The sequence below is a fragment of the Brevibacterium sp. 239c genome, assembly GCF_900169365.1.
GTDB lineage: Bacteria > Actinomycetota > Actinomycetes > Actinomycetales > Brevibacteriaceae > Brevibacterium.
On sequence record NZ_FXZH01000027.1, the window covers coordinates 1 to 50,406 of the forward strand.

Annotated in this window: 44 protein-coding genes and 1 other RNA gene; 24 read left to right on the forward strand and 21 right to left on the reverse strand. The window is 59.9% G+C overall.

The annotated features are described in order from the left end of the window. Positions 1-435 precede the first annotated feature (435 nt). The 5 genes from BSP239C_RS18365 (at position 436) to BSP239C_RS18395 (ending at position 7,358) form a co-directional block, all read left to right on the forward strand. Positions 436-1,029 (forward strand): CypD family RiPP peptide-cysteine decarboxylase, encoded by a 594-nt coding sequence (locus tag BSP239C_RS18365; RefSeq protein WP_101574797.1) that lies wholly within the window; start codon positions 436-438, stop codon positions 1,027-1,029. A gap of 120 nt (positions 1,030-1,149) precedes the next feature. Beyond that, positions 1,150-1,779, forward strand: a complete 630-nt coding sequence (locus BSP239C_RS18370) for an ABC transporter ATP-binding protein (RefSeq protein WP_101574798.1) — start codon at positions 1,150-1,152, stop codon at positions 1,777-1,779. A 362-nt stretch (positions 1,780-2,141) separates the two neighbouring features. Further along, complete coding sequence (locus BSP239C_RS18375) at positions 2,142-3,275, forward strand: hypothetical protein (RefSeq protein ID WP_145997496.1); 1,134 nt, start codon at positions 2,142-2,144, stop codon at positions 3,273-3,275. A 150-nt stretch (positions 3,276-3,425) separates the two neighbouring features. After that, positions 3,426-4,820 (forward strand): IS1380 family transposase, encoded by a 1,395-nt coding sequence (locus BSP239C_RS18380; protein WP_101574837.1) that lies wholly within the window; start codon positions 3,426-3,428, stop codon positions 4,818-4,820. Between the two features lie 2,352 nt (positions 4,821-7,172). Beyond that, positions 7,173-7,358 carry a helix-turn-helix domain-containing protein gene (locus BSP239C_RS18395; protein ID WP_257930282.1) on the forward strand — a complete coding sequence of 62 codons (186 nt, stop codon included), beginning with the start codon at positions 7,173-7,175 and terminating at the stop codon, positions 7,356-7,358. Between the two features lie 52 nt (positions 7,359-7,410). On the opposite strand, the gene BSP239C_RS18400 is transcribed toward BSP239C_RS18395, so the two are convergent. The 5 genes from BSP239C_RS18400 to BSP239C_RS18420 all read right to left on the reverse strand — a co-directional run bounded on the left by BSP239C_RS18400 (position 7,411) and on the right by BSP239C_RS18420 (position 11,756). Then, the gene (locus tag BSP239C_RS18400) at positions 7,411-8,412 is read right to left on the reverse strand and encodes a hypothetical protein (protein WP_101574802.1); all 1,002 of its coding nucleotides are present in this window, start codon (positions 8,410-8,412) and stop codon (positions 7,411-7,413) included. Beyond that, positions 8,409-9,122, reverse strand: coding sequence for an ABC transporter ATP-binding protein (locus BSP239C_RS18405; protein WP_257930283.1), 714 nt, complete (start codon positions 9,120-9,122; stop codon positions 8,409-8,411). Before BSP239C_RS18405 ends, BSP239C_RS18400 begins: the two co-directional genes overlap by 4 nt. Before the next feature lies 1 nt (position 9,123). Further along, complete coding sequence (locus tag BSP239C_RS18410) at positions 9,124-10,419, reverse strand: hypothetical protein (RefSeq protein WP_101574804.1); 1,296 nt, start codon at positions 10,417-10,419, stop codon at positions 9,124-9,126. Between the two features lie 94 nt (positions 10,420-10,513). Further along, positions 10,514-10,906 (reverse strand): lactococcin 972 family bacteriocin, encoded by a 393-nt coding sequence (locus BSP239C_RS18415; protein ID WP_145997497.1) that lies wholly within the window; start codon positions 10,904-10,906, stop codon positions 10,514-10,516. Positions 10,907-11,222: 316 nt separating this feature from the next. Continuing rightward, the gene (locus BSP239C_RS18420; protein ID WP_101574806.1) at positions 11,223-11,756 is read right to left on the reverse strand and encodes a hypothetical protein; all 534 of its coding nucleotides are present in this window, start codon (positions 11,754-11,756) and stop codon (positions 11,223-11,225) included. 389 nt (positions 11,757-12,145) lie between these two features. On the opposite strand from BSP239C_RS18420, the gene BSP239C_RS18425 reads away from it, so the two are divergent. Beyond that, the gene (locus BSP239C_RS18425) at positions 12,146-12,688 is read left to right on the forward strand and encodes a YceI family protein (protein ID WP_101574807.1); all 543 of its coding nucleotides are present in this window, start codon (positions 12,146-12,148) and stop codon (positions 12,686-12,688) included. 139 nt (positions 12,689-12,827) lie between these two features. Here BSP239C_RS18425 and BSP239C_RS18430 read toward each other — a convergent pair whose 3' ends face one another. Together BSP239C_RS18430 and BSP239C_RS18435 are read right to left on the reverse strand one after the other, a co-directional pair. After that, positions 12,828-13,589 (reverse strand): L,D-transpeptidase, encoded by a 762-nt coding sequence (locus BSP239C_RS18430; protein WP_145997498.1) that lies wholly within the window; start codon positions 13,587-13,589, stop codon positions 12,828-12,830. 69 nt (positions 13,590-13,658) lie between these two features. Continuing rightward, complete coding sequence (locus BSP239C_RS18435) at positions 13,659-15,035, reverse strand: uracil-xanthine permease family protein (protein WP_219618928.1); 1,377 nt, start codon at positions 15,033-15,035, stop codon at positions 13,659-13,661. Positions 15,036-15,280: 245 nt separating this feature from the next. Here BSP239C_RS18435 and BSP239C_RS21430 point away from each other — a divergent pair, with 245 nt between their 5' ends. Both BSP239C_RS21430 and BSP239C_RS21435 read left to right on the forward strand, forming a co-directional pair. Further along, on the forward strand, positions 15,281-15,514 hold the full coding sequence (locus tag BSP239C_RS21430) for a hypothetical protein (protein WP_374701050.1): 234 nt from the start codon (positions 15,281-15,283) through the stop codon (positions 15,512-15,514). A 36-nt stretch (positions 15,515-15,550) separates the two neighbouring features. Then, the gene (locus BSP239C_RS21435; RefSeq protein ID WP_374701051.1) at positions 15,551-15,928 is read left to right on the forward strand and encodes a hypothetical protein; all 378 of its coding nucleotides are present in this window, start codon (positions 15,551-15,553) and stop codon (positions 15,926-15,928) included. Between the two features lie 37 nt (positions 15,929-15,965). Here BSP239C_RS21435 and BSP239C_RS18445 read toward each other — a convergent pair whose 3' ends face one another. Continuing rightward, positions 15,966-17,507: a fatty acyl-CoA synthetase gene (locus BSP239C_RS18445; RefSeq protein ID WP_101574809.1), complete on the reverse strand. Its 1,542-nt coding sequence runs from the start codon at positions 17,505-17,507 to the stop codon at positions 15,966-15,968. Positions 17,508-17,689: 182 nt separating this feature from the next. Here BSP239C_RS18445 and BSP239C_RS18450 point away from each other — a divergent pair, with 182 nt between their 5' ends. Both BSP239C_RS18450 and BSP239C_RS18455 read left to right on the forward strand, forming a co-directional pair. Next, positions 17,690-18,523, forward strand: coding sequence for a Nif3-like dinuclear metal center hexameric protein (locus BSP239C_RS18450; RefSeq protein ID WP_101574810.1), 834 nt, complete (start codon positions 17,690-17,692; stop codon positions 18,521-18,523). 45 nt (positions 18,524-18,568) lie between these two features. After that, a complete protein-coding gene (locus tag BSP239C_RS18455; RefSeq protein ID WP_101574811.1) occupies positions 18,569-19,297 on the forward strand; it encodes a zinc ribbon domain-containing protein in 729 nt (242 codons plus the stop codon). A 31-nt stretch (positions 19,298-19,328) separates the two neighbouring features. Here the strand turns inward: BSP239C_RS18455 and BSP239C_RS18460 are convergent, their stop codons facing one another. After that, positions 19,329-20,162, reverse strand: coding sequence for a YaaA family protein (locus BSP239C_RS18460; protein ID WP_101574812.1), 834 nt, complete (start codon positions 20,160-20,162; stop codon positions 19,329-19,331). Between the two features lie 72 nt (positions 20,163-20,234). Here BSP239C_RS18460 and rnpB point away from each other — a divergent pair. After that, an RNA gene (gene rnpB / locus BSP239C_RS18465) (RNase P RNA component class A) lies at positions 20,235-20,602 on the forward strand. Between the two features lie 32 nt (positions 20,603-20,634). Here the strand turns inward: rnpB and ppgK are convergent. After that, complete coding sequence (gene ppgK, locus BSP239C_RS18470; RefSeq protein WP_101574813.1) at positions 20,635-21,468, reverse strand: polyphosphate--glucose phosphotransferase; 834 nt, start codon at positions 21,466-21,468, stop codon at positions 20,635-20,637. A gap of 1 nt (position 21,469) precedes the next feature. Beyond that, positions 21,470-22,378 carry a type I methionyl aminopeptidase gene (map, locus tag BSP239C_RS18475; protein WP_101574814.1) on the reverse strand — a complete coding sequence of 303 codons (909 nt, stop codon included), beginning with the start codon at positions 22,376-22,378 and terminating at the stop codon, positions 21,470-21,472. A gap of 143 nt (positions 22,379-22,521) precedes the next feature. On the opposite strand from map, the gene BSP239C_RS18480 reads away from it, so the two are divergent. Then, positions 22,522-23,247 (forward strand): FadR/GntR family transcriptional regulator, encoded by a 726-nt coding sequence (locus BSP239C_RS18480; RefSeq protein ID WP_101574815.1) that lies wholly within the window; start codon positions 22,522-22,524, stop codon positions 23,245-23,247. Between the two features lie 118 nt (positions 23,248-23,365). Here BSP239C_RS18480 and ald read toward each other — a convergent pair whose 3' ends face one another. Continuing rightward, positions 23,366-24,484, reverse strand: coding sequence for an alanine dehydrogenase (ald, locus tag BSP239C_RS18485; RefSeq protein ID WP_101574816.1), 1,119 nt, complete (start codon positions 24,482-24,484; stop codon positions 23,366-23,368). A 431-nt stretch (positions 24,485-24,915) separates the two neighbouring features. Between ald and BSP239C_RS18490 the strand changes: the two genes are divergently transcribed. Genes BSP239C_RS18490 through BSP239C_RS18500 form a run of 3 tightly spaced genes read left to right on the forward strand, consistent with a single transcriptional unit; the run spans position 24,916 to position 29,527 of the window. Further along, on the forward strand, positions 24,916-25,119 hold the full coding sequence (locus tag BSP239C_RS18490) for a hypothetical protein (protein ID WP_096160701.1): 204 nt from the start codon (positions 24,916-24,918) through the stop codon (positions 25,117-25,119). Between the two features lie 3 nt (positions 25,120-25,122). Further along, entirely contained in the window at positions 25,123-26,481 is a 1,359-nt protein-coding gene (gene glnA, locus BSP239C_RS18495) for a type I glutamate--ammonia ligase (RefSeq protein WP_101574817.1), read from the forward strand. A gap of 4 nt (positions 26,482-26,485) precedes the next feature. Beyond that, on the forward strand, positions 26,486-29,527 hold the full coding sequence (locus BSP239C_RS18500) for a bifunctional [glutamine synthetase] adenylyltransferase/[glutamine synthetase]-adenylyl-L-tyrosine phosphorylase (RefSeq protein ID WP_101574818.1): 3,042 nt from the start codon (positions 26,486-26,488) through the stop codon (positions 29,525-29,527). A 9-nt stretch (positions 29,528-29,536) separates the two neighbouring features. On the opposite strand, the gene BSP239C_RS18505 is transcribed toward BSP239C_RS18500, so the two are convergent. Next, positions 29,537-31,006 carry a mycothione reductase gene (locus BSP239C_RS18505; RefSeq protein ID WP_101574819.1) on the reverse strand — a complete coding sequence of 490 codons (1,470 nt, stop codon included), beginning with the start codon at positions 31,004-31,006 and terminating at the stop codon, positions 29,537-29,539. Between the two features lie 157 nt (positions 31,007-31,163). After that, positions 31,164-32,588 (reverse strand): type I glutamate--ammonia ligase, encoded by a 1,425-nt coding sequence (gene glnA, locus BSP239C_RS18510; RefSeq protein WP_101574820.1) that lies wholly within the window; start codon positions 32,586-32,588, stop codon positions 31,164-31,166. A gap of 143 nt (positions 32,589-32,731) precedes the next feature. Here glnA (BSP239C_RS18510) and BSP239C_RS18515 point away from each other — a divergent pair, with 143 nt between their 5' ends. Next, entirely contained in the window at positions 32,732-33,172 is a 441-nt protein-coding gene (locus BSP239C_RS18515) for an RDD family protein (protein WP_101574821.1), read from the forward strand. A gap of 117 nt (positions 33,173-33,289) precedes the next feature. Here BSP239C_RS18515 and BSP239C_RS18520 read toward each other — a convergent pair whose 3' ends face one another. The 3 genes from BSP239C_RS18520 to lipB are packed head-to-tail and all read right to left on the reverse strand — an operon-like array spanning position 33,290 to position 35,778. Continuing rightward, complete coding sequence (locus tag BSP239C_RS18520) at positions 33,290-34,021, reverse strand: DUF4191 domain-containing protein (protein WP_101574822.1); 732 nt, start codon at positions 34,019-34,021, stop codon at positions 33,290-33,292. 55 nt (positions 34,022-34,076) lie between these two features. Next, a complete protein-coding gene (gene lipA, locus BSP239C_RS18525) occupies positions 34,077-35,129 on the reverse strand; it encodes a lipoyl synthase (protein WP_101574823.1) in 1,053 nt (350 codons plus the stop codon). 10 nt (positions 35,130-35,139) lie between these two features. Further along, positions 35,140-35,778, reverse strand: a complete 639-nt coding sequence (gene lipB, locus BSP239C_RS18530) for a lipoyl(octanoyl) transferase LipB (protein WP_101574824.1) — start codon at positions 35,776-35,778, stop codon at positions 35,140-35,142. A gap of 178 nt (positions 35,779-35,956) precedes the next feature. Between lipB and BSP239C_RS18535 the strand changes: the two genes are divergently transcribed. Then, entirely contained in the window at positions 35,957-37,420 is a 1,464-nt protein-coding gene (locus BSP239C_RS18535) for a hypothetical protein (protein WP_101574825.1), read from the forward strand. A gap of 52 nt (positions 37,421-37,472) precedes the next feature. Here BSP239C_RS18535 and sucB read toward each other — a convergent pair whose 3' ends face one another. From sucB to BSP239C_RS18550, 3 genes are all read right to left on the reverse strand, one after another. Continuing rightward, positions 37,473-39,308 (reverse strand): 2-oxoglutarate dehydrogenase, E2 component, dihydrolipoamide succinyltransferase, encoded by a 1,836-nt coding sequence (sucB, locus tag BSP239C_RS18540; RefSeq protein ID WP_101574826.1) that lies wholly within the window; start codon positions 39,306-39,308, stop codon positions 37,473-37,475. 20 nt (positions 39,309-39,328) lie between these two features. After that, a complete protein-coding gene (gene lpdA, locus BSP239C_RS18545; RefSeq protein WP_101574827.1) occupies positions 39,329-40,717 on the reverse strand; it encodes a dihydrolipoyl dehydrogenase in 1,389 nt (462 codons plus the stop codon). Between the two features lie 152 nt (positions 40,718-40,869). Continuing rightward, the gene (locus tag BSP239C_RS18550; protein WP_101574828.1) at positions 40,870-42,360 is read right to left on the reverse strand and encodes a leucyl aminopeptidase; all 1,491 of its coding nucleotides are present in this window, start codon (positions 42,358-42,360) and stop codon (positions 40,870-40,872) included. A 162-nt stretch (positions 42,361-42,522) separates the two neighbouring features. Here BSP239C_RS18550 and BSP239C_RS18555 point away from each other — a divergent pair, with 162 nt between their 5' ends. Next, the gene (locus BSP239C_RS18555) at positions 42,523-43,629 is read left to right on the forward strand and encodes a quinone-dependent dihydroorotate dehydrogenase (RefSeq protein ID WP_101574829.1); all 1,107 of its coding nucleotides are present in this window, start codon (positions 42,523-42,525) and stop codon (positions 43,627-43,629) included. On the opposite strand, the gene BSP239C_RS18560 is transcribed toward BSP239C_RS18555, so the two are convergent. Continuing rightward, positions 43,604-44,164, reverse strand: coding sequence for a DUF3043 domain-containing protein (locus BSP239C_RS18560; protein WP_257930285.1), 561 nt, complete (start codon positions 44,162-44,164; stop codon positions 43,604-43,606). The genes BSP239C_RS18555 and BSP239C_RS18560 overlap by 26 nt on opposite strands. 77 nt (positions 44,165-44,241) lie before the next feature. On the opposite strand from BSP239C_RS18560, the gene BSP239C_RS18565 reads away from it, so the two are divergent. From BSP239C_RS18565 to BSP239C_RS18590, 6 genes are all read left to right on the forward strand, one after another. Next, a complete protein-coding gene (locus tag BSP239C_RS18565) occupies positions 44,242-45,615 on the forward strand; it encodes a dipeptidase (RefSeq protein WP_101574831.1) in 1,374 nt (457 codons plus the stop codon). An 84-nt stretch (positions 45,616-45,699) separates the two neighbouring features. Continuing rightward, positions 45,700-46,053: an iron-sulfur cluster assembly accessory protein gene (locus tag BSP239C_RS18570; RefSeq protein ID WP_101574832.1), complete on the forward strand. Its 354-nt coding sequence runs from the start codon at positions 45,700-45,702 to the stop codon at positions 46,051-46,053. Between the two features lie 36 nt (positions 46,054-46,089). Next, positions 46,090-46,758 (forward strand): leucyl/phenylalanyl-tRNA--protein transferase, encoded by a 669-nt coding sequence (gene aat / locus BSP239C_RS18575; RefSeq protein ID WP_101574833.1) that lies wholly within the window; start codon positions 46,090-46,092, stop codon positions 46,756-46,758. Positions 46,759-46,867: 109 nt separating this feature from the next. Further along, positions 46,868-47,740: a cytochrome c oxidase subunit II gene (gene coxB / locus BSP239C_RS18580; protein WP_101574834.1), complete on the forward strand. Its 873-nt coding sequence runs from the start codon at positions 46,868-46,870 to the stop codon at positions 47,738-47,740. Then, positions 47,737-49,434 (forward strand): cytochrome c oxidase subunit I, encoded by a 1,698-nt coding sequence (ctaD, locus tag BSP239C_RS18585; RefSeq protein ID WP_101574835.1) that lies wholly within the window; start codon positions 47,737-47,739, stop codon positions 49,432-49,434. The genes coxB and ctaD overlap by 4 nt, the downstream gene beginning before the upstream one ends. Then, the gene (locus BSP239C_RS18590) at positions 49,431-49,832 is read left to right on the forward strand and encodes a cytochrome c oxidase subunit 4 (protein WP_101574836.1); all 402 of its coding nucleotides are present in this window, start codon (positions 49,431-49,433) and stop codon (positions 49,830-49,832) included. The genes ctaD and BSP239C_RS18590 overlap by 4 nt, the downstream gene beginning before the upstream one ends. Positions 49,833-50,406 lie beyond the last annotated feature (574 nt).

Here is a 50,406-nt window from a genome sequence, read left to right on the forward strand (position 1 = left end):
GACGCACTTTCGCGATGACCTGATCCGGGGTATGTCTACGTGCCATGATCTGTGAATTTCCTCCTTGCATCCATTATCGGATGCGAAACTCACATAGTCACCGGACTCCTACTCGGGGACCCAACCAACCCCACCTGTCCATCACAGCGTTTTCAATGTCCTCATCAATCCACGAAGTCGCGGCCCGAAAGCCCTCTTCGATGCAATGCAACAATTGACTGTGATGCGAGACAATTACGCGGGACTCGACTGGATCTTCAAAAGTCTTCCCTACGAACTGGTCGCAGATACCTGCCGGGGCCTCATACAAGACGCTGTTGGGCCACAATTTCAATATCTACTGATGAATTATGTCCCATCGGCGCCGGAGGGCGAACGTATGCAGCCGATCCTCGTCTCGCAGTGGCTGGCCGTCAATACGGAAGGGGTTCGAGGATGACAACCGATGTCGGCGAATATGGCGTCTACCACGGCTCTGAGATGCATCTGCACATCACAGGATCGATCGGAGCCTCGCTCGTTCCCTGGTGGATTCACTGGTTCAGACATATCAACCAAGACGTCGTGGTCAACGCTTCAATCTCTCGAGGTGCTTCGCGTTTCGTGACGAAAGACGCGATTGCAGGTCTGTGCAACGGACACGTATGGGAAGACGAATGGGACGATGCCAAGAGTGAAGACTGGAGGCAAGGACGCACAGGAGACTCAGACTGCATCATTGTCTTCCCCGCGAGCCTAGACAGCGTAATGCGACTGGCACAGGGACGCAGCGACTCGCCAGCTTTAATGATGATGCAAGTCACCAATCTCCCAATCATCCTGTGCGAGGCTATACCCGTGATCAACTCCGTCATCGAGCATTGGCGAGATATTCTACTTGAGCGGCCAAACGTGACTACAGCTCCGCCTGTCGTTGGGATCAAGGCCACGGACCGGGACTCTCAAGAGACTGGATTCAACCTCCCGGGTGCCATCGCCATGGCAAACGAGCTCATTGATGCATCACGTGAAGGTGACGGCGTTGATTGAAGCCCACGTCCGACAACTCGCATCACTTCATAGTCACGGTTTGCTTCCGGACGTTGGTTCGTCCCCTGGGGTACACATATTGTCACAACGAAACATGCAGGACGGTGGAACAGTCGCTTTATGATCGAACTCAATAACGTCAGTGTCTTTGCGGGAGAGGTACCTCTGTTGAAACCCACTACGGTCTCACTCTCACAGGCAGAAGCTCTAGTGATCCGCGGTCACAATGGTTCTGGTAAATCGACGTTGCTTCGCGTACTCGCAGGAACCCTGCCTCCGACAAGTGGTGAGGTTCTCATCGACGGGAGCGCACCGAATACGAGAAGCCGAGCTTTTCGTCGCACAGTCGCTGTCATGATCGGCCTTCCGCCGATGGCCTCGGACCTCACTGTCCGTGACCATGTCGCGCTAGTGTCAAGCACGTGGTTCCCGCGATCTGTGGACGCTGAAGAAATGGCAACCAGCGTCCTCGACAAGCTAGAGCTATCACAACTAGCACTGCGTTTTCCTCATGAGCTTTCGTCCGGACAACTCCAATTGTTCGGATTGAGTCTTGTGCTTGCGCGACCGTTCGACGTTCTGATTGTCGATGAGCCGGAGCAACGACTTGATGATGAGCGCTTGGGTATTGTGTCGCAAATCCTTCAGTCATTGAGAAACGATGGCGTCACTGTCGTAGTGGCCACTCACAGCTCTCATCTGGCAGATGATCTTGGAAACCGTGTCCTCAGTCTGGATGTAACGACGTGAAATCGCAGTACGCCGCGGCGACGTCGATCTGGAGAAACAGGACGGTTGACAGCGAGCACCCTGAACCCCGACGCGACGTAGGGTTCATTATCTACGCTGTAATCCTGCTGTCTGTGATTTGTCTGGTACCCATAGTTCGTCTTCTGTTCCTCTCCCTGATTTCACCGACTGCCAGTGCAATTCTCGCTTCACCAGTTGCAGAACGATCGGCGTTCGCAGTCTCTGTGCTTGTTTGCGTCGCCGCCCTTTGGGGCGGCCGGTTTCAGGGCCCGGCGACATTGCCCCCATTTCTCACATATGCGCTAGCCGGTAGTCAGATTCCTCGAATCACAGCCTATCGTCGCCCGCTATCAATCGCGGCCATGTGGGTACTGGGGGCGTTGATAGCGGCCTCCATTCTGGTCGCAACCAGTATGTGGACGACCGACATCATCTCTGCCCTGGAAGCAACACTGGTCGTGGTGGCTTGCCTCTGCACTGGCATCATCGTCTTTTGTCTTTGGGTCACGAGCCAGACTTTTCCGCGAGCTTCTGGTGTGACCGCCTCTGTCATGTTGGCTGTGGCCGGTTGTGTGCTGTTCGTCCCTGGGACGTGGCAGGCATTGCCGGCAGAGATTCTGTCCAGCGGCTCTGGAACGGTCATCGCGTTGATAGCTTGGGCAGCGACTGCTGTGGTCGCAGTATGCTGCCTACCTCGCATGCTTGAGTCTCAACGATTTGATGATCTGCTCAAGCGCTCTGTTCGCTTGGCGCAGGCACAAGCGCAGTTCTTCATCATGGAGTTTGGCCAGGCATCCTCAATTTATCGCGAACCTCCACGGCTTCTGCGGACCATGAGAGCGGTGCGGCCGTCGCGACATGTCTGGATCACGATCGCCAGTAGTGATTTGTACGCGTCGATGAGAAGTCCGATCCGACTATTGACGAGCCTCGTTTGCGTCTTCGGCGCCGGGGTACTTGTGGGGTTGGGATCGTCACTAGGCCCCCTAGCTGCCCTTCTCGGGCTCGGTGCTGGAACGTTGAGCTATATGGGCGTAGGCCCACTTGCCGATGGACTTCGGCATGGTGCCGCTGAAGTCTCGGATCTGCCTCTGTACGGCATCAGTGATCGGTTTCTCATTAGTGTTCACGTGATCTTTCCGATCTTCGCCAGTGCTGTCGTCGCTACGATCGGTGGTCTGATCGGTGTGCAGATGACTAGCGGATCGATTCTTCAGGTAGTGGCCTCAACGGTTGGTTTGTCAGTCCTGACAGTTGCTTCCATTCTCATGAGCGCGTTGAAAGGTCCGATGCCGGTCCAATTCCTCACGTCGGTTCCTTCGCCAATGGGGGACCCGATGGTGCTGACGAGAGCGATGTGGGCCCTCGATGGTTTGCTGACAGCTATAGCAGCGGGGGCTGCCGTATCAGCGCTGACGAGTGCCCCTGTTTTGACGATTGTTGTCGCAGCCATTCCTTTGGTCCTTATTGTTCGCAGGTGGCGCTATCGCGGCTAAACCCTGATCCGCCGATGTATAAGCCGGTATTGATGACTGAATAAAGTGGAAGTGCCCCTTCTGACGTGGGAAAATAGTGATGTCTTAAGTCCTACAAACCCACAAGGAAGGAGCACCTCGCAGGTGCTATTCAATCACACTCCCACCGGCCTGTCCCACACCTTCGATGATGAACGCCTCATCGCCGACACCGGACTCATCCCGTTGGTGAAACTCGCCCAAGACACAGGCCTGCCAACAGCCGTGGCCGACCGCGTACATATCCCCACCGACAAGGGAGCCAACCCGGGCACGAAAGTCATGTCCCTTGTCGCCGGAATGCTCGCCGGGGCCGACAGCATCGACGATATGAACCGCAACCGCACCGGCGGCATGAAACACCTGGCCACCAGCGTCTACGCCCCATCGACGCTGGGCCAGTTCCTACGGAAGTTCACATTCGGCCACGTACGCGCCCTCCAGACCGCCTGCGACCAGGCCCTTCAGAACCTGGCCCGGCGCGTTGACTTCTTCCCCACCCGCACCAACACGGCCAATCCGGCTGACCAGATGGTATTCGTTGATATCGATGACACTGTCATCGCCGTCCATTCCGCCCGTAAGCAAGGATCCGGACATGGCTATACCGGTGTGCGCGGACTCAACGGTCTCCTCGCAGTTGCCTCCACGACGTCGGCACAGCCAGTCATCATCGGCAACCGGCTGCGCAAAGGAGCCGTGCACTCAGCCCGCGGCGCGAAGAAGTTCACCCAAGATGCACTCTCAGCGGTCGGCCGACTGCCCGGGGTAGCCGGCAAGCGTGTCGTGTTGGCTGCCGACTCAGCGTATTACAACTCCGACATCGCCAACGCCGCGATCACAGCCGGCGCGGATATCACGGTCACGGCCTGCATGAACCCCTCCATCACGAAAGCCATTACTGGCATTGACGAGTCCGCGTGGGCGGGCATCCAGTATCCGCAGGCGATCTGGGACGAGGACAATCAGGAATGGATCTCCGAAGCCGAAGTCGCCGAAACCGGGTATACCGCGTTCACGACCACGAACAGCCCAGTCACCGGTCGTCTCGTGATCCGTCGGATCCCGGAGAAGAACCAGAAGAAACTCGCCAAAGCCGGGCAAGAGGGTCTGTTCACCGTGTGGCGCTACCACGCCGTGTTCACAACAATTCCAGTCGATGTCCTGAACACAGTCCAAGCCGATAAAGCCCACCGACGCCATGCCGTGATCGAGCAAGTCAACGCCGAGTTGAAGGCAGGGCCCATCGCGCATATGCCCGCCGGAGCATTCAACGCCAACGGCGCCTGGCTTGCTCTGGCCTGCATGACACATAATCTCGCCCGAACCGGGGCGCTGCTGGCCGGCGGCAGGCTGTCGAAATCCCGAGCCCCAACGCTGCGGGCCAGGCAAATCAGCATCCCGGCTCGCATTGCCTGCCACGCCCGCAGGATCGTGTGTCACCTGCCGACTCATTGGCCACACGCTTACGAGTTCCACCGGCTCTGGAGCACTGTGTTCAGCCCACCAGCGCCCGCGATGACCTGACCATCCCGCCCAGGACTGGGTTCTGATGCCAGAAGAACACAACGGAGGCTTCTGGCAACACCAAACAGTGGACACACCGGATGCGACGCCGGCCCTTCATCATGCCCTCGGACGGGACCCGAGACTACATGCGTATCGTTTCTCAATCACGCTCCCACACCAGCATCGATCGGTGGATCAGGGTTTAGGCAGAGGCTCGTTACACCAAACTCCTGAATCGTCCTGGGAATAATGGGGACTGTGAAGCCACGGAAAGGACTTCTCTGTCATGCCGAATCAACGTAAGTGAGCTCTCGAGTTGCGCGAGCGAGCGACCCGTATGGTCCTCGACGCCCTCGAAGCCAATCACACCGTCAGACGCGGTCACTTGCGCCGGACTCTGGCCAAAGCAGTAATAGCGTCTGACGGATCGAAGGATCCCTCGAAGATCTTTGACAAGATAACGAGACAAATTCCGCCTAAGAAGTATGTCGAGGACCAAGTCGACGATGCCCTCTCCTGACAATTTGCCCGAGATCCTACACAGTGGGTCGATCTGCCCACAATTTGCCCACAATTCGTTCAGAACTACCCCGTTCCAGGAGTATCAATGTGATGACTGTGGCCCTAGAATTCAAGGGTCAACCGTCTCACCTGGACGCAGCAAGAATTCAAGTCCCTCTGGGCCCACAGTTTAACATTCGATAAGTTGCCTGGTCAGAGTCTTACTGAGTCAAAGTTTAACCGTTGAAATGGTCACTTGCCCACATTTCTTTCTGAACCGTTGTGATCTATGAACATCCAACGCGTCTGAAACTGGTCCAAATCGGGGCCGAATCGGTCGGGACTGATACAGGGTTTGGTGACATCTAAACTGGCTCGTTTGGATACAGCTCGGGAACGACAGACATCAAGCCACAACCTTATCCACAAGTTTGGCGATGCCGTCGTCCGCGGGGACTGGTGAGAGGGGCTGCGTGGTGCGAAGGAACCGTTCGATAGCCGCGGTTGATTCGTTCGCGACCCTGTGGCTTTGATGGACAGCTTTGTCGGCCTGGATCAATGCTGTGATTATTTGTAATTGAAGGTCCGCGATCGCGATGTCGTCGCGACTTATCCACTCGCCGAGGCGGAGTGCAGCGCGCACAATGTTATGCGACGTCGTAAGTGCGTACCCCTATTTGGAAAGCAAGTCGATGAGTTTTCTCAGCAGTGGGTTCAATGGGCCACCACCGCGGCGAGGACGTAACCGCAGCCTCGTCTACCAGTCGTCGGTGGGACCTGTGTCTGCTTGTCGGTTCATGGCTAGAGCCTTTCTCCTAAGATCGGGAAAAAGCATGTCAGTCTTTGGTTATGCCGACCTTTGAATTATCCGTGACGCTGTGACAGGAGACAGCGCCCGGGAGTTCGGCATAAGCCAACATCAGCATATGCTCTGAATTCGGTTTATAAGGCTCAGCTGATCTCTCGGAAGGGGTGGTCGGAGCTGATTGAAGTGATGACTGAGAACTCGAAGTGAGTGGCTTGGTACATCTAGGAACTGCTGGGTTCAGCTTTTAATTATCGTCGGTTGATAGAGGTTCGATCTGTATGGATCAGGCAGGGTGACACCGAGACAGTGGCCGCACAGAATACCAAAAACAGCCACTACGAAACCCGGATCTTGACACCAAGCGCGGAGGGAGCCATAGACCGGTCTTTTACTGAGGACTCCAGGTCCGGGTAATCGGAAGGCCTTACCAGCTCCTTCCAGTTCCCATTAGGTAACTGAGTATTTTGAGGTTTGAAGGCCACTCGATATTGCCTCAGGGGACCACCGGTATTGCCTTTGGAGGCCAGGAGTGGCGTCGGTGGGGGCCACCGGTGAGTAGTTGAAGCCGTGGGTGCCAGCCAATATTATGCTTGGGGCCGGCAACATTGGCCTTGGGGACCAACTATGGTGTCGGTCAGCGCCGCCGACTTCCATCGTTGCTGAAATACTCGAAGGTCGAGTGGTCACGCATCTGGCGGAGGCCTGCGCGAGGGCCCGGGCGGCGTCGTGCACCGTGGTGTGGCCAACCATGACCCCGGCGTACTCCACAGCGGCTGGGTATTTTGTAGCGAGCCTTCTCGGCGCAACCACTGCGAAACACTGTCGTTGCCGCTACAGGCGTTCCGGTCGTTACAGCGCAAAGCTTTGTTTGCCCTCGCCGGGCCGAGAAGTTTTCGATTGGGCATGGCCCCCAATGACGCCATGGGTGGTCCCCAAAAGAGCCAACGCTGATTTCGATCACTGGCGCCCAGAGGCACGACTGGTGGACCCCAGCGAAGCGAATATTCAGTAACGGGGCAGTCCAGTTCGAGCGCTGGCGGACCCTCGAACCCCAGCGCGAGGTGATCGAGCTGGCCAAAGCTCAAAGCGTCTATCAGCGGAAGCTCACTGACGAGGATGTGCAAGCCTGCAGGGCTATGGTCGACATGGGGATCTCGGTGGCCGAGGTTGCGCGACGTTGCGAGGTCTCTCGGCAGACTCTCTATAACGCGCTCAAAGGATCTGGGGCCTATTCTCCTGCTTCCTGAGGAGCTAAGCGTCTCAATTCTTTGACAGCAAACGAGGTGACGGCAGTCGATTTTATGCGAAGCGTTTTTTGACAAGATCGCTGACGCGGACCCGGTTGATGATCAGCACCCCGGACAGCGAAGCTGCTGCGGTGAGCACGGTTGTGCTGATAAATGGGACTGCAAGAACTCGCACCGCGATTGCGATATCCATTCCAGGTATCCATGGCAGCACTGCGATGCACAATAGTGCGGCCGCGCCAGTGCTGAGCACCCCTCTCAGCCCTAGCCGTGACCACCATGCTCGCATGAGGGAGTAGCCGTGCAATCGCTGCACCCCCAGCGCTGCAGCGTCGCGAGCTAGTGCACCGATCGTAGCCACAATGACTAGCGCGGCGAGGGTTCCAGAAAGCGCTAGAAGGGGCGTTGTCGACAACGGTTGGGCATCCACTGCATCGTCAGTGTCTTCAACGAACGTGGCAGGGGTGGTCAATGCTGCATCTGGATCTGTTTCGAGGATCTCTTCATTCACCTGCCTGCTGATCGATTCAAGGAAGCCCTCGAAATCTCTGTGACTATCGGTTTCGGCTTTGTAGACACCAATCGCTGGGAGGTTCGCGAACATGTCTTCTAACGGGCGGAATGTGAGGTCGTAGCTATTCGCGAGGCTCTGCGGAGTCTCCTTCGTAGCGCCGGGTTTCGTCGACAACACTGTCCCTGTCGCCTGCGTTTCGGAGTTGGTCAGCGTGTTTCCGCCTGTGAGGCGTGCGCGGTCAAAGATCTTCGTTGGGTGGTTGAGTCGAATGTAGTAGGTGAGGTCGAGGCCGTTTCCATCTGACTGGCGAACGGTTCTTCTTACGAGATTGACATTGTTCTCATCCGCCGCGGTAGTGAGAATTCGTTCTGCCGCCGAGGGATCCTGGATCCGTACTTCGGGGGGCCACATGAAGACCGTCATATCTTGAGTAAGACCCTCAGTGGCGGTTTCCTGCGCACGCTTGATTTCGGTGGTCAGTCCAAGAGCTGCTGTGATGATGAAGGTGAGGAAGAGGGTGATTGCGACGAAGTTTCTCACGAAGGTGCGTCCTCGTGGCCTGCGTCTTGGTTTGATGCTCGTTTGGGTTTACTCAGGGAGGCGACTTCTACGGTTCTAGTACAGACTTCAGCTACCCGAAGGTCATGCGTTGCGAGGAGGATGGTCCGTCCGTCGGCGCTCATTTCCCTCAGGAGTTTGACGATTTCATCGCGGTTGTTTTCATCGAGTGATCCGGTGGGTTCGTCGGCGAGGACGAGTTCGCATGGTTTCAGCCAAAGGCGCGCGATGGCCACTCTCTGCTGTTCTCCTCCAGAGAGAGAGTAGACGCGGCGATCTTCGTACCCAGGCAGACCCACGCGCTCGAGAATGCGGGCGATCTGCTTTGTGTGATCGCTGCGGTCGGAAGAGTAGGTCAAAGCGACTTTCAGGTTTTCGCGCACCGTCGCGGAGTCAATGAGAGCGAAGTTTTGGAACAGGTACCCGAGGCGATGGCGCAAGAACAGAGTGGCATCTCGCGAGCGGGGCCGTGGTGCTGTGGTGCCGAAAAGTCGAACTTCGCCCGCATCGGGAGAATCGAGGAGTCCGGCGAGATTGAGGATTGTCGACTTCCCAGACCCGCTGGGCCCAGTGAATGCGACCATATCCCCGGGGCTGACAGAAAAACTAGCGTGACTGAGTACAGTCCGCCCGGTGTAGGTTTTTTCGACGTTATCGAAAACGACAGGGTCTACTTCTTGACGGCTGGGCATATCAGATTTCCTTGAGGCGGAGAGCGGGATGGCGGCGATCGAAGACCATGACAACAGCGATGGCTATGACTGCTTCCACGAGCACAACGGAGCCAGTGACAGCAAGCAGAGTCGGCCATTCATCGAGAAGCACCAGAGGATGGAAATACTCTGGGATTACCACATGGCCTCCGAGAACATAGAAACTGGTGGCTGCCACCAGGGCGGCAGGGATGAGGAGCAACCAGGACATTGCTAGTCCTGCGAAGACCTCCCCGAAGCTTTTGAGCCTGGAGTAGCCGTGGAGCCTGCGGATAGCTGAGTGCACACGCCATCGTTCATAGGCGACTACAACAGCCACGATGCTTAAGACCACAGTGAGGACTCCCGCCACAACTGAGGCAGTGATCAACCAACGTGCATCCTCAGATGAGAGGGAGAACTGCTCGTTGATTGCATCGGCCGGGTAGACGAGAGCAGTGAAGTTGTCATCGAGCTTGTACTTCTCGAACAGGGGCAACAGCTCTTGGTAGACCTTCTCAGGGTCTCCATCGACTCTCACCTTCATTGGAGTGTCGATTTCACCGGTGATCGTGTTCTCCCAATCGCTGGCGATGGTGTTCGAACGTGTCATTACCGTGACGATGGGATCAGGCAACGTGTTGCCCTCCTCCGGTCGTATTTGGGTGTTAAACGTGAACAGATCCTGGCCGGTCTGCGTCCAGATGATGCGCACTTTCTGTTTGCGAACTGCATCACTGACTTCGTAGCCATTTGCTTCTGAGTATTCGACGTCGCTGTCGGATGGGCCATTGCGGGATTCCTGCACATAGTCCCGGATCAGATCCTCACGATCCTTGAGAGACTCCGGAACAGCGATCACCCAGTCAGTTTCTTCATTTGAAACCACGATGGGTTTTCCTGAGCTATCGAGAATCGGATACTTCTCAAGATAGTTGGTGTTCACGCTCATCTGAACATAGGGCAGCACAGGGTCGTCTCCGACAACATCCATGTCAGCTGCCTCGACGTAGATCCCTCCGCGATCGTCAAGCTCGGGGTAGATGCGTTCGGCTACGGTTTTGGAGATCCCGTCGGTGCCGTCCTTGATGGCTTGGAGGTCGTCGCCATTGCTTCGGGGGAAGTAGACGGCATAGTCTGTGCTTTCACTCCAGCCATTGAGTGCCGAAGCATCGTCTGACACGAGGGTGAATGCGCTGAAGAGGCCGACAGCCACGGCAATGAGCACCCCCGCGGCACACGATTTTATCCCGAATGCCACCAGAGTCTTGATGCCACCCTTGGAGGGTATCCGCATAGGTTTCCTATCGTTAGCAGAAGATCACCCGAGCTGGGGTGAGCCGAAGAGTCGGCCCACCCCAGCTCGGATGAGGATACTCGAATGGTCTTGATTACGCGTTCGCGCTCCACTTCGCCTTGCATTGCTTCGTGAACCCGCCGTAGGCGTTCGCGTTGGCCCATTTGCCCTTGCTGGCGGTCTTCGTTACATTGGCGGAGCCGATGATTGCGGTGCCAGAGTGGCGCTTTGTGCGGTGGAAGTAGTGCGAGTAGCACTTCTTCTTCTTCTTCACATAACTTTTACCGTAGTTCCATGTTCCACCGCCGACTTGCTTCGTCCCTTGGGTGGTGAGGCCGTCTTGCACAATGGCTTCACCTGAGGTCGCTTGTTCGCTTGAGGCGCTGACATTGCTGGAGGCGGTGTCACTCGCCATTGCTCCAGTCGCACCAGTTGCCGACAGAGCAAGCGCGAGAACAACCGTCGCTATCGTCTTTGAAGTCTTCACTCCACTCTCCTGTTTCTATCAATCATTCTTCAGCGAACGGTCAGGATTGACCAATTAGTCACGCTAACGAGAAGTTCCGCAAAGCACATCGCACGATAGTATGAAGTTTCGACCTTTTTCACTCAGCAACCAGAGCCGTGGGACTGATGCACGGATCGGTACTCGGCATGAGCCACGACGTCCACTTCAAGCTCGTACGCTCGAGGTGACCTGTCGTATCGATCCGACAGGTCACTTTGGCAAGTAGACGTGAAGTATTCGGCGAACATAGACACTTGAGGACTTGCTCTACCGCAGGATACCGGTCCTGTGGCTACTACACGGTCGGGAATCTACTATTTTTCTTGATCGACGCACGAACTAGCAACCCTATGGCCACTCCGACGGTGATGCCCACCCAGCCGATGATGACAGTTGATGAGTTGAACTGAGCTCTGCCCAAAGGCATCACCAGATACTGGATCATTTCAACCAGCAGCGACACAATGTAGGCGCTGAGAGTCAGAGAAATGATGTTCCTCCACTGTGTGAACACACCACTAGCAATCCCGATTGGAGTGAACAGAACGAGATTCATGGACTGCCAATTGATGGTGAGCAGCGCGCTAGGACTGGGGAGCGCCCACGTCCAGACTCGTGTAGTCAACAGGCCTTCTTCCATTTCCAGTGCGTGGCCTGTCGGAGTCAAGGTCGCAGACAGAATTAGCATCAAGCTAGCTAGCCACCAAAACACTATGATCGGCCGTTCCTTTAGCTTTGCTCCGAGACGTTTGGCAAAAAGAGCTGCGATCACTGCCCCTACAACGAAGGCTGGCAGTGCAAACGGTAGGGCGCTGAAGTATCTGGACATTTACAGACCCGTACAGAACGTCGTTCTTGTGTCATAGATCTTGCCCGAAATCGTGTCTTTCATTAGACCCCTAGCGCCAGGGCGCGTCTCGCAGAGACGCCCGCGTCCCGATTTTTGTTGTAGGCGACCTTGTTCTTGGAGACCTTACCTTCAATACAACTTGGGCATTGAGAGTTTCATTCAGATTATCCGACTGCTCATCCCAGTCAGTGGCGCTACCACCGATAGTTCTGCTCTCGTTCGCCCAAGGCCAATTGCCTCGACAACATGACAGTTCGGTCCCAGAACATATACGCTGAACTCATACGCACCTCAGTGCTCACACAGTACTGACTTGGGGTCTCGGCACTGGGATCCCATGATCTCAGCTCGGCCGAAGGAGCACGACTTTGCCATCAGACGAACAGCTGACCGGAACTTGGGTCATCGACCCCGCACATACCCGCCTCGGATTCTCCAGCCGTCACGCGATGGTCTCGCGCATCCGTGGTGCTTTCAACACCGTCGAGGGCAAAGTCGTCGTCGCTGAGGATCTGGCGAATACCGAAGTGACCATCACGATTGATGTTGACAGCGTTGACACACGCACCCCTGATCGCGATGCTCACCTGCGAAGCGCAGACTTCTTCGACGTCGAAAACTATCCGACGATCACATTCAAATCCACCGGCGTCGATGAGGTCGAAGAAGGAAGCTACATCGTCAACGGTGACCTGACGATCCGCGATACCACCCGGCCAGTCTCTGTCCCCCTCGAGCTGCTGGGAATCGACCGCGATCAGAACGGTGCATTGAGGGCAGGCTTCGAAGGCAAACGCCGCATCGATCGTAAGGACTGGGGTGTGACGTGGAATACGACCTTGGATTCTGGCGGTCTGCTCGTCAGTGACAAGATCACTCTCGAATTCGAGCTCTCCCTGATCAAGGAATAGTCGGGCGGACGGATCGTTTTAAGAGGCGGTCAGGGGGCGCTGAGAAGCGCCCCCTGACCGCCTCTTCGTTGTTTGCTACCGCTTCTTCGTCGCTACGCCGGCCTGAGTTGTTGATTGAGCTTTTGACCTAGTTGCTGACCTAGCGGTTGATCGCCATCTCAACCGCACTGTCATCTTCCCACTCGAAGATTCTCAGCAGGTCCGCCTCCGATACCGATACGCAGCCTGCAGTCTCCTGACTACCCGTGTTGACGTGGAGGAAGATCGCTGAACCCTTGCCTGGCGTGGCGGCGGTGTTGTAGTCAATGACCTGGCCGTAGTCGTACGCGGGGGTCTGGTGCATGGATTCCCCGGAGTATCCGTCGGACTTCTTCTGCATGGTGTTGTAGCCCTTCACCGCGTCTCCATCGACCCAGACATCGTCCTTGGTGGTCTTGACGTACTTGGAGCCGTGAAACTGCTTGGGCTCCGCCTTCATGCCGAACCCATAGCCCATGTTGTACACGCCGGACGGCGTCTTGCCGTCGCCCTCATGCTTCGCTCCGGCGTCGGCGATGCCGTTATAGCCGACGTATCCGTCGACACTCATCGCAGAATAGTAGTTGTCATCCCACTTCTCGCAAGCGTCGACCGTTGCGGTAGATCCGCCGGTGCCGGTGACGGCAATGACCTTCTTCGCGGTGGCGCCCGAAGCCACAGAGCATTTCTCGCCGAGGTGATCCGGCTTCTGCGAGGCATTGCCGTCGACGAGCCCAGCCCCGAGACCCATAGCGGCCTGAGCCGAGGTCCCAGTCAACAGAGCGCCCGCAGCCAACGCTGTGGCAAAGCCCGATGTCAGCCAGCGGCGTGTTCTGCGTGAGCGGAAATGGGCAGCTCGTGGGTGTGTATGTGCAGGTTTCATGACTGTCTCCTCATCATCGGATTCTTATCATTGGGGGAAGGGCCTACGTGATTGCTGGGACGGCTGCGTTCAGGGCGAGTAGGGCGGAGTTCGTTCTTCATTCTCAGCACCGGGTTCAGCTCCAATATCTGCCTCGGTGCCGGCGTCCTGATCTCCGTCCACGTCCTGGTCGGTGCCGCGCCATTTCGCGATGCCGCGCATGACTTGATAGATGATGATCGCCGAGGCTGAACCAAGTGCAATGCCTTCGAACTGAAGGTCACCGGGAGTCCAGGTGAAATTGGCGATCGCGACGATCAGCGCCACCGCGGCGGTGTTGAGGTTGATGGGGTTGGAGAAGTCGACCTTGTTCTCCACCCAGATGCGCACGCCCAGCATGCCGATCATCCCGTAGAGCACGGTCGCCGCCCCGCCCAGAACACCGGGTGGGATGGTTGCGATGATCTCTCCGAATTTGGGCAGCAGGCTCAAGATCAGCGCAATGACGCCGGCACATAGGTAGGCGGCCGTTGAGAAGATTCGTGTCGCGGCCATGACACCGATGTTCTCGGCATAGGTCGTCGTTCCCGAACCTCCGCCTGTGCCGGCGAGAATCGTGGAGAACCCATCGGCGAACAGCGTCCGGCCCGTGATCGAGTCGAGATCGCGTCCGGTCATCGCCGACACCGATTTCACATGTCCGATGTTCTCAGCGATGAGGACGAAGACGACGGGGAGAAAGAGCCCCAAGTAGCCCAGGTCGAATGCGGGGGCATGGAAGGCAGGCAGTCCCACCCAATCGGCCTGTCCGACAGTGGTGAAGTCGATCTGCCCCTGCATCCATGCTGCACCGTAGCCGACGAGGACGCCGACGAGGATGGACAGGCGGCCGAGCATTCCACGAAACAGCACACTGGTGACCAAGACGGTGGCAATCGTGATCACCGCGGTCAGGGGAGCTTCCTTCACCCAGTCCCAGGCAGCGGGCGCGAGGTTGAGCCCGATGAGAGCGACGATGGACCCGGTGACAACCGGAGGCATGGTGACTTCGATCCACCGCACTCCGGCGAAGTGGACGACGATGCCCACCAGAGCGAGAGTCACTCCGACAGAGATGATCCCGCCCTGCGCCAGGGCCATGGCGTGGGAGTCGAGGTCCTCGCCCGAGGTGGCTGCGAATCCGGTGACGGCACCGATGGGTGCCAGCAGGCCAAAGGATGAACCCAGATATGAGGGCATCATACCCTTGGTGATGAGCAGGAAGAGAAGCGTTCCGATAGCTGTGAAGAACAGCGTGGTCGAGGGAGGGAAGCCGGTCAACAGAGGCACGAGGAACGTCGCCCCGAACATGGCCACCACGTGTTGGGCGCCGATTCCCACGGTCCGCGGCCAACTCAGCCGCTCCTCGGGCAGAACGCTCTCTCCAGGACGGATCGTCTTGCCATCCCCGTGCCGCTTCCAGCCCATTCTTCCGTCGAAGGGACTGGACGCAGGTGTCGCCTCATTGGGGGATGTCACCACTCGTCTCCTTTTCCGCCCGCCCGGAGGTGGCGGTGTCTGTTCGTCATACGTTTGCTGCCGAGAGCAGTCTATTCGTTTTCACCCACCCTTCATGCGCCGGTTCGAGCCAGGACTGATACTTCATTGAACACTGTTCAAGAAAGACGGCTTGCAAGCTAAGCTCATTACGCGACTATAAGGAGAAACCACCGATGACCAGCTGGTTCGACACCCTTGCCGACTCCCTACTCGATGGTGCAGTGATCACCGCTGAACAGGCGACTGCTCCGCTGGCGACGCCCGACCGCGAACTCCTCGATCTCGTCGCCGCGGGATTCCGGCTCAGGCGCAGACAGTTCGGAATGAGCGTCAAACTCAACTACTCCGTCAACCTCAAATCGGGACTGTGTCCGGAGAGCTGCAGCTATTTCTCACAAGCCCTTTGATCCTCGGCGCCGTCGTGGCTGAAGACCGATGAAGCAGTGAAGCAGGCAGATCTCGGCATCCGCGGAGGAGTCTCACGGGTCTGCCTGGTCGCCAGCGGACGAGGCCCCGGAAATCGCGACGTCGACCTGCGCATCGTCATCACGGCGCGATTCGTCTGTCCAGACCGGGAGACCAGGCTGGCCGGCGGACGCGAGATCCATCTCCGGTCGTTGCAGGCACAGGCGCTGCACGTGGCGAACTCGATCTTCCTCGGCGACTACCTCACAGCAGAAGGGCAGGCCGCCGAAGAGGATATCGTCCTCATTCGCGACAACGGTTTCACCATCCTCGGTTCCGAGAACGGCGTCGAAGCTTCGCCCACTTCCACAATCAGTAACCTGGGAGCGGGCACAGTGCAGGGAGCCAACGCGTGAGCCCGACTCATAACCTGGCTGCAAGCAGGTGTGCGCTTCAGGGTTCGCGCAGCTGTCGCTTGAGGATCTTGCCGGCGGAGTTCTTCGGCAGTTCGGCCACGAAGTCGACGCGTTTGGGAACCTTGAAACCGGCCAGACGATCCTTGACATGGGTGAGCACTTGCGCCTCGGTGATCTTAGGCTGATCAGGCTTGATGACGACGAAAGCGGTGATCGCCTCGATCCACTTCTCATCGGCGACACCGACGACCGCCACCTCGGCGACCTGGGGGAGTTCGAAGATCGCGTCCTCAACCTGTCGACTGGCCACCAGCACGCCGCCTGTGTTGATGACGTCCTTGACTCGGTCGACGACCTCGATGAAACCGTTTTCGTCTACGGTGACGAGGTCTCCGGAATGGAACCAACCGTTGTCGAAGGCTTCGGCTGTGGCCTCGGGCCGATTCCAGTAGCCCTCACACAGCTGCGGTGATCGGTAGAGGATCTCACCCTGTTCGTCGACACCGACATCATTGCCGTCGCCGTTGACGACCCGGGTTTCGACGAAGAAGACGGGCCGACCGGCTGAGGCCGCGTGATCATCGTGTTCTTCGGGACGAAGCACAGCGCACAAGGGTCCCAGCTCGGATTGGCCGAAACAGTTATAGAAGCCTAATTTCGGCAGACGCTGTCGCAGTTTCTCAAGCACCGGCCCCGGCATGATCGAGGCACCGTAGTAGGCCTTGCGCAGGCTCTCCAGATTGCGGGTATCGAGGTCGGGGCTGTTCGCGAGTGCGACCCACACCGTGGGGGCGGCGAAGAAGGAGTTGATCTCGCGTTCCTCGAAGATTGCCAGCAGCTGCTCGGGGACGGGTGCGGGCACGACGATGTTGTGGGCCCCGATGGACAGCAGCGGAAGAAGGAAGACGTGCATCTGCGCCGAGTGATAGAGGGGGAGTGCATGGACTGCTCGGTCGGTGGGAGCGAAGTCGAGGCTCATCAGTGATGACATGTATTCGTGAACGAGTGCACGGTGGGTCATGATCGCACCCTTGGGCGCCGAGGTGGTCCCCGAGGTGTAGAGCAGCTGTGCGATGTCGGTGTCCGCGACGTCGAATTCCTCAGGAGCCGCCGGTGCGGTATCGGGTGCAGCAGCCGATTTCAGAAGCGTGGAGAAGTCCATGACCTGGGCATCGGCTCCGGTCGGTGTTGCGGTGACTGCATCGAGGAGATCGGCATCGGCGAAGACGAGCCGTGCTCCTGAATTGTCCAGAATGTAGTCGAGCTCGTCATTCTTAAGCTGATAGTTCACCGGCACATGGATGAGACCTGCGCGGGCACAGCCGAGGTAGAGGAGGAGGTAGAGATCGGAGTTCTTCCCGTAGGCGGCGACCCGGTCTCCCTTCTGTGCCCCGAGGTTGACCAGTTCGCGAGCCACAGCCGTCACCGCTGTGTCCAGACTGGAATAGGTCCACGTGCGGTCGCCGAATTCGACGGCAATGGCATTGCCGAAGCGTCCTGAGCTGCGACGCACGATATCGGCGACGGTGGAGGAGAAGTGCAGTTCCGGCGATGGCGTAGTCGATGCATTCGTAGTCATGGGCCAAATCTATAGCCGAACGATCGATCGGTGAACCACGTCTCACATATTTTCCACGTGAACCAGACAATTTCGTGCTGCGGCTCTCGAACTGTGAAGCCACCACTGAGAAAATGGGCCTGCTTATGCGGCTCAACCGGTACTGTCTGACCGGGACTGCTCGGATGTAATACTGTGGTGGCATGAGATACCCGAAGGTCAGTGAATGTGTGGACGTTTTCGAAGCACTGTGGCCAACGGCCCTGGCGGAGAAGTGGGATTCGGTCGGTTTGGCTGTGGGTGATCCCGATGCCGAAGTGCGCTCGATCCTGCTCGCGCTCGACCCCATGGACGCGGTCATCGCCGAGGCGGTGGTGTTGGGTGCAGATCTCGTATTCAACCACCATCCACTCATGCTCAAACCCGTGAAATCGGTGAACGCCTCCACCCTCAAGGGCGGCGCCGTCCACACCCTGATCAGCAATGACATCGCGTTGTTCAACGCACACACGAATGCGGACTCCGCGCGTGGGGGAGTCTCGGACGCACTCATCTCCCTGCTCGGCATCGACGATTCGGTGCCCCTCGTGCCCCATGCCGAGGGAGCGAGAACCGGAATTGGCCGCGTTGGAGATCTTCCCACGCCCACACCCGTCCGTGACATCGCCCGCACCCTGGCAGAGCGTCTTCCGCGGACGACAACCGGTGTGCGCATCGCTGGCGACCCGGCCGCGTCAGTCACAAGAGTCGCCGTCTGCGGTGGAGCAGGGGACTCCCTGTTCGACGAGGTCCGGGCCAGCGGCGCCGATGTCTACATCACCGCCGACCTTCGCCATCATCCCGCCACCGAAGCTCGCGATACCGCCAACAGGCAAGGTGGACGCCCGCAGCTCATCGATGTCTCCCATTGGGCTTCGGAAACCGTCTGGCTGACCGCGGCCGCCGAACAGTTGGAGACCGAATTCGCCGCACGCGGATTCAGCGTCGGTCTGCAGCATTCGGCGGTCAACACCGATCCCTGGGTCGAACGCTATTGATTCCCTGCCCACGACCCCCGATGCTTCGATGACAAGGAACCCCCAATGCTGATCACTGCCGAACAACGCACAGAACTCGAATCACTCATCGAACTTGCCGCCCACGGTCGCGCCCTGCGGCACGAACACGACAACCCCACTCAAGCCTCGGCATTGAATGATCTCGTGTCCTCGCACAAGGAGCTCGAGACTAAGAAGACCGAGGCCGCCGAGGTGGTTGAGAAGTACCGCGCCGAGGTTGCCGAGCACGCCGGTGCCATCGAGGCCCAGAACGGCCAGATCAAGAAGAAGACCGTCGAGCTCAATGATGGCACCGGTCTGACCAGTCGTGATCTCGTCAATCTGCAGGGCGAGATCGCAGGTCATGAGGAACGCGTTGCTGAGCTTGAAGAGGCTGAGCTCGGTACCATGGAGGAACTCGAATCCGCTGAGGCTGCGCTCACCGAAGTCGAGGCCTCCCTCGCCGAGGTGATCGCATCTGGCCGTGCCACGCAGACGGCAATCAAGGACCGTAAAGCGGAGTCGGCTGCCGAGCTTGAGGCCAACAGTGCCTCGGCGCAGAAGCTGAAGGCCGACCTGCCTGAGGCGTTGATTCGCCAGTTCGAGCAGAATGTCGCCCAGGGCGGTCCTGGAGCCGCGATCCTGAATGGCCCGAACTGCCGGGCCTGTGGTCAGGAGATCAGCGGCATGGCGTGGAAGAGCATGCTGCTCGAGGACCCGAACCAGACTTATGAGTGTGAAGAGTGCGAGTCGGTTCTGCTGCGTAAGGGCTGAGCCCGGCTCCATGAGCGGGAGCGAGAGGGACTCAGTCGCGCAGGATGATGCTCAGCGCCGCCGGCCGGTTCTTGGCATGTGGGGTGAATTCGACCTCATAGGACTCTTCTGCCCGTGAAACCAGATCCTCAGAGTTCGCCGGCAGCTCACGGTCGTCTGCGAGCAGTCGGCCGACGAGTTCGCCGCGATAGTACTTTGCCCAATGGGAGACAACGCTGCGCTTGGCACCGATGACCTTGACGGCTCCCAGTGTGATGACCTGCTCGTGAGGTCCCGGCCATGCGCCCCGGTAGTCACTGGATCGGCAGTCGAGGATCACCTCGGCGGGGTCGACCATGAGTGATTCGGCCAAGACCGGCTTCCACCAGGACGACAGCTTGCCGAGGGTGCCGAGGTCGGTCTTCATCGCCAGCCGATAGGCGGGTATCGGATCGAGGCCGTTGACCTGGCCGAAGAGCGCCGAGAACACGTGCACATTTCGCAGGCGCTGGGCCAGAGTCTCATCGGCCATAGCATCGGCGACGAGATCCGGGGCACCCATCGCTTCATAGAGAACACCGGAATAGGTCAGAAGGGCCGGGGCGCAGGGGAGCGTGTCGAGGCCGACATTGCGTTCGACGTCGGCCGCTAGCGAAGCTCCCACCCCTAGCTGAGTGAGTGCGTCTTTACGTTTGGATACCTTCTGCAGGGCAGCGAGGACCTTCTTCCGCTGTGGGGTGAGATCCGGTGCAGAGAGCCCTGGGAGGTCGAGTGGGGGACCCGAGTTCGCGGGAGTCTTACCTTCTGAGGGCGGCAATAGGATCTTCACGTCACCATCGTAGGTCCCAACGGCGAATCGCTGATTCTCTGTCCACGTTAGTTTCATCACGCCTGGCTCCTGCGTGCTGGAAGCGGCCCGATCACTGTGGCCGATGAGGGTAGACTGCTGTACTCGAGGACAGGTCACCAGACGGTCGCGGCTCTCTCACGAGAGCTGAGGAACGTCCGGGCTCCACAGAGCAAGGATGGTGGGTAACACCCACCCGGGGTAACCCGCGGGCCAGTGCAACAGAAAGCAGACCGCCCAGTTTCGACTGGGTAAGGGTGAAACGGTGGTGTAAGAGACCACCAGGGTGCCGGGTGACCGGCGCCGCTGGGTAAACCCCATCCGGAGCAAGATCAGACAGGCGACGTTCGAGGCTGCTCGCCGAGTCGTCGGGTGGATTGCTTGAGGCCGGTGGCAACATCGGTCCCAGATAGATGACCGTCCGTCGAGAAGGGTAACCGACTCGATGACAGAACCCGGCGTATCGGTGGCCTGTCCTCACCTACACTGCCAGACCGGCGCCGCGTCCGAGCTAGGCGGTGCCCTTCTTCACCTTGGCCTTGCCGTTGTTGGCAGCCAGAATCGCAGCACCGACGATGCCGGCATTGTTGAACAGCGTCGCCGGCCGCAGCTCCGCCCGGGTGCTGATCAGGTGCAGGAACTGTGCATGCGATTTCGAGATGCCACCGCCGATGAGGATCACGTCGGGTGCCACCAGCAGTTCGACCTGCGAATAGTACTGCTGCAGCCGTCCCGCCCACTCCTCGTAGCTGAGCCCCTCACGGACCTTGACCGATTCGGCCGCCTGGGTCTCCGCATCGCGACCGTTCATCTCGAAGTGACCCAGCTCGGTGTAGGGCACCAAACGCCCCTGAGTGAAGAGTGCTGTGCCGATGCCGGTGCCCAAGGTCGTCAGCAGCACCGTCTTCTTACGATGTTTGCGGCCGGCACCGAAGGTCATCTCGGCCAAACCTGCCGCGTCAGCATCGTTCATGATGAAGAACCGCCGACCGGTATGTTCGGCAAGGATTCCAGTGATGTTCGACCCGATCCATGACTGGTCGAGATTCGCCGCGTATTCCACATGGTCATCGCGGACGACGCCGGGAAACCCGCAGCCGATCGGCAGAGCATCGAGAGCTGAACGGTCGTCGACGACCCCCAGCTCGAGTGCTGTGGATACAAGGAGCTCGACGAGCTGTGCGATCGCCTCGGCGACAGCGACCGGGGAACTGGGCTTCGGGGTGAGCACCCGTACACGCTTGAAGGCGAGGCCGCCGGTCTCGGTGTCGACGAGTGCGGCTTTGATGCCTGTTCCTCCGACATCGACTCCGATGGCGAAGCGTCCTGGCTGATCGTTCGTCATCTCAATCCTGTCGGGTCGCGGGGCCCGCAGCGATGGCTGCATCGGCATCGGGGAGAGTGAGGATATCGGCACCGGTCTCGGTGACGACAAGTGTGTGTTCGAACTGTGCGGAGCGCTTCCGGTCCTTGGTCACCACAGTCCACGCATCGTCCCAGACGTCCCAATCCACGGTTCCGAGGTTGAGCATCGGTTCGATGGTGAAGATCATCCCCGGTTCCATCACCTCGGCGTGGGCGGGTGCGGCGTCGTAGTGGGGGACGATGAGTCCGGAGTGGAACTCACGGCCGACCCCGTGTCCGCTGTAGTCGCGGACGACACCGTAGTCGAAGCGCTTCGCGTACTTCTCGATGACTCGTCCGATGACGTTGATCTCGCGGCCCGGCTTGACGGCCTTGATGCCACGCATCGTGGCGTCCCAGGTGCGTTCCACGAGGAGGCGCGATTCTTCATCGACGTCTCCGGCATAGAAGGTGTAGTTCGTGTCGCCGTGCATGCCTTCGATGTATGCGGTGATGTCGACGTTGACGATGTCTCCGTCGGCGATGACGGTCGAGTCTGGGATGCCGTGGCAGATCACCTCGTTGAGCGATGTGCATACAGACTTCGGGAATCCGCGATAGCCCAGGGTCGAAGGATAGGCGCCGTGGTCGCACATGTATTCGTGGGCAACACGGTCGATGGCATCGGTGGTCACGCCTGGTTCGATCATGTCGCCGACGGCGGCCAGAGCATTCGCCGCGATCGTGCCCGCAGCGCGGACCTTTTCTATCTCCTCAGTGGAATAGAAGTTGCTGCCCCGACCTTCGTCGGCATCTGCGCGTCCGACGTATTCGGGTCTGGTGATGTTCTGGGGGACTCCGCGCTCGGGGGAGATGGTTCCGGGCGTGAGTAGGCGAGGCGTTTCAGTCATGGTGCCTTCGATTCTAGAGCGGTTGAGCCCAGATATTCCACAATCGCGGTGCCTGTCGAAACGAGCGGCCTGTGGGAGGGGATATTAGAGTGGAGGAAACAAATGTCGCCCGTGTGTGCGACTGGGATGAAAGAGGAGGAGTGATGAACGATCAGGCCCCTTCTGCCGGCCACGAGTTTTCGGGTCTCAGCGATGTGGTGAGTCTGACCAGCGCTCCACAGCAGATCGCTGATCACATCCTCTCCGGCATCGCCGTAGGTGCTCTTCCCGAAGGCACGCTGCTGCCCGGCGAGCGGGCACTTGCCGCTGATCTTCAGGTCTCACGCTCGAGTGTGCGCGCGGCGCTGCTGCGCCTCGAACGTCTCGGTGTCGTCGAACGCAGGCGGGGCCGCGGCGGCGGAACTTTCGTCGCCAACGCGGAGCCGACGACTCTGGCACCGATGGCCGATCGCATCGGTGAGTTCCATGCCGAACGCCGCAATCTCCTGGATGCCCGTGCGATCTTCCAGAACAGTCTCGCTGCGACAGCGGCTCTGCGACGCACCGACGAGGAGCTCACAGGGCTCAGGGAGCTGGCACAGAGATACTCCGAACGCGCCGAGGCCGGAGTGGCCAGAACAGCCGATGCCCAGTTCCACTTCGCCATCGCTCGAGCTGGACATAACCCAGAACTCGTTCGCATGGCCATCGACATCGACACCAGGATCAACGCGGGCTTCCGCCACGACCCGTTCTCCCACACGCTGTTCGACCATGCGGTGGCCGATCACGCGGCCATCGTCGAGGCGATCGCCGCGCAGGACGCGCAGGCCGCCGGCCGTCTGTGCGAGGAACACTTCCGGTCGACGACGATGCCGCCGCAGAACTGACTCGGGCCACTGAAGCCCCTGAGCAGGACCCACATATCGCTGAAGGCCGACATCATGGCATGATGTCGGCCTTCTTGACACTCAAGCCGGGTGCGTGCGTCTGCCCCCAGCTCAGCTGTCAGTTCGCCAGGGCGTGTTCGACGGAGACAGCCTCGAGACCGAAGGCCTCGGCGACGTTGTCGTTGGTGACGTGCCCGTTGTGGATATTGAGTCCGCGAGCCAGCGCCGAGTCCTTCGACAGGGCCGAGTGCCATCCCTGGTTGGCGATCTTGACCGCGAAGGGCAGAGTCGCGTTGGTCAGGGCGGCCGTGGCGGTGTTCGGCACCGCTCCGGGCATGTTCGCCACACAGTAGTAGATCGAGTTGTGCACCTCGAACGTGGGATCATCATGAGTCGTGGCATGCGAGTTCTCAAAGCAGCCGCCTTGGTCGATGGCGATGTCGACGAGGACCGAGCCTGGCTTCATACCCGCAACCATCTCGTCGGTGACGAGCTTCGGTGCCTTCTTGCCGGGGATGAGCACCGAACCGATGACCAGGTCGGCAGAGGCGAGCGATTTCGTGATCTCGTACTTGTTCGAGACCTTCGTGGCGATCGCACCGGCGAAGGTCTCGTCGATCTGACGCAGGCGAGGAATGTTGATGTCGATGACTTCGACGTTGGCTCCCAGACCCAGCGCCATCCGAGCAGCATTGGTTCCGGCGACACCTGCACCGATGACGACGACATTGGCGCGTTCGACACCGGGGACGCCGGAGAGCAGAATGCCACGTCCACCGGAGGCCTTGAGCAGGCTGTGAGCACCGACCTGCGTCGACAGCCGACCTGCGATCTCACTCATCGGTGCCAGCAGCGGCAGGCCGCCGCCGTCGGGCTGAACCGTCTCGTAGGCGATCGCAGTGGTGCCCGCGTTCATCAGCGCCTGGGTCAGCGCCTCATCGGCGGCAAGGTGCAGGTAGGTGAAGAGGATGAGGTCCTTGCGCAGGAATCCGTATTCTTCGGCGATGGGTTCTTTCACTTTGAGGACCATGTCTCCGGCGGTCCAGGTGGATTCCGCGTCCGGGGCGATCCTGGCGCCGGCTTCTGTGTACTCATCGTCTGTGATGAATGATCCGAGTCCGGCTCCTGCCTGAACCGTGACTTCATGTCCGTGGGCGACGAGCTCATGGACACCGGCAGCGGTGATGGCGACGCGGAACTCGTTGTTCTTGACCTCTGTGGGCACTGAAATGCGCATAGCTTTCCTTCTCTCATGTTGCCCTATGGGCAGTTCCAGCCGAATCGACCTGTGGCTGAGTTCGATATGTGGCCGAGGATACATCTCACTGTATTCCGTAGAAGGTCTGGAGGGCAAACCTTTATCACCCGGATTCGTGGAAATCTCTGCGGATTCGGTGGAATATCGAGGCAGAAGATGCGAAACAACCATTTTTTGTTCTCATCGGGCACAGAAACAGACGAAAATTGAAACGCGTCGAGTCTGGCTCAACGCCCCGGCGGCTTTGCAGGATGCTGCTCCGGGCCCGTGGCAATGCGCTCCGGGCCTGCAGGAAGAGTGCTGCCGACCTGCAGATGGGAAGTCGCGTGGCGGGGTCCCGGCAGCAGCGAGGAGAACCGGTAAGCTGAAATCTGTCAGGAATTCACCACACCCGCGATGGAGGGCTCGACATGGGACTGTTCAAAGATATCGACGACGCCGATTCGAAGTACTACTTCAATCTCAAGACCAACGAGGTCGAACGCGGCCTGGTCAGCGATGCGGACCACCGCATGGGCCCTTATGAGACAGAAGAAGTCGCTCGCGCCGCCCTCGAACGGGCTCAGGCTCGCAATGAGGAGTGGGAAGAAGACGAGAAGAAGTGGAACGGCTGAGGAATGTCGCGTCAGGAAGAATTCGTTCTTCGCACCGTTGAAGATCGTGAAGTCCGCTTCATCCGACTCTGGTTCACCGATGTCCTCGGTGGACTGAAATCGGTCGCAGTCGTTCCGGCGGAGCTTGAAGGTGCCTTCTCCGAGGGCATCGGATTCGACGGTTCAGCCGTCGAGGGACTTTCACGTGTCTATGAAGCCGATATGGTGCTCAAGCCCGATCCATCGACCTTCTCGCTTCTGCCGTGGCGTGGTGAGAAGGAACCCACCGGGAGGATGTTCTGCGACATCCATGTGCCCGGAGGAGAACCGGCTCAGGCCGATCCGCGCTATGTTCTCAAACGGACGTTGGCGAAGGCTGCGGAGAAGGGCTTCTCGTTCTATGTCCACCCGGAGATCGAGTTCTATCTGTTCAAGACGGACAACCTCGATCCCGGCACCGGCATCTTTGAGGGGACCACCCCCATTCCCGTTGATACGGCCGGCTATTTCGACCATGTCAACGGCGGCACTGCCAACGACTTCCGGCGCTCCGCCGTCACCATGCTCGAAGCCATGGGGCTCTCTGTGGAATTCTCGCACCACGAGGCCGGTCCTGGGCAGAATGAGATCGACCTTCGTTATGCCGATGCGCTGACCATGGCCGACAACATCATGACCTTCAGGTCTGTCATCAAAGAGGTCGCGATCTCCCAGGGCGTGTACGCATCGTTCATGCCCAAACCCCTCAACGATCATCCGGGCAGCGGAATGCACACCCATGTCTCACTCTTCGAAGGTGAGAACAATGCCTTCTTCGAACCCGGAGCCATGTATCAGCTGTCGAAGACGGGCAAGCAGTTCATCGCCGGAGTCCTCACCCATGCCGCTGAGATCACTGCGGTGACGAACCAGCATGTGAACTCGTACAAGCGACTGTGGACCGGTCACGAAGCTCCTTCCTACATCTCGTGGGGACATCGGAACCGTTCGGCCCTGGTCAGGGTGCCCCAGTACAACTCCGGGAAGTCCTCCTCGGCTCGCATCGAATATCGGGCGCTGGATTCGTCTGCAAACCCGTACCTGTCCTATGCGCTCCTGCTCGCCGCCGGGCTGAAGGGCATCGAAGAAGACTACGAACTGCCAGAAGAGGCAGAGGACAACGTGTGGGAGCTTTCGGACACGGAACGTCGTGCCATGGGGATTCAGGCACTGCCGACGAGCCTGTCCCACGCGCTGGAGATCATGGAGCAGTCCGATCTGGTCGCGGAGACACTGGGCGAAGAGGTCTTCGACTTCTTCCTGCGCAACAAACGCCAGGAATGGAACGACTACCGCGCGCAGGTGACTCCGTTCGAACTCAGCAAACACTTCACCTCGATGTAGTCTCATGGCCCGGATCACTTCGCGTACCTCGATCGTCTCCGAGTCAGCCGCCCGCTTCCTCGACGAGATCAATGGACTCCTCGGTCAGCCTCTGGCCACCGATTCGCGTTTCATCGATCTCCTGGAAGCGACTCCGGATCCGCATGCAGCGGCACTGGGTCTGCTTCGGGTTCTGGAGGCTGCAGCCGAGTCGGCACCGCAGTTCCTTGACGCCATCCGCTCGGACACCAGTGTGGATCTCGCCGAGGACGAGATCGACCGTCCGCTGCTGCGGCGTGTGCTCGCAGTCATGGGCACCTCCGAGGCCATGGTCGATCACCTCGTGCGGCATCCGGAGTCTCTGCCTCAGCTGGTCGAGAAGTCTCCGTTCCTCATGGTCTCCACCCCGGCAGCTTCGGCGGTATCGCTGCGCAAGGATCTGCTCGACAGTGTCGGAGCCGATCCGGATGCTCCGGCACCCGCGGCAGATCACCTCGGCGAGGAGGCGATCAAGGACCTGCGCCGCACCTATCGCAATGCACAGCTGCGGTTGGTTGCCGATGATCTCGTCTCCGAGGCGCCCGAGGAGATCGTCGATCATGTGATGGCTGTGCTCTCCGACCTGGCCGCAGCCGCCATGGATGCTGCTCTGGCGATTGCCAGGGCTGAACTCGATCCAAAGGGCACTGTTCGCATCGCTGTGATCGCCTTGGGCAAGACCGGAGCCCGTGAGCTCAACTACGTCTCCGACGTGGATGTGGTCTTCGTGCTCGATTCAGCGACGAGTGATGAACAGCGTGATCTGGCCACGGAGATCGCCCAACGGATGCGCGGCATCCTCTCCGATGCCGGTGCAGAGCCTGCCCTGTGGGAGGTCGACACGGCATTGCGCCCCGAGGGCAAGGCCGGAGCACTGGTGCGGACCATGTCAGAGTTCACCCGCTATTACGCCGACATCGCAAAGAACTGGGAATTCCAGGCTCTTCTCAAGGCGCGGCCTGTGGCCGGTGACGTCGGGGTGGGCGAGGAGTTCGTCGAGACGCTTCTGCCGCTCGTGTGGGAGGCCGCCAGCAGGCAGGGGTTCATCGACGGCATCCGGTCGATGCGTCGTCGCGTCGTGGACCTCATTCCCGCCTCCGAGGCGCCCCGACAGATCAAGCTGGGACGTGGAGGACTGCGCGATGTGGAATTCTCGGCCCAGCTGCTGCAGCTGGTCCACGGTCGCAGTGACGAGGAGATCCGCACCCCGAACACGCTTGTGGCTCTGGAAGAGCTGGGTGAGCATGGGTACATCGGAAAAGAGGATGCCGCAGTCTTCTCCGCCGCCTACCGGTTCATGCGCGTGGTCGAGCATCGGGTCCAGATTCCGCGGATGCTGCGCAACGCGCTCATCCCCGACGACGATGAGAAGCTGCGCATCCTCTCCCGTTCGGTCTTCACCTCGGGCTCGCGGACCGGAGCCCGGCTGGAGGACACGCGCAAGGATTATGCCAAGCAGGTCACCCGTCTGCATGATCAGATCTTCTATCGCCCCATCCTCGACGCAGCAGTCGGTGTCCACGGTGCCGTCGTCGACGCGCACAACAGGGGCAGCAGCATGCAGGCTGCCGCGGACCGCCTCCAAGCCTTCGGCTACCGTGATCCGCAGGGCGCTTTGACCCACATTAAGGCGCTGACCTCCGGCATGTCGCGCACGGCCCTTGTCATCAAGCAGGTCCTGCCTGCACTGCTGGACTGGTTCTCCGACGGAGTCAGTCCCGATGCTGCGCTCCTTGCATTCCGCCGCCTCACCGACTCGCTGTCGTCCTCCGGCTGGTTCCTGAAGATGCTGCGTGACTCCGGTCTGGCCGCGAAGTCCGTGGCGGAGGTCCTTTCACTGTCCGGCTATGCCAGTGAACTGCTTCTGCGCCAGCCCGCGGCGGTGGCCTGGCTGGACAACTTCGACAACCTCACTTCCCGCGATCCGAAGGCCCTGGAGGCCGAAGTCGGGGGCCTCCTCAAACGACATGCGGGCGCAGCGATCACACCGATCCGCGAAACCTACAGCCGTGAGCTTCTGCGTATCGCTCTGCGCGACGTCCTGGATGTCGGGGATCGGGCGGAGATCCCCGGTGACCTCTCCGCCCTGATGGATCTGACCGTCAGGAGCGCACTGCAGGCCGTCCGTCTGGACCTCGATGGTCCCGAGACTCCATCTTACGAATTCGCGATCATCGCAATGGGGCGCTGGGGTGGAAGCGAGATCGGTTACTTCTCCGATGCCGACGTAACCTACGTCTATCGCTCTGTCAGCGAGGATCTGGATGCCGAGGAGAAGGCCAAGCTGAGCAAGCACGTGAGCAAGTTGGCACTGGGCCTCGGCAGCCGGCTCAAGGCCAGCGTCGGCGCCCAGGGCGTCGACCTCGACGCCGATCTGCGACCGGAGGGTAAGAATGGGCCTCTGGTCCGGGCACTGTCGTCCTACCGGGCCTACTATGCGAAGTGGTCCCAGCCTTGGGAAGCACAAGCACTGCTGAGGGCCCGTCCGGTCGCCGGTGACTCCGGCCTCATCGAGGACTTCACCGACCTCATCGATCCGCTGCGGTACCCAGCGGAGATGCCGACGAAGTCCCTGACCCAAGTCCGCACGCTCAAAGCACGGATGGAAGATGAACGCCTGCCTCGCAATGCGGACAAACGGCGCCACCTCAAGCTGGGTCGGGGGAGCCTTTCCGACGTCGAGTGGACGGTTCAGCTGATGCAGCTCCAACACGCCCAGCGGATTCCCGGTCTGCAGACGACCTCGACGCTGTCAGCACTGAAAGTCGCAGCCGAAGTGGGGCTCATCCCCACAGACGATGCCGACGAGCTCGCGGCCGCATGGCAACTGGCCACCGATGTCCGCTCGGCAGTGATGCTGTATCGGGGGAGGACAGCGGAATCACTGCCGGAGGAGCACTTCGAGCTTGAGGCCACGGCTCGACTGCTCGGATATCCGGCGGGTGGCGGACACGAACTCGAAGACGACTACCTGCGCACCACCCGCCATGCCAGGAACATCATGGAAGAGTACTTCTACGGGTTCTGAGGACTATCCTCAGTCGTCGTTGAACTCGAGGCCCAAGAGTGCGTTCTCAACGACTTCAGGCAGCGCCGGATGAATCCAATACTGACGTTTGGCCATCTCGTCTGCGGGCTGATCGAACGCCATCGCCTGGATCAAAGGCTGTACGATCATCGAGGCCTCGTGACCGACGATGTGTGCGCCCAGGATCTTGCGCGTCGCCTTATCTGCGATGAGCTTCACGACCCCGGGGTCATCGGCCATCGCCCAGCCGTAGGCCACGTCGGAGTACTTCTGCACCTTTACACTCACGTCGTAACCAGCCTGCCGTGCTTCATCTTCCGTGATGCCGACGTAGGCGACCTGGGGTGAGGTGAACACGGCACCAGGGACGGCGTGATGATTGACCTCGCGCAGATCCGCCTCGGTGGCGCCTCCAGGGGATCCGGCTGCCACGTCGAGCGCGAGGTTGTCGCCCACGACGTCGGCCTCATGATTGGCGACGTGCTTGAGCTGATAAGGAGAGCTGATGTCGCCGAGTGCGAAGACTCCTGGGACCGGCTGGCCGTGAGCAAGCACGCGCTGTCGTGAGTCAACGCTGAGACGAGCTCCATCAAGAACATCAAATCCGGCTTCGCCCACATTCAGGCTCGCGGTGTTCGGTGTGCGCCCGGTGGCGATGAGGACCGCATCCGCGTCGATCCGAGAGGGCAGATCGACCCCGCCGAGGCGGCCGCTGGCTTTCAGAGTGACGCTGACCTGGCCGTCGTCGAAACTGTAGGAGGACACCTCGGCACCGCGGTGAACGGTGTGGGTGCGTTCGAAGAGTTCGGTGAACTCATCCGAGACGTCCTCATCGATGTTGCCGAGCAGACGAGGGCCGCGTGCGATCACGCTCACCTCGGCCCCGAATCCGGCGAAGACGTGGGCGAACTCCATGGCAATGATGCCTGAGCCGATGATGACCAGACGTTCGGGTCTCTGGGGAATGCGCATGATCGAGTTCGATGTGTAGACGGGATAGCCGTCGGTATCCACCAGCTGCGGGTCGAGGCCTTCCGCCTTGGGAATGACGGGGGAGGCCCCGGCCGCGATGACGATGCGATCGGCTGTGAGCTCCTCACCCGAGGCGGTGCTCACCGTCTTCGGTCCTGTGAAATGAACGTGTTCGGCCACGACGCTCACATTCGGTTGACGGTCGCCGCTGCGATAGTCCCGACCTCCGGCTTCGATAGCGTCGACACGGTCGAAGATCCGCTTCTGCAGCGCGGGCCAATTCACGCTGTGGAAATCAGTCGAGAGGTTATAGCGCTTCGAATCGGCGGCCTGTTCGGCGATCGTGGCTGGATAGACGAACATCTTCGTCGGTATGCAGCCCACGTTGAGGCAGGTGCCGCCGAAATGCCATTCCTCGGCTATCGCAACGTTGAGGCCGGAGAATCGGTCGTCGAGAAACATGTTCCCCGAACCTGTACCGATCAGAAGAAGATCGAAGTGCGTCATTGTCCATCCCTGTGTCAGTTGTGGTCACCGGCGAAGGCTGACCTGGTCAGATGCGTTAAGGGGCGCCACGGGTGAACCCGTGACGCCCCCACTGTATTCCTTAGGGCTGTGGCCTACGTGCTCTGTGCCGGCAGCCAGCGAACTCTACGACTCTGGATCAGAGTGCGTAGTAGAGCTCGAACTCCGTCGGGGTCGGACGCAGACGAGCCACCTCGATCTCGTTCTCGCGCTTGATCCGAATCCACGTCTCGATCAGGTCGGAGGTGAAGACGTCTCCGGCGGTGAGGAAGTCGTGGTCCTTCTCGAGTTCGATGAGGGCCTCATCGAGAGAGCCTGGGACAAGTTTGATGTCCTTGGCTTCCTCAGGTGGGAGCTCGTAGAGGTCCTTGTCGATAGGCTCCGGAGGCTCGATGCGGTTGCGGATTCCGTCGAGTCCGGCCATCAGCTGTGCGGAGAAGGCCAGGTACGGGTTGGTCGACGGGTCCGGCACGCGGAACTCAAGACGTTTGGCCTTCGGTGAGCTGCCAGTGACCGGAATACGGATCGCGGCCGAGCGGTTGCGTGCTGAGTAGACGAGATTGACGGGAGCTTCGTATCCGGGCACGAGGCGGCGGTACGAGTTGATCGTCGGGTTGGTGAACGCCAGAACGGCGCCGGCATGTTCGATGAGACCGCCGATGTACCAACGAGCCAGATCGGAGAGGCCTCCATAGCCGTTCTCGTCATAGAAGAGGGGTTCGCCGTTCTTCCACAGGGACTGGTGGCAGTGCATGCCTGAGCCGTTGTCATCGAAGAGCGGCTTGGGCATGAAGGTGGCCGACTTGCCCAGTTCGTAGGCACTGTTCTTGATGATGTACTTGAAGTCGAGGAGCTGATCGCCTGCATGCTGTAGGGTCTTGAACTTGTAGTTGATCTCCTGCTGGCCTGCAGTGCCGACCTCGTGGTGGGCGCGCTCCATCTCGAAGCCGATCTGCTCCAACGTCAGAGACATGTGGTCGCGAATGTCAGCGAACTTGTCCTGTGGTGAGACGGGGAAGTAACCGCCCTTGAAGGGAGTCTTATAACCCAGGTTTCCGCCCGGCTCGTCTTCGCCCATATTCCAGGCGGCTTCTTCGGAGTCGATCTTGTAGAAGCTGCTGCCCGGTGTGTTCTCGTAGCGGATCGAGTCGAAGAGGTAGAACTCTGCCTCAGCGCCGAAGAATACAGTGTCGGCGATTCCGGTGCTCTCGAGGTAGGCCTCGGCCTTGGCCGCAACCTGACGGGGATCGCGAGAGTAGGGCTCATCGGTGAATGGATCGACGATCGAGTGTGTGATGACCAGGGTCTTGGCCTCACGGAAGGGGTCGATATAGGCCGATGAGACATCTGCGAGCAGTTTCATGTCCGATTCGTGAATGCCCTGGAAACCCGTGATAGAGGAACCGTCGAAGAGCAGACCTTCGGTGATCTCTTCTGTGCCGTACGAGGCTGCAGGAAGGTTGAAATGCTGGACAACACCGGGGAGGTCGCAGAAACGAACATCGACGAATTTGACGTCGTTCTCCGAGATGTAGTTGACGAGTTCTTCAGCAGACGAGAACACTTAGTCTCCTAGTTAGTTTACGGTGGTCGTTCGACTTGACCATTCCCAATCTTAGTTGCAAGCGAGTGAAGCGGTGATGTCGTCCGTGTTTCGGGCATGTTTCCTGAGGATTCGTCCAGGTTCGACTTGGGTAAACTGGGTCCGTGATTAATCGTGATGACCTCGGCTCCTGGCTTGAGGGGCCCAAGATTGAGCGAGAAGAAGGCGATTGGCCAGGCAGACGGCTGGGACTGCCCGAGACTGGATCGCATTCGGCGGCACCCGCCTGGCGCAGGCTCTTGGGACTTATAGTCGACTGGTTCATGTGTTTGGCGATCGCGAACCTCATCGGGTCGTCCAATCCATTCCTGGCTCCGGGCCTCTTCGCACTTGAGCATTTCCTGCTCGTCTCGACTCTTGGATACACGGTGGGCCACAGGATCTTCGGCATCGAGGTCCGTCGCCTGGACGGTCATGTGCCCGGCTTCGTCAAGACGCTCATCCGTACTGTGCTCGTCGTTCTCGTCATTCCCGCACTGATCTTCAACCGAGACAATCGTGGTCTCCACGATCTGGCTGCCGGGACGTTCATCCTCAAGCGCTGAGGCCACGACCCGCTTGAGCGCAGTTCAGGCGGTTCCGATACATAGAAGTGGGGCACCGACTCGTTTGAGTCGGTGCCCCACTTCTATGTATGACCAGCTCAACGCGGTACTTTTCGATCAGCGTCCGCGCATCGCTTTGTGGTTCGGGCGAGCCTTGTTCGGATCGATGCCCTTCGGGATGGGGGGACGGGTGCCCTGGGTGCCGAGAGCGGCAAGGCGATTACGTACAGCCAGCACTTCGGTCTTGTTGAGCTTGCGAGGAAGCTTCTGGACTGCCGGAACAACCTGTTTCATCTTCAGCTGGCCTTCCTCATTGCCGCCCTGGAAAGTATGCACCGGGACGGTGGGCAGGATGCGCTCATGGCGCTTCTTCTCCTTGGCCAGCAGTTTCGCGCTGCGGCCCTTCGAACCTTCGCTGAGGAGCACGACTCCGGCACGACCAGTGGAGCGGAAGACGAGGTCGCGGCTCTTCGGGTCGATGGCGATGGGCTTGTCGTCCATCAGGTAGCCGCGGCGAGCGGTGTTGAGGACGGCACCGAAGGCTCCCGGCTGTCCCTCCATCTGTGCGAAGGCAGCCGTCTCAGCGAATCTGCCGAGCATGAACATGCCCAGCAGAAGACCCACCATGAAGCCGAGGATCGTGGTGAAGACCGCGCCGCCGAACAGAAGCCCGGCCAACAGGCCCAGCAACGTGCAGCCGAGAATGGCGGCAGCTAACAGCCACGGTGTGGCCTTATTGTGCTTGGCCGACAGTTCGTAGACCTGCTTCATCTGCGCCAGGCGGCCCGGCTTCTTGTTCGGATCCTTGGGCTTCCGGCGGAAAAGTCCCTTGCGCGGTTCTTCGCTCATGCTCTCACTTGCTCTTGAATGACGTATCGACGTCGAGGCCGGGCCCCGAACGCTCTCATTGCTCAGCAGTCAAGTCTACCTCTTCGCCCGGGCCGAATGTATCCACAACGGCCTGAGCCTCCTGCTTGGCGGGGGTGTGCTTGTCAAGGTGGGAGAGATGAGTGGGTATCTGCTCGCCTCGATGGCGCATGGCCGTCGCCCACAGGCGACCGGCACGGTAGGAAGAACGGACCAGGGGACCGGACATGACGCCCGAGAAGCCGATGTCCTCCGCTGCGTCACGCAGCATCACGAAGTCGGCCGGTTTGACCCACCGAGTCACGGGGTGGTGCCGCGGTGAGGGCCTCAGGTACTGATTGATCGTGATGAGATCGCAACCTGCTTCGTGGAGATCGCGCAGTGTTGCGATGATCTCGTCGTTGGTCTCACCCATGCCCAGCATCAGATTCGACTTCGTGATGAGGCCCGCGTCGCGCGCCTGGGTGATCACGGACAGAGAACGTTCGTAGCGGAAGGCGGGACGGATGCGCTTGAAGATGCGGGGAACCGTCTCAACGTTGTGAGCCAGCACCTCCGGACGCGAGGAGAAGACCTCGGCCAGCTGATCCGGCTCTGCATTGAAGTCGGGGATGAGGAGTTCTACACCCGTACCGCTGCCATCTGAGTAGTCGAGATTGTGGATCTGACGCACGGTCTCTGCGTAGAGCCAGGCACCGCCGTCGTCGAGATCGTCGCGGGCCACACCGGTGATAGTCGAGTAGCGCAACCCCATGTCCTGCACAGAGTCGGCCACACGGCGAGGTTCATCGGCATCGAAGTCGGCAGGCTTTCCGGTGTCGATCTGGCAGAAGTCACAGCGCCTCGTGCACTGTTCGCCGCCGATGAGGAAGGTCGCTTCGCGGTCTTCCCAGCATTCGAAGATATTGGGGCAGCCGGCTTCCTCGCAGACCGTGTGCAGCTCCTGCTTACGCACCAGTGACTTCAGGGAAGTGTATTCGGGGCCGATATGGGCTTTTGCTTTGATCCAAGCAGGCTTGTCCTCGATCGGCGTTTCTGAGTTCCGTGCCTCGACACGGAGCATGCGGCGGCCTTCTGGCGCTATCGTCACGTCAATTCTCCTAGGCTGTGATGTGGTTGTGCAGGATCTCGTCAAGGCGGGCAGCGACATCTTCAGGAGTCACGCTGCGGCCGAGTTCGGCACTCATGGTCGTTGTGTCGGCGTCCGTGATCCCGCAGGCGATGATCGATTCGTAGGCGCCGAGGTCGTTGCTGCAGTTCAGGGCCAGACCGTGCATGGTCACACCTTCGTGGATGCGGATGCCGATCGCGCCGATTTTCCGGTCGCGGCGGGTGCCGTCACCGAGTATCCAGACACCTGCGCGTCCCTCGATGGTGGTGGCTGCGATGTCGTACTCGGCGAGGAGCTCGATCATGGAGTCCTCGAGCTGCGAGACGAAGAGCTTGACCTCTTTGGTGTCATTGAGCTTGTACACGAGGTAGGCCACCAGCTGCCCAGGGCCATGCCAAGTGATCTTCCCGCCACGATCGACGTCGACGACTTCGGTGCCATCGGTGGGCCGCTCATGGTCTTCCGTGCGTTTGCCGGCAGTGTAGACCGGCGGGTGTTCGAGCAGGAGAATCGTTGAGTCACGATCCTCAGCGAGCACTTCTTCGTGATATTTCTTCTGCAAGTCCCAGGTTCGCAGGTAATCCGAATATACGGGTGCGAAACCCAGCGTTTCTGTGACCAGAGGCATGGCACAAGACTATGTCTCTTGTAGCAGGGGTTCAATTTCATCGAAGATGAGCCTCGACACCTTCGAGTACCGCCCGACTCTTGACTTATGATCCACCATCAAACACTATTAAACCAGAGCAAGACTCCCTAAACAGCACCTATGCGGTTAAAGGATCCACCGACGGAGATGACGAACAATGACGTGGGAACTCCAAGCACCGGTCTCTGATGACATTCACCGACTCGTGAACGATCAGGGCCAGACGATCTGGGGAGTCGACCACCAGGGCTTCGATACAGATCACCCGGAAGCACTTGGAGTTGCCGACGTGGATCTGCCGTCCGGCTCCACATCTCTGCTTCTCGTCGAACCACTCGCCGGCGGTCTCGTCCTCGACGCTGTCCGTTCCTACCAGGGACTGGTGGAAGGGGAATTGTGCACCCTCTTCCTCGGCATCGTCGAGGAACTGTGGGGGAGCACCGATGCGCAATCACGGCTCTGCCTTGAAAGCATCGGACTCGATGCCGAAGGACGTCCGCGGATCATTCCCGGTATCAGCCGGACGTCGCCTGCCTCGGCTCGATTCGCGATCGGAGAGATGATCTATCACGCCGCGCATGGCCGCCCCTGGGCACAGAGTCCCTTGCCCGTGCGAATCGCACTTCCCGGGTGCTCGCAGCCGTTGCAGACACTTGTAGAACAGCTGCTGGATGATTCGACACCACCTTCCAGTCTCCACGACACCCTCGCCGAGGTGAGCGCGACCTTGCGTCGAAGCGGGACGCCAAGTGCCCTCCCGCTCCTGCCCGCCGAACGCGATCTCGACCCGGGGCAGGCCCTGACGGCTCGGCTGCGAGCTGTCAAGCCATCCATCGTCGCAGGATCTCCCGAGCCGGCAGAGGCTGCCCGGCCTGCTGAGAGCACCGGTGCAGCAGCCCGCCTACGGGCCGCCAGTCGAGACGGTGGCGTCAGCCGGCAACGCGGCAGACGCCGTCAGGTACCTCGTCGAAACCGGGGGACTGCGTCGCTGCGGAATCGACTGTCCTCGTGGGTGGCAGGGGGTGGGGAGGGGTTTCTGGGTCGGTTGCCGCTTCGCAGCCGGCGGCCCCGGAAGCGATCGACTGGGCCCCGTACTTGGGTTCTCCTTGCCGTGATCATGACGATCATCGGAGGTGCTGTGATGGTCAGATCGTGGAGTTCGGGGAACAGCACTGCCTCGGTGAGTTCGGCAGAAGATGCGAGTCCGAGCGCGAGCGAGACTCCTTCCCGGAACAGCGACGACTCCCAGGCCAATGTCGAGGAGATGTCGGAGAGCCAGATCTTTGCGCTGTTGGATGATCTCTGCCGGAAGCGTTCTGAGGCATTGAGCGCCGGCGACGATCAGGCACTGGCCGCATTGACAGTCCCAGACTCTTCGGCCGCTGCAGCCGATGAACTGCTCGACCTAGACACCTTCGTGGGAAATGACTACACGATCGAATTGAACGATCCGGTGATCAGCGAGCAGACACACCGCCACATCCTCGTTGAGGCCCAGATGTCGACGAGCGTGAAGACAGAGGGGGACGAGTCAGGGTTCGCTCCCGCCCATGTCGAGTTCGAGCTGGCACCCCATGATGGCGCCTGGAGAGTTCTGGCTGTCACGCAGATCAACCGTTGAGGGGATGAGAAAGGCCGGCCACATCAGTGACCGGCCTTTCAGCTGAAACGAATCAGAGATCGAGATCCGCTTCGAAGTTTCCTTCTTCGAGACGGGCCTTGATCGTCTGCAGGAAACGTCCTGCATCCGCGCCGTCAACCAACTGGTGGTTGTAGGTCAGCGGCAGGTAGACCATGTCACGGATGGCGATCGATTCCTCGCCGTCCTCGGTCTTGACGACGATCGGGCGGCGCACGATCGTGCCGGTGCCCAGAATGCCCATCTGCGGCTGATTGATGATCGGAGTGTCGAACAGAGCACCCACCGAACCGATGTTGGTGATGGTGAACGTTCCGCCCGAGAGCTCATCAGGCATGATCTTGTTGTTGCGAGTCCGATCCGCGACATCGTCGATGGCCTTCGAGATGCCGGCGATGCTCAGATCCCCGGCGTCCTTGATCACAGGCACGAGGAGTCCGCGTGGGGTGTCCACTGCGATCGCCAGATGCTCGTGGTCGAAGTACGTGATCTCCTGGGAATCCAGATCGTACTGTGCGTTGACCTTCGGGTGCTGCTTGAGCGCTTCGACGACGGCCTTGCCGAAGAACGGCAGGTAGGTCAGCTTCGAGCCGTGTTTGGACTGGAAGGCGTCCTTGTTGGCCTTGCGCAGCTTCACGACACGAGTCATATCGACCTCGACGACCTGAGTCAGCTGAGCCGATACGTCGAGAGACTCGCTCATCCTCTTGGCGATCGTCTGTCGGATGCGCGAAGCCTTCTCCGTGGTGCCGCGCAGCTTCGCAGCCTCTTCGGGAATCTCGAGCTTGAACGGTGCCTTCGCACCGCCGGCTGCCGGAGCAGCAGATCCCGACGAGGTGGAAGAACGGTCGGCGGCTGCGGCCATGACATCCTGCTTGCGGATGCGTCCGCCCACTCCGGTTCCGGTCACCGAGCTCAGGTCGACGCCCTCGTCGCGTGCCAATCGGCGCACGAGTGGAGTCACATATGCGGCATTTTCACCGACCGTGTCAGCGGCCGCTGGTGCGGGTGCGGAACCCTGCGAGCCTGACTGCTTCTCGGCTGGCTCTGACGCAGCCGGGGCAGGGGTCTCCTGCTTCGGTGTTTCTTCGGCAGCTGTAGACTTCTTGTCCACAGCGGGTGCCTCTTCCTTGGCCGGCTCCTCTTCCTTGGCAGGCTCCTCTTCTTCAGCAGGCTCCTCGGCGGGAGCTTCCACTGCAGCAGCGGAAGACTCTGCCTCGTCCGATCCGGAACCGACGCGAGCCAGAGGCGCGCCGACCTCAACGGTCTCGTCCTCTTCTGCCAGGTGTGCCTGAACGGTTCCCGCCACGGGGGAGGGCACCTCGGTGTCGACCTTGTCGGTGGACACCTCGAGAAGTGGTTCGTCGACCTCAACCTCTTCGCCGACGTCCTTCAGCCAGCGAGTCACGGTACCTTCGGTCACGGACTCACCGAGGGCAGGCATTGTGATCTCTGTGCCTTCGCCTCCGGAACCGGATGAGGCTGGAGCATCGGCTTCCGATTCGTCGGCTGAGTCCGAGGACGCTTCCTCGGACTCTTCGGCCGCTGCGGGCTCGGATTCTTCGGCTGGTTCAGAGGTGTCCTCGTCAGAGGAGTCGTCTGCGTCGGCGGACTCTGCGGAGTCGGATCCGCTGCCGTCGCCGATGTAGGCCAGATCTCCGCCGACTTCGACGACGTCGTCTTCGTCAGCCAGGATCTTCTCCAGGACACCCGCGTAGGGGCTGGGAATCTCTGTGTCGACCTTGTCAGTCGACACCTCGAGCAACGGCTCGTCTACTTCGATTTCTTCGCCGACCTCTTTGAGCCAGCGGGTGACTGTTCCTTCGGTCACCGACTCACCGAGAGCCGGCATCTGCACGGAATTCGACATGTCTTTCGTCTCCTCGGATCTTAAGAGTGGAAGTGCAGGGGTTTGCCAGCGAGGGCCAGGTGGGCCTCGCCGAGTGCTTCATTCTGTGTCGGGTGAGCGTGAATGAGTTGCGCAACTTCCTCTGGGAATGCCTCCCAGTTGACGATCAGTTGGGCTTCGCCGGCCTGCTCGCTCAGTCGAGCGCCGATGCCGTGGACGCCGACAACAGGTCCGTCCTTCTCACGGATGACCTTGATCAGACCGCTGGTGTTCAGAATCACGGACTTACCGTTTCCGCCCAGGTTGTATTCGATGGATTCGACGCTGTCGGCTCCATACTGCTCTTCGGCCTGCTTGGACGAGAGTCCGACCGAGAAGATCTCGGGTTCGCAGTAGGTCACGCGAGGGATGCCTGATTCCAGAACAGGAACCGGGTTCAGCCCTGCGATCTCCTCGGCGATGAAGATTCCCTGGCCGAAGGCGCGGTGAGCCAGCTGCAGTCCGGGAACGATATCGCCGCACGCATAGATGTTGCCGACGCCGGTGTGGAGACGTTCGTTGGCGAGGACGAAACCACGGTCCATCGGGACGCCCTGGTCTTCGAAGCCGAAGCCTTCGGTGACCGGGCCACGGCCGACGGCAACGAGGAGGTACTCAGCCTCGAGGACCGAACCGTCTTCGAGAGTCACCTTGACTCCGTCAGCAGTCTCCTCGACGCCCTTGAACATGGTGCCGAGCTTGAAGCCGATCTTGCGCTTCTTGAAGGCCCGTTCGAGGTTCTTCGAGATGGTCTCGTCCTCGTTGGCAACGAGGTGCTTGAGTCCTTCGACGATGGTGACCTTGGCACCGAACGACGACCACACACTGGCGAACTCGACGCCGATGACGCCGCCGCCCAGAACGATCGCCGAACCGGGGACCTTGTCGAGCTCGAGAGCCTCGGTGCTGGTGATGACACGCTCAGTGATGTCGAGACCGATGGTCTTCGACGTCGAACCGGTGGACAGGAGGACGTTGGTGCCGGTGACGGTGTGCTTGCCGTCTTCACCGTCAACCTCGACGGTGTCCTTACCTGTCAGTTTGCCGGTGCCGAAGTACGTGTCGATTCCACGCGCCTTCACCAGCCCCTGCAGGCCCTTGTAATTGCGAGAAATGACATTGTCTTTGTAGTCGAGAACTTTCTCGATGTCGATTCCCTTGAATTCGACCTCAATGCCGAAGTTCGACGATTCCTTTGCCGTCTCGGCGACCTCTGCAGCGTGCAGAAGCGCCTTCGTCGGAACACAACCGCGGTGCAAGCATGTGCCGCCAACCTTGTCGCGTTCGATCAAAGCAACCTTCATGTCGAGCTCTGCAGCGCGCAGTGCGGCAGCGTAGCCGCCGGTTCCGCCGCCCAGAACGACAAGGTCGTAGGTCAATGAGTCACTCACGGATTACTCCTCGTAGCTGTGAATAAGCCTGCCGTACGCAGCTTTCCTTCTATCTTTCCACTTTTCTCGCCAAGGGCGAAAGCACAAACTGTCTGTTTGGACACAGGTGTGGATGATCACGTCCATATCGACAGCGTGTAGAAACTATTTTGTCAGTTCACCTGCTTTGCTGCCTCGATGAGAGTGCGGACCGCCGCGCCCGTGGCGGCGACCGGTGTGTAGCCGAAAGCGGAGCCGGTGTTGAAGCTCGGTCCCGCGATGTCGATGTGTGCCCAGTTGGTGCCCTCGCTGACGAATTCCTGGAGGAAGGCGCTGGCTGCGAGCATGCCGCCGGGCCGGGGTCCGGAGTTCTTCAGGTCCGCGGCGTTGGAGTCGAAGCCGGAGAGCATCTCTTCGGGGATGGGCATCGCCCACATCTCCTCGCCGGCGTGGGTCGCCGAGGTTGTGATGAGATTGCGTGCCTCTTCGGCACCCATGACTCCCGAGGTCCGAGTGCCCAGTGCAACGACCTGCGCACCTGTGAGTGTTGCCACATCGATGAGGAGATCAGGGTTCTCTGCATCGGCGTCTGCCAATGCGTCGGCGAGGACCAACCGGCCCTCGGCGTCGGTGTTGGTGACTTCCACTGTCTTGCCGCTGCGCATGTGCAGAACGTCGCTGGGGCGTGTCGCCGATGATCCCGGCATGTTTTCGGCCAAGGGCAACCAGGCGGTCGCCCTGACAGGCAGTCCCAGGTCCGCGATCGCGAACAGAGCCTGGACGACGGCAGCGGCACCGGCCATATCGGACTTCATGTCCTCCATGCTCGCAGCGGGTTTGAGGGAGATGCCGCCGGAGTCGAAGGTGATGCCCTTGCCGACGAAGCTGACGTGGCGCTCGGCACCTTTCGGGGAGTATTCGACCTTGACCAGGCGCGGTCCGCGGGTCGAGCCCTGTCCGACGCCGATGATGCCTCCGTATCCGCCGGCCTGCAGTTCCTTCTCGCCGAGCACGCTCACTTTGAGCTTGCGGTCCTTGCCCTGTTCTTTGACGCGCTGGGCGAAGGATTCGGGGTAGAGGTCGAGGGGAGGAGTGTTCACGAGGTCGCGGGCGCGGTTCGTCGCCGCGGCGATGATCGCACCGTTGGAGTGCGCGGCCGTGTGCTCTTTGCTCTTGGGCCCGAGGATGGTGACGGTGCCGGGAACCTTGTCTGCGTCCTGGCTGCGGTAGTCGATGAAGCGGTAGGCGCCGAGTCCAGCACCGATGGTGATGGCTTCGACAGCGTCGGCGGTGAGTGCCGGCAGGCCCACCGCGATCGAGTCCACACCGTCCAGGGCACGCAGCGCATTGCCTGCACCGCGGCGGAGCACCTCGTGTGACTTCGCTGCGGCGTCGGTGCCGCGAGCTGTGGCGTCGAAGGCGCCGAGGCCGACCAGGAGGATGCTCGATGCGGAAAAGGCCTTGGGCGCTGCAACACGTGCAGTGGCTCCGGCCTTTCCGGTGAATTCGATGGCGCGAACCACGTCTTCGAGAGCGGTGCGTGCGGATTTCGCAGTATCGAGGCCGAGGACCTTGTCCTCAGCTACTCCCAACACCAGAACTGAAGCGGTGGCTTTCACAAGTGTGGTCGAAGAGTAGTTGGTGGGCGTGGATGCACTGGGCATATATTCCCTTTCATCGTCTTTGAACGTTGAATCGATCCTAATGCCATTTCGCGGAGGATGGATAAACTGTGACCATTCGGACCAGGCAAGTGCGTGAATTCCTGGTAGCCGTGGACCGTGCCGTCCTGGGGTCACATCGCCACCTGACATATTCTGGTGGGTGTGTACTCACTTTTCTTCAAACTCTTCTTTGCCCCCATGGACGCCGAACGCGCACATCATGTGTCGTTCACAGCACTGAAAATCCTCGATTCCATCCCCGGTCTGGGCCGACTGCTCCGGATCGTGCTGGCTCGCGGTACCCGCGATGAGGTCGAAGTGCTGGGCCTGAAGTTTCCCAATCGCCTCGGGCTGGCGGCTGGATTCGATAAGAACGGTGAAGGGATTCGCGCTCTGTCGACGATGGGCTTCGGCCACATCGAGGTCGGCACGATCACTGCTCATGCTCAGCCCGGCAACGAGAAGCCGCGACTGTTCCGTCTGCGCAAGAACATGGCGCTGCTCAACCGGATGGGATTCAACAACCAGGGTGCCCGGCAGGCCGCCTTCAACATCGAAGAACAGCGGAAGTCCCTTGCCTTTCTGCCCTCGGCACAGCGCCCGATCGTCGGGATCAACATCGGCAAGACTAAGGTCGTCGAAGCTGCTGACGCCGTCGAGGACTATGCGAGTTCAGCGCGGTTCTGTGCGCCTCTGGCTGATTACCTCGTCATCAATGTCAGCTCGCCGAACACTCCGGGTCTGCGTGACCTGCAGTCCGTGTCGAGCCTGGAACCCATCATCGACGCGGTGCGCTCTGCCGCCGCCGAGGTGGTCAAGACTGCTCGTTCCACGCTCGGTCACGTGCCGCTGCTGGTCAAGATCGCACCCGATCTCAATGACGAGGATGTCGCCGAGATCTGTGACCTCGCCATGCGTTCGGGAGTCGATGGACTCATCACCACCAACACCACGATCAATCGCGACGTGCTCAACGGCCCGGAAGCGGACTTCGCTCGCGGTCAAGCCGGGGGCATCTCGGGACGACCCTTGGCTGCGCGGTCGCTGGAAGTCCTTCGTCTGGTCAAGGCCACCGTCGGCGACAACCTCAGCATCATCTCCGTCGGCGGAATATCTGATGCCAATGACATCAGCGCCCGGCTTGCGGCGGGCGCTGATCTGGTTCAAACCTATTCGGAGATGATCTACTCCGGGCCGTTCTGGCCCGGACGGATCATTCGCGGAGCCCGTTCCCGGACTCTGCTCACTTCGGGTACTGGCGGCGCTTGACCTGAGGTTTCGGCATGCGCAGCGGACGAATCTGGACGCTGCGCATGATTGCGTAGAACGCCAGGCCACGTTCGACGGTTCCGAACTTGGCTTTCAACCGTCCCTTGAGGATGTAGTTGACGATCACTCCATCGAGGATGACCAACGCCAGCAGACCCCAGACCGCGTAGGTGAAGTACTGCTGAATGGCCACCGGCTGCGTGAATGCCACCACCAGGATCAGAATCGCAGCGGGGATGAAGAGCTCTCCGATGGAGAAGCGCGCGTCGATGTAGTCGCGAACATAGCGCCGCTGCGGGCCTTTGTCGCGGCGCGTGAGGTACTGTTCCTCACCGTTCATCATGCCGATGCGGGCACGATCGCGGTCCTTGCGCGTCTGTTCCTTGGCCTTCTGGTTCGCCACCTTGCGATCCTTCGAAACCAGCGGCTGTTTGCGCACCGATTCCTGCTGACTGCGTTTGGGCGTCGGCCGTCCTTTCTTCTGCTCAGCCTCACGCTGCGAGGCAGCGCCAGGGTGTGAACCGTCATCGTTCACCGGTCGATTGTCGGAGGATTGCGCATCCTCAGGAGATTTTTTGCTTCCGAACACCTAATGAATACTACCTTTGGAGAATGAGCGAATCGACTTCTGCACTGGACAGTGCACAATTGCATACCGAACTCGACACCATCTTCGATGAGGTCATCGACCAGCTGACCGATCTCGTGGCGATCCCGTCAGTCGCCTGGCCCAGCTTCGATCCCGCAAACGTTCGGACCAGCGCCGAGGCTGTGGCCGGACTTGCCCGAGATTTGGGGCTCGACGTCGAGATCCTGACCGCAGCGCAGGAAGACGGCTCCGAAGGCTACCCGGCCATCGTCGCCTCGGTGCCGGCTCCTGCAGGCGCACCGACCGTGCTTCTCTACGCGCACCACGACGTTCAGCCTCCGGGCAAAGCCGAAGCCTGGAACTCTGAGCCTTTCGTTGCCACCCGAACGGGGGAGCGGCTCTACGGTCGTGGAGCCGCCGACGACAAAGCCGGCATCATGGTCCACCTCACCGCTCTGCGTCTCCTGGCAGGCCGCCTCGGCGTGGGTGTGACTCTCTTCATCGAAGGAGAGGAGGAGGCTGGCAGTCCCAGCTTCCGCAACTTCCTTGAGACATATCAGGACAAGCTCGCCGCCGACGTCATCGTCGTCGCTGACTCCGGCAACTGGGCGGCCGGCACACCAGCACTGACGACGAGCCTGCGCGGTATGTGCGCTATCGAATTTGAGATCTCCACGCTCGATCATGCCGTGCATTCGGGAATGTACGGCGGGATCGTTCCCGATGCGATGCTGGCGATGACACGGGTGCTGAGCACTCTCCACGATGAGGACGGCTCAGTGGCCGTCAGCGGTCTTAAGTCACAGACCAGCAGTGACATCGACTACGAAGAGGCGACGATCCGCGCCGACTCCGGTGTTCTCGAATCGACCTCACTCATCGGTTCCGGCTCACTGGCCTCACGCCTGTGGACTCAGCCGTCGATCACTGTGATCGGACTCGACATCCCCGAAGTCGACGTCTCCTCGAACACTCTGCAATCCAGCCTGCGGGCAAAACTGTCGATCCGTCTGGCACCCGGAGACACTCCGGCCAATGCTGTTGAGGCAGTCGAGAAGCATCTGCGCGAGAACCTTCCCTTCGGCGCCACACTGACCATCGGAGACACTGAGGGCGGCAGTCCGTGGCAGGCGGATCTGGACGACCCGGTGGTGCAGACCGCAGAACGCGCTCTCACCGAGGCCTGGGGACAGGAATCCGTGACTATGGGCATCGGCGGTTCGATCCCGTTCATCGCCGATCTCCTCGAGGTGTTCCCGCAGGCATCTATTCTGGTCACGGGAGTTGAGGACCCGGATGCCAGGGCCCACAGCGCCAATGAGTCGCTGTATCTGCCTGATTTCAAGGCCGCGATCGTCGCCGAGGCGCTGCTGCTGCAGAAACTGGCAGCGAGCTGAGGCCGGCTCGGGAATAGGTTCACCGACCAGAACGTTGTGGTCGGTGTAGCCTGGAGACAGGCAGGATCGAAATAAGGAGTAACCATGACTGTGACGAACGAAGCGATGGCCACGCACGAGGTCGAACTCTCGAGCACGGCTGCTGACAAGGTGCGCAGCCTGTTGCAGCAGGAAGGTCGCGATGACCTGCGTCTGCGTGTGGCCGTTCAACCCGGTGGCTGCTCTGGTCTGATCTATCAGCTGTACTTCGACGAGCGGCAGCTCGACGGTGACGCAGTACGAGACTTCGACGGCGTCGAGGTCATCGTTGATCGGATGAGCGTGCCTTACCTGGGCGGCTCGACCATCGACTTTTCGGACACCATCGAAAAGCAGGGCTTCACGATCGACAACCCGAACGCGGGCGGCTCCTGCGCATGCGGCGACTCATTCCACTGATGTCAGCCCGCTGAAACAGACCTGAAAGTCACTGAGATGGACCTGGAGGATCTGCGCGCCGTGTCATACACGGCAACGCAACCCCAGGTCCTCTCTTCGTATCGGGCCGGACTCTTTCCGATGGGAATCGGCAGTGGCGGTATCGGACGCATGGGGTGGTGGGCTCCGCGACGACGCGGAGTCCTGCTCCCCGGCGACCTCAAAGTCAGCAAGAGCCTGCGCAAGTCGATGCGCAGATTCGAATACAGCGTCAACACTGATTTCGAGCAGGTCATCCGAGCCTGCGCAGACCCCAACAGGCCCGGCAGCTGGATCACCGAGGACATCATCCGCCTCTATCAGGGTCTCCACAGGGCCGGGTGGGCACACTCCGTGGAGGTCAGGTCCGAGGGCGTCCTCGTCGGCGGTCTCTACGGAGTCGCCATAGGCTCGTTCTTCGCCGGAGAATCGATGTTTCACACGCAGCGCGATGCCTCCAAAGCGGCCCTGGTGCATCTGGTGTCCCTCTTCAACGGAACGACGTCCCCAACGGCCCCCACCTCGGTCGACGCTGATTACGATGGTGGTGAGTGGCTCATCGATACTCAGTGGCAGACATCACACCTGGCGAGCCTCGGCGTGTCGGAGATCAGTGGTCTCGACTACTCTGCCCGGCTAGATTCCGCTCTCCGTGGGGATCGTTGTCAGGTTATTCTCAACAAATGATCATTTGCATGTGAATTTCTACCGCTTGTAGCGGTACTCTGGTAACTGACATAGTAAGAATTCGTCTTTCGGGCACCCGGACGGCGAATAAGGTTGTGAAAGGCTGCACGTGGATTCTCCGAATCAGGCAGGACCGGGAAGGTCCTGGGCGAAGCGGCTCGGCACTCTGGGCGCCGTCGCTGTACTGGCGTTGCTGTCCGGCTGCACGAAAGAGCAGATCTCCACAGGGTTCTTCCCCGCCGAGTCGAAGGGCGCCACCAACCACACCGAGGCATACACCTCCCTGTGGAACGGTGCATGGATCGCCCTGCTCATCGTGGGCTTGATCGTGTGGGGACTCATCCTGTGGGCGATGGTCGCTTACCGCCGCCGCAAGAACGATCGCGGACTGCCTGTGCAGCTGCGCTACAGTATGCCGATCGAAATTCTGTTCACGGTCACTCCAGTCATCTTGGTCCTCGGATTCTTCTTCCAGAGCGTCCAGGTCATGGAGAAGACCACCGACGACACCACACCCGGTGACCAGGTCATCGAAATCGCCGCAAAACAATGGGCATGGGACTTCAACTACGTCAATCAAGACGTGTACTTCGCAGGAACGCAGGTAGCGCTCGATGGCACGGAGAAGCCGGGGGAGAAGGCACCGACCCTCTACCTCCCGGTCGATACCGACCTTGAGATCAAGTTGCGCTCACGCGATGTCATCCACTCGTTCTGGGTCCCCGCTTTCCTCGAGAAGCGCGACATGATTCCTGGTCACGACCAGAGTCTGCATCTGCGCGCCGAGAAAGAAGGCGAGTACGTGGGCAAGTGCGCTGAGCTGTGCGGTGAATACCACTCCGAAATGCTCTTCAATGTGAAGGTCGTATCTAAGGACGAGTTCGAGGACTACACCAAGTCCCTCGCCGACGACGGCAACAAGGGTCAGCTCGGACCTGAGTACGATCGCAACTGGTACCCGAAAGAAGGTGCTGAAAAATGACCGCAACGATGAATCAGTCGGCCCTTGACGCCCCTGTTGTTCCGCGGAGCAAGGGGAAGATCATCGTCGACTGGGTTACGTCGACCGACCATAAGACGATCGGGTATATGTACCTGATCGCGTCGTTCCTCTTCTTCTGCGTCGGCGGCGTCATGGCCCTCATCATCCGTCTCGAGCTCTTCGACCCGGGTATGCAGATAGTCGAGACCAAGGAACAGTACAACCAGCTGTTCACGATGCACGGCACGCTGATGCTGCTGATGTTCGCGACTCCGCTGTTCTCCGGTTTCGCCAACGTGATCATGCCGCTGCAGATCGGCGCACCCGACGTGGCGTTCCCGCGTCTGAATGCGTTCGCCTTCTGGATGTATCTCTTCGGCTCCCTCATCGCCATCTCCGGCTTCCTCACCCCTCAGGGTGCAGCCTCGTTTGGATGGACTGCGTACGCGCCTCTGAGCAATACAACCTTCACCCCGGGCGCCGGCGGAAACCTCTGGGTTCTCGGCCTGGCGTTGCAGGGAATCGGAACGATCCTCGGATCAGTCAACTTCATCACCACGGTCATCACGATGCGTGCTCCTGGTATGACCATGTTCCGTATGCCGATCTTCACCTGGAACACGCTGATCACCGGCATTCTGGTTCTCATGGCCTTCCAGCCTCTCGCGGCCGCATTGCTGGTCTTGGGAGCTGACCGAATACTGGGATCCCATGTCTTCAGCCCCGGGAACGGGGGACCGATCCTCTGGCAGCACTTGTTCTGGTTCTTCGGACACCCTGAGGTTTACGTGATTGCCTTGCCGTTCTTCGGCATCGTGACTGAGATCTTCCCAGTCTTCAGCCGCAAGCCAGTCTTCGGCTACAAGGAACTGGTCTTCGCGACGATTGCTATTGCTGCCCTGTCCGTGACCGTGTGGGCTCACCACATGTACGTCACAGGAGTTGTGGCGCTGCCGTTCTTCGCGTTCATGACGATGCTCATCGCAATTCCGACTGGCGTGAAGTTCTTCAACTGGGTTGGCACCATGTGGCGAGGGTCGATCACCTTCGAGACCCCGATGGTTTGGTCCATCGGATTCCTCGTTACCTTCCTGTTCGGTGGTCTCACCGGCGTCATCCTGGCCAGCCCTGCTCTCGATATGCAGGTCTCGGACACCTACTTTGTGGTTGCTCACTTCCACTACGTGGTCTTCGGTACCGTCGTGTTCGCGATGTTCGCCGGATTCTACTTCTGGTGGCCGAAGTGGACAGGCAAGATGCTCAACGAGAAGCTTGGACTCATCCACTTCTGGATGCTGTTCATCGGTTTCCACGGCACCTTCCTCGTCCAGCACTGGTTGGGTGTCGACGGAATGCCCCGTCGTTACGCGGACTACCTCCCTCAGGATGGCTTTACCTGGATGAACCAGGTGTCCACTGTCGGCGCAATGATTCTGGGTCTGTCGATGGTTCCGTTCTTCTGGAACGTGTGGATCACCGCACGCAATGCACCGAAGGTCACGGTCGACGATCCTTGGGGTTACGGCGGTTCACTGGAGTGGGCAACATCCTGCCCACCTCCACGCCACAACTTCACCTCGTTGCCCCGTATCCGTTCGGAACGTCCGGCATTCGATGTGAACCATCCCGAACTGCTCGAATACGCCGGGCACGGCACCCCTGAACCGCAACTCGCCGGAGGTAATGTCAAGTGAAGTCGTCGATCACTCTTTTCCTCGTCAACGCAGTGTTCTTCGTGATTGTCGCCGTTGCCTATGGCCTCTACACGGACTTCGGCGAAATGGTTGGTTTCCCCGCTTTGCTTCTCACCGGTGGCATGTCAGGCATGGTCGGTGTCTACCTGTGGCTGACCGACCGTCGTGTCGGTCGCCAGCCACAGGACTCCGAGCAGGCAGAGATCTCCGATGCCGATGCGGACTACGGCTTCTTCAGCCCTTGGAGCTGGTGGCCGATCGCCTGTGCAGGTGCGGCAGCTGTGGCCTTCTACGGAATCGCCATGGGTTGGTGGATCTTCCCCTTCGGCGCCGTCCTCGGCCTCGTCGCTCTGGTCGGACTGTCGTACGAGCATGATCGTGGGGATCACGCCCACTGATTTGCTGCAAAGCGAATACTGATTACAGATAGTACTGATGGCCCGGACTCATACGAGTCCGGGCCATCAGTGCATTCACTCATGCAAGGGGATCCGTGACTCTCTTGTCCCGAAGCTGCGATCGTGTGCTGCGGCCGTGTGAGAGTTGTCCTTGGACACTGCGATGTCTTCTTTGGTCCGAGTCCTCGTCTGCCTCTGTCTGTGCGCGCGAAGGCGGGTGCACCAGTAGCTTGTACAGTCCGGCCGAGGCCATTGTGGGCCTCGGCAAGCCTTTGTTCCCGCCCTTTGCCCGTCCGAGGGCTCAGGCGGGCCTGCAGAGGCTGGTGACGCGTGTGGTCTCATCGGTGCGAAGAGGACACCGGTGATCGCGTCTCCCTCGTCCCATCCTCGATGCATGTCGGCGCCTCATCCATCTTCGCGAGAAATCGTTTCGTGGCCGTCGACGGGTGATTGGGCCCCTGTTAGCAGTCCAGCGGCTATGCGATAGCTAATTGGTTCTCTGCACTCCAGCGTTCCCAGCATCTCGACGGTGTTAATCCGTCGAGGGATCCGTGGGGCCGTTCATGATTATAGA

Coding starts and splice junctions, on each gene's coding strand:
- BSP239C_RS18365 (WP_101574797.1), top strand. CDS start 436: ATGACAACCGATGTCGGCGAATATGGCGTCTACCACGGCTCTGAGATG.
- BSP239C_RS18370 (WP_101574798.1), top strand. CDS start 1,150: ATGATCGAACTCAATAACGTCAGTGTCTTTGCGGGAGAGGTACCTCTG.
- BSP239C_RS18375 (WP_145997496.1), top strand. CDS start 2,142: ATGTGGGTACTGGGGGCGTTGATAGCGGCCTCCATTCTGGTCGCAACC.
- BSP239C_RS18405 (WP_257930283.1), bottom strand. CDS start 9,122: ATGCCCAGCCGTCAAGAAGTAGACCCTGTCGTTTTCGATAACGTCGAA.
- BSP239C_RS18410 (WP_101574804.1), bottom strand. CDS start 10,419: ATGCGGATACCCTCCAAGGGTGGCATCAAGACTCTGGTGGCATTCGGG.
- BSP239C_RS18420 (WP_101574806.1), bottom strand. CDS start 11,756: ATGTCCAGATACTTCAGCGCCCTACCGTTTGCACTGCCAGCCTTCGTT.
- BSP239C_RS18430 (WP_145997498.1), bottom strand. CDS start 13,589: ATGAAACCTGCACATACACACCCACGAGCTGCCCATTTCCGCTCACGC.
- BSP239C_RS18435 (WP_219618928.1), bottom strand. CDS start 15,035: ATGGGCTGGAAGCGGCACGGGGATGGCAAGACGATCCGTCCTGGAGAG.
- BSP239C_RS21430 (WP_374701050.1), top strand. CDS start 15,281: ATGACCAGCTGGTTCGACACCCTTGCCGACTCCCTACTCGATGGTGCA.
- BSP239C_RS18445 (WP_101574809.1), bottom strand. CDS start 17,507: ATGACTACGAATGCATCGACTACGCCATCGCCGGAACTGCACTTCTCC.
- BSP239C_RS18450 (WP_101574810.1), top strand. CDS start 17,690: ATGAGATACCCGAAGGTCAGTGAATGTGTGGACGTTTTCGAAGCACTG.
- BSP239C_RS18455 (WP_101574811.1), top strand. CDS start 18,569: ATGCTGATCACTGCCGAACAACGCACAGAACTCGAATCACTCATCGAA.
- BSP239C_RS18460 (WP_101574812.1), bottom strand. CDS start 20,162: ATGAAACTAACGTGGACAGAGAATCAGCGATTCGCCGTTGGGACCTAC.
- ppgK (WP_101574813.1), bottom strand. CDS start 21,468: ATGACGAACGATCAGCCAGGACGCTTCGCCATCGGAGTCGATGTCGGA.
- map (WP_101574814.1), bottom strand. CDS start 22,378: ATGACTGAAACGCCTCGCCTACTCACGCCCGGAACCATCTCCCCCGAG.
- BSP239C_RS18480 (WP_101574815.1), top strand. CDS start 22,522: ATGAACGATCAGGCCCCTTCTGCCGGCCACGAGTTTTCGGGTCTCAGC.
- ald (WP_101574816.1), bottom strand. CDS start 24,484: ATGCGCATTTCAGTGCCCACAGAGGTCAAGAACAACGAGTTCCGCGTC.
- BSP239C_RS18490 (WP_096160701.1), top strand. CDS start 24,916: ATGGGACTGTTCAAAGATATCGACGACGCCGATTCGAAGTACTACTTC.
- glnA (WP_101574817.1), top strand. CDS start 25,123: ATGTCGCGTCAGGAAGAATTCGTTCTTCGCACCGTTGAAGATCGTGAA.
- BSP239C_RS18500 (WP_101574818.1), top strand. CDS start 26,486: ATGGCCCGGATCACTTCGCGTACCTCGATCGTCTCCGAGTCAGCCGCC.
- BSP239C_RS18505 (WP_101574819.1), bottom strand. CDS start 31,006: ATGACGCACTTCGATCTTCTTCTGATCGGTACAGGTTCGGGGAACATG.
- BSP239C_RS18520 (WP_101574822.1), bottom strand. CDS start 34,021: ATGAGCGAAGAACCGCGCAAGGGACTTTTCCGCCGGAAGCCCAAGGAT.
- lipB (WP_101574824.1), bottom strand. CDS start 35,778: ATGCCTCTGGTCACAGAAACGCTGGGTTTCGCACCCGTATATTCGGAT.
- BSP239C_RS18535 (WP_101574825.1), top strand. CDS start 35,957: ATGACGTGGGAACTCCAAGCACCGGTCTCTGATGACATTCACCGACTC.
- sucB (WP_101574826.1), bottom strand. CDS start 39,308: ATGTCGAATTCCGTGCAGATGCCGGCTCTCGGTGAGTCGGTGACCGAA.
- BSP239C_RS18550 (WP_101574828.1), bottom strand. CDS start 42,360: ATGCCCAGTGCATCCACGCCCACCAACTACTCTTCGACCACACTTGTG.
- BSP239C_RS18565 (WP_101574831.1), top strand. CDS start 44,242: ATGAGCGAATCGACTTCTGCACTGGACAGTGCACAATTGCATACCGAA.
- BSP239C_RS18570 (WP_101574832.1), top strand. CDS start 45,700: ATGACTGTGACGAACGAAGCGATGGCCACGCACGAGGTCGAACTCTCG.
- aat (WP_101574833.1), top strand. CDS start 46,090: ATGGACCTGGAGGATCTGCGCGCCGTGTCATACACGGCAACGCAACCC.
- ctaD (WP_101574835.1), top strand. CDS start 47,737: ATGACCGCAACGATGAATCAGTCGGCCCTTGACGCCCCTGTTGTTCCG.